Here is a 57,671-nt window from a genome sequence, read left to right on the forward strand (position 1 = left end):
TGAATGCCTGAGCATCAAGACGCAGAAGAACCCATTCGCACTTTGCCGCAAGTTACTGATCAACGCCTCCCGCGCGGCTTATGATCAGTTACAGCTGCTTCTCGCAGCTACTGCGTAACATCAGTTAGTTAGAAACACATTTAATCTAAGTTCATTGCGATGGCATACAAACTTGAAGATCGTCTTGTTATTGGAGTTGCGTCCAGTGTAATGTTTGACCTTAAGGAGTCAGACTCAGTATTTCGGAGAAAGGGAGAGGCTGCATACCGTAAATACCAAGAAAAGAATCTAGATAATCCCCTTCGGAAGGGAATTGCCTTTTCATTTGTGAAGCGGCTTCTTTCTCTAAATGAGTCAAAGTTTACAAATAATTGGCTCTGAAATCGCTTTGTCATAAACCCCCAGCAAACTGCACATACTTCGCTGATGTACTAGTTTGGTGAGTGGCTTTAGTCCGGTCGAGCCCGATGTGCCGGGCACCAAATTTTCGCCCTCGTGCCTTTAGCACGGGGGCGATTACTTTGTTGGCGTGCTGAAGGTGATTACCGCGGCAAAGCGACCTAGCATATAAGATCAGAATCGAGCACCGGGGGTTAGTATGGCGGGCATAGCGCTCGATCCGTGGGTGGTGGAGGCTTTGTGCCGTGGTGAGCATAGCGATCCGTTTGCGATACTTGGCTGGCAGCATGATGGTGAATACTGGGTGCTGCGCTGTTGGCTGCCACAGGCGCAGTCGGTTGCTTTGCTGGATGCCAAAGGGCACTGGTTGGCCGATCTGGTTTGCCTTGATCCACGGGGTTTGTTTGCTTACCCCCAGATAGCGAAGGAGCCTTTTGTCTATCGTCTGAAAGCAAGTTGGCTTGGTTGCACTCAAGAACGAGATGACCCCTATCGCTTTCCGCTGATACTGACCAATGAAGAGGTCTGGCATCTCGCGGAAGGTAGCCATCGACGTTTGTGGCATAGCTTGGGAGCACACCCTCGGACATTGGATGGGGTAGCGGGGGTGACTTTTTGTGTTTGGGCACCGAATGCCAAGCGGGTGTCATTGGTTGGCGACTTCAATTTTTGGGATGGTTGTTGTCACCCAATGCGATTGCGACGGGAATGCGGGGTATGGGAGATTTTTATGCCCGGCCTTGGTGTTGGCGAGCCTTATAAGTACGAAGTGCTTGAATGGGATGGCCGCCGGATTCAGAAGGCTGATCCGCTGGCTTTTTACGCCGAGCTACGTCCTGCCACTGCCTCCATTGTGGTCGATTTGCCGGTTCCTCCAGAAGCGATACAGGTGCCTCAGCATCGTTCTGCACCGGTCAGTATTTATGAAGTTCATCTTGGCTCTTGGCGTAAGCGCGGTTTTGATTGGCTGAGTTACAAAGAACTGGCCGAGACATTGATTCCTTACGCAGTGGATATGGGCTTTACCCATATTGAGTTGCTGCCCATCACCGAATATCCCTTTGATGGTTCGTGGGGCTATCAACCCACTGGCTTGTATGCACCCACCAGTCGTTTTGGCTCGCCCGAGCATTTTCGTGACTTTGTCGCTGCGGCCCATCAGGCAGGCCTGGGTGTCATTCTCGATTGGGTGCCGGGCCACTTCCCTGAAGATGAACATGGCCTGGGGAGTTTTGACGGTAGTCATTTATACGAACATGCCGACCCGCGTGAAGGTTTTCACCGTGACTGGCATACGCTGATTTATCACTACGGGCGGCGTGAAGTAGCCAACTTTCTCAGCGCCAATGCGTTGTTTTGGCTGCAGTGCTATGGCATTGATGGCCTGCGTGTCGATGCGGTGGCTTCGATGCTTTACCGTGATTACAGCCGTGCTGCCGGGGATTGGATACCGAACGTGCATGGGGGACGGGAGAATCTGGAAGCCATTGCTTTTTTACAGCAGACCAATCACTGGGTGGGCGTGGAAAGCCCTGGTGCAATAACACTGGCCGAGGAATCGACTACATTTCCTGGAGTGAGCCGCCCGCCCGAATATGGTGGTCTGGGCTTTCATTACAAATGGAACATGGGCTGGATGCATGACACGTTGGCGTATATGCGGCACGAACCGATTTTCCGGCGTTATCACCAAGGTGAGTTGAGCTTTGGCTTGACCTATGCCTTTTCGGAAAATTACGTATTGCCCTTGTCGCACGATGAGGTTGTGCATGGAAAAGGCTCTTTGCTGACCAAAATGCCTGGTGATGCCTGGCAGCGCTTTGCCAATCTACGTGCGCTATTTGGCTTTATGTGGGCGCACCCCGGTAAGAAGCTATTGTTCATGGGTGGAGAGTTTGCCCAGGAGTCGGAATGGAACCACGATAACGGGTTGGATTGGCATCTGCTTGATGACCCTCGCCATGCCGGGGTACAAAAACTGGTACGTGACCTCAATCAGCTCTATCGGCAAACCTCGGCATTGCATGTGCTGGATTGCGATCCGGCTGGCTTTGAATGGGTATGTTGGGATGATGCTGACAACTCGGTATTCAGTTTTATCCGCCATGATGGATATGGGGGGCATGTGCTGGTGATGTGTAACTTCACGCCTTTGGTGCGGGATGATTACCGGGTTGGTGTGCCAAATGCTGGTCGCTGGCGTGAGGTGCTGAATACGGATGCGGCATGTTATGGCGGGAGCGATGTTGGCAATGGTGATGCCTGGGCCGAGCCGATATCAGCGCATAGCCGTGGTCAGTCGGTTCGGCTGCGATTGGCGCCCTTGGCAGTACAGTTCTTTATAAGGGAGACATGAGATGGTGCAGGCCCTAGGGCTGGTTGCTGGTGATCCCTTCCGCCTTGGCAGCCATTTCGATGGTTATGGCGTCAACTTTGCCGTTTATGCATTAAATGCCGACTTGGTAGAGCTGTGTGTTTTCGATGCAGCGGGTAAGCGAGAGTTAGCGCGCTTACCACTGCCAGGTTGGCATGCCGGGGTTTGGCATGGTTACCTGCCTGGTGCCGAACCGGGGTTGATCTATGGCTATCGTGCCTATGGCCGGTTTGCTCCCGAGCATGGCCAGCGCTACAACTCCAGTAAGTTACTGTGTGACCCCTACGCCCGCCGCCTTCATGGTCGCTATACCAATCCGGCTGATTATTGTGATCACCTTCCAGGCGACCCTAGCCGACTTGACCCACGCAACAATACGATTCAAGCCGTAAAGGCCGTTGTGTCTGATGATCATTTCGATTGGGGAGATGATCGCCCGCCTGCGGTTTCTTGGAACAACACTGTAATTTATGAGTTGCATGTGAAAGGGTTCAGCCAGTTGAATCCTGCTGTGCCGGCGGCGTTGCGGGGTACTTATGCCGGTTTGGCACACTCAGCAAGCATCGACTGGCTGAAATGGCTGGGGGTGACGACCGTAGAGTTGCTACCGGTGGCAGCGTGTGCTGACGAGGGACATTTGCTCACGCGCGATATGGTGAACTACTGGGGCTACAACAGCCTGTGCTTTATGGCAGTTGAAAGGCGATATGCCTCGGCCGACGATGCACTGGGGGAATTCAAAACCATGGTCAAACACCTGCACGAGGCAGGGTTGGAAGTGATTCTGGATGTGGTGCTCAACCATACCGGGGAGGGGGGCGTTGGGGGGCCAAGCTTTAATCTACGTGGCCTGGATAATCGTACCTATTACCGCCTGTGGCCCGATGGCCATTGCGAGAACTGGACCGGTTGCGGCAATACGTTGAATGTTGCCGAACCACGTTGCCTGCAACTGGTGCTCGATACATTACGTTTCTGGGCTGTCGATTGCCATGTCGATGGCTTCCGCTTTGATTTGGCGCCTATCCTGGCGCGCGGCATGTTCGGCGGGTTTGAGGCTTGGTCTTCCTTCTTTGCCGCCATCCTGGCCGACCCCGTACTTTGTCGCCTCAAGTTGATCGCCGAGCCCTGGGACCTTGGCCCTGATGGTTATCGCGTTGGTGGCTTCCCACCCGGTTGGGCGGAGTGGACCGACCGTTATCGGGATAGCGTGCGTAGTTTTTGGCTGCACCATGGCGTGAGCCGCGGTGAGTTCGCCCGCCGTCTTACCGCCAGTAGCGACCTTTTTGAGCGGCGTGGACGCTTACCCTGGGCCTGCGTGAATTTTCTGACAGCACACGATGGCTTCAACCTGCGCGATGTGGTGAGCTACAGCAATAAGCATAACGAAGCCAATGGCGAAGATAACCGCGACGGCCATAGCCACAATCACAGTTGGAACTGTGGTGTAGAAGGCGAAACCGATGATGTAGAAATCAAGGCCATCCGTACCCGACTGCGTCGCGCCATGCTGGCGACGCTGGTCTTCAGCCAGGGTACCCCCATGCTGTTGGCCGGTGACGAGCTGGGCCATACCCAGCAGGGCAATAACAACGCCTATTGTCAGGACGGGCCGATCAGTTGGCTAGACTGGGAACATGCTGATCAGAGCATGGCGGATTTCACGGCCCGGTTATTGTCACTGCGGCGTAGCTATCCAGCCTTGCGCCACGCACGCTGGTTGTCAGCCACTGGCCATGGTGGTTACGAGCGCGCTGATGTGTTGTGGCGTAATGCGGCTGGGGTGGCGATGACCCCGGCTGAATGGGATGGTTTGAACGCGTTCAGTCTATCGGTGGAGTTGAGCCCGGAAGGTGAGCGTCAACGCTGCCTGTTGCTGATTAATGCGGAGGCGCATTCAACGGTATTCCAATTGCGGCCAGGTCGTTGGGTGCGGGTGTTGGATACTGCCGAGCCCGAGGCGGGGGATGCATTGTTCCAAAACCAAGCAGAGGTGGTGGCCAATGCTATCTGGCTGTTGGTGTTGAGCACGGATGGCCGAGTGACTTGGTAGCGCCTGCCACTGCCAGGTTGGCATGGTCACGATAGAACCAAAAGCTGGGTAAGAACCTGTTTACGATCTTGCTGCGCAACCGTGATCAGGGCTCATGTGCTGCTCGAAAGCCTCATGTACCTATGTATATTCCGGTTTCTGCGCTGCGCTTCACCCCGCTGACGACTGCTCGCGACAGATTGTAAACAGGTTTTAAGACTATAGAAACGAGGAGGATGGGATGCGTACGCGCTGCAGACGTATTTTTCTCGCTTTGGCCTTGTTTCTAGCCCTATTTACACACGCATGGGCGGACGATGTTTCTCCCATGCTTAGCCCGGCTGCCCTACAGGCTGATGGCCGGCTGCTACGTGAGACCCTGCAGGCTTTACACCCTGGGCTTTATCGCTATAACAGCCCAAGCCAAATCGAAGCGCATTTCCAGCAATTGCAGGCACGTTTCAGAACCAGCCAAAGTGTGGCGCAGGCTTATCTCGCCTTTGCTGCCTTTACGGCACAGGTGAAGTGCAGCAATACAGGGCCCGATTTCGATAACCAGCCAGACCATGTACGGCATGCGGTACTGGAAGCGCCCCGCTTGCCGTTTTATTTCCGCTGGTTGAACGAACGAATGGTGATTACGCGCAGCTTTAACCCGGAATTACCCATTGGTACCCAAGTGCTCCGTCTTGATGGTGTACCGGTCGAGCAAATCTTGCAGGCTCTACTTCCCCTGGTGAGTGCCGATGGTAATAACGAAGCGCAGCGCTTTAGTGGGCTGGAGGTACAGGGGCGGCGCCCGGTGGAGGCCTTCGATGTGTATTGGCCGCTACGTTTCCCGTTGGAAGGCAGGCAGCTGCAGTTAAGCGTACTTAAGCCCAATGCCAGTCGTATTCAGCAAATCAAGTTGCCGTTACAAGCCTTTGCCGACCGTACTGCGATTCGTCAGGCAGACAACAATCCCCTAGCGCGCTGGCAATTGCGCTTCCCGAATCCCAGGATTGCCTTGTTGCAGATGCCAAGCTGGGCTGTAGGGGATTGGGATTGGCGCGGTTTCTTGCAGCAGAGTTTCCAGAAGCTGGCAGAAAAGCAAGTCAGCGAATTGGTGATTGATCTGCGAGGAAATGAAGGTGGGGCTGATGCCGTGGGCGATAGTTTGCTGGGCTATCTGATGGACCAATCTCCCTTACCTAAACCTATGCTGGACAAAGTGCGCTACCAACAGGTCCCGGCACTCCTTCGGCCTCATCTGGAAACGGCAGACCCAAGCTTTTATCGCTGGAATACGGTGCCCGATGCGGATGCTGATGGCTTGTTTGCGTTATTCAACGGCCAAACTGCCACCAATCCACTTACCTTGCTGGCGCCCGGTTTCCGGGGCCGGGTGGTGTTGCTGGTGGATGGCAGCAATCGCGCAGCCAGTTTCCAATTTGCACAGCGTGTTCGCGAACTTAGGCGCGGCCTGCTGTTTGGCCGCCCTACCGGTGGCAATCTGCGCGGCAGCAACGATGGTGCTTTCATGTATCTGCGCTTGCCGGGGTCTGGTATTGAAATCGATATCCCATTGGTAGCGCATTTTTCTACCAAACCCGAAGCCGAAGCGGGGTTGCTGCCCGACGTGACGATCAATACAACGCCAGCTCAGATAGCCGCAGGACGTGACTCGGAATGGGAGATGCTGTGGCGTTGGTTGGGGCGCTAGGCTTCGAAAAGCAAAACACCCAGCTGGGTGGCTGGGTATCAGGGGCGGCGTTGTGCGGACTCACGATCAGCGTGTGAACTGCCGCGCTGTGCTACGGTGTCTTAGCTGCGAATCTTGCCGGTGCGATCAAGTATGGTCATGTCGATGAACTGCGATCCGCTACGATTTGTGCCGGAGAAATTGACGCGGAATCCCCCCATATCATAGTTGTTCAGGCCTTCCAGCGCCGTGATGAGCTTCTCACGGTTCAAATCGCGGCCTGCACGCTTAATGCCTTCCACCAGTATCCGGGCACCCAGATAGCCTTCCATACTGGGGTAGTCCACCGTGTTGATACCGGCTGCCTTCATGGTCTTCTGGTAGTCCTGTGCAACGGGTTTGATGGCGCTGTAGGGTGAGGGCACGACTTGGGTGACGATGACGCCATTGCCGTCTTGCTTGAGTTCGTTGACCAGCGCTTCTGTACCGACAAAGCTGACGTTATAGAAGGGGCCGACTGAATTACGCCCCCGCGCTGCCGAAATAAAGGCGGCGCTGCTCTTGTAGGTCGAGACGATGAATATCGCGTTGGCTGGTTTCCTAATGACCAGCTCTTCGACGGCACGTGAAACGTCCACGCTATTGCGCTTCACCGTTGCTGTCGCCGTGATGGTCAGCTTGTACTTGGCTGCGGCTTCCTGCATAGCTGCCAAGCCAGCAGAACCATAGGCATCGTCTTGATACAGGATATTGACTGTGCTCATGCCCATCTTGGACATGAACTCGGCGATTTCCATTGCTTCATCGCCATAGCTCGCGCGGATATTGAATACATTGCGGATAAATGGCGCACGTAGGCTATTGGCACCCGTATAAGGCGCAATAAATGGCACGCCGGATTGTTTGATTTGGGACAACGAGGCATTCGAAGTAGGGGTGCCTACATAGCCGAACAAGGCAAATGCGTCTTCGGTTTCCAATAATTTCTTGGTATTTAACGCAGCACGTTCGGGTTCATAGCCATCGTCCAATGTTACCAGGCGAATTTTACGGCCATGTATACCACCTCGCTTGTTGATTTGGTCGAAATAGGCATTTGCGCCGCGAGAGACACCTTTACCCAATTCGGCGGCGGCACCAGTTAATGCCGCAGATTGGCCAATAGTAATTTCACTATCTGTTACGCCTACCTCCGCTTGTGCAAACATACATACCGCGGTTAGGCTTATATGCCACCATTTTTTCATGATTTAACATTCCAATAATTAATTACGGCATCGCTCAAGCGATGCCGTATGTGTTGAATTCATTAGCTATGGGCGGCAAACATCTGATCTGTTCACCACCAAGCATGATTTGCTGATAGAAATTTCATAAAATCCTATCACAATGTCATTGCCATGCAATGTTGGGAATTACCCAGATTGCAGGAGGGAGCATTGACTCCAGATGCTGTGTGCATGCGGCATAGGGCTGATATTGCTCTAGTAAGATTTGCTTGGTTTTGATGTAAAAAAGCGGTTGAGAATGAGTGATGTGGCGGTTGTTTAGGCATGCTTGGTTAAAGGTGAAGTGGAGGTTGTCGCGATATTTTCTCATTGCGTTTCGTGGCGGGATGTGGACGTATTTTCAGGTATGATAATGGAATGGGGGTAAATCTAAGTTTTTGATAGCAGAAGTATTGAAGCAAAGTATATTAATCCGTGCGATGTGATTTTCCTGATTTCTTTATTGAAGATAGTTTGCCCGGTATTGACTTTTGTACAATTTATTTCAGTGCTATCTTTCCTGATGCTTGGCATTAAAGTGCCTTGTTGCCATAATGTTGGGGCAGTATTGAAGATTTAACGGCTGCCTGCCTTTTATATAAATTGGCAAGCAGTCGGTTGATTATGTTGATGTGTTTAGAGCACAGACTGGGTATTAAAAAGATAATTCCATCCACATGAAAAAATAATGCCTCATACAATACATGCCACGCAGCCTATTCAAGGCCAAAAACCTGGTACCTCTGGCTTACGTAAAAAGGTCGCGGTCTTCCAACAACCGCATTTTCTGGAAAATTTCGTCCAAGCCATTTTCCTGGCGGTGCCTGAACTCAAGGGTGGGACATTGATATTGGGCGGCGATGGCCGGTATCTCAATGAGATCGCGTTGCAAACCATCCTGAAGATGGCAGCGGCTAACGGTGTGGCGCGGTTGCTGGTGGGGCAGCATGGGCTGTTGTCCACGCCTGCGGCGTCGCATCTGATCCGGCTTCATCAGGCGGTGGGCGGCATCATTCTTTCGGCTTCGCATAACCCAGGTGGGCCGCAGGGTGACTTTGGCATCAAGTTCAATGCCGGCAATGGCGGCCCTGCGCCGGAAAAACTGACCGATGCAATCTACGCCGCTACGTTGCAGGTGCATGAATACCATCTGAGCAATGCACCCGATATCGACCTCGCGGTGGTGGGGGAGGTTGAATTCGCAGGTATGCGCGTGAGCGTGGTAGACCCCGTGGCGGACTATGCCGTGCTGATGCAGCAGCTATTGGATTTTGATGCTATCCGGGCCTGGATTGCGGCTGGCCATACGCTACGCCTTGATGCGCTTCATGCGGTGGGTGGCCCGTATGCGATCCGTCTTTTTGAAGACATGCTGGGTGCACCGATGAACAGCGTGCGTAATGCCGCACCCCAGCCAGATTTTGCCGGTGGCCATCCCGACCCTAACCCGGTGTATTGCGCCGACTTGGTTGACACCATGCAAGGTAGAGGCGCACCTGACTTTGGCGCAGCCTTCGATGGCGATGCTGACCGCAATATGATTCTTGGCCGTGATTTTGTTTTGACCCCATCAGACAGCTTGGCGGTATTGGCCGCCAATGCGGCGCTTATTCCGCAGTTCAAGGGCCGGCTCACCGGCGTGGCCCGGTCAATGCCTACATCACGTGCGGTGGATAGCGTGGCTAAAGCACTGGGTATCGACTGCTATGAGACGCCGACTGGGTGGAAATTCTTCGGCAATCTGCTTGATGCCGGCCGCATTCAATTGTGTGGTGAGGAAAGTTACGGTACCGGCGCTGACCATGTGCGGGAAAAAGATGGCATCTGGGCGGCGCTGGCGTGGCTCAATCTGGTAGCGGTGCGTAAACAGTCGGTGGCGCAGATAGTGCAAGCGCACTGGGCGCAATTTGGGCGGCACTTTTATTCACGTCACGACTATGAGGGGTTGAGCGTTGCGGCGGGCGATGTGGTATTGGCTACCCTGCGCAGCAAGCTACCAGGCTTGGTTAACACCCTGGTGGCTGGTTTATGTGTGACGCTGGCCGATGATTTTGCCTATACCGATTCTGTAGACGGCTCGCTTTCGCAGCAACAGGGGATTCGGATTGAATTTGCAGGCGGCTCACGCGTGGTCTTCCGATTGTCTGGTACCGGGACGGAGGGCGCCACGCTGCGAGTTTACCTGGAGCATTACACGGCGGAGGTGAGTGAGCAGGCGCAGGAAACCCAGTCTGCACTCAAGGCTGTGATTGCCGCCGCCGAGGAACTGGCAGGTATCTACGCCAACACAGGACGTACTGTGGCCGATGTCGTGACGTGAATAGCGCCCATTCCGGTTGCCCGTGATGGGAGTTGCACCTGAAGTGGATACAGTCCAAGCCGCGTAAAACGGAACGCTGTAGAACCTGGGTGTGACTGGCGTTGCTGTTTGGTTCGCCAGAACAGAACGGGAGGGTGGGATGGACGACCTGATTATTGCTCGCCAGTTGCCCCGGCGTAGTATTGCCCTGGTGCTGGCTGGTGGTCGCGGAACAAGGCTCAAGCAGCTTACCGACAAGCGCGCCAAGCCGGCTGTCCACTTCGGCGGGAAGTTCCGCATCATCGACTTTGCCTTGTCCAATTGCCTGAATTCGGGCATTCGCCGGATCGGCGTGGTCACACAATATAAGTCGCACTCGTTGTTGCGTCACCTCCAGCGCGGTTGGGCGATGTTCCGTTCCGAGATGGGGGAGTTCATCGATCTTCTACCCGCCCAACAACGTGTGGACGATGGTAGTTGGTACCGTGGCACTGCCGACGCGGTCTACCAGAACCTGGATATTGTCCGAAGCTATCGACCTGAATATGTGGTGATCCTCGCTGGCGACCATATCTACAAGATGGATTACGCCCGCATGCTGCTTGACCATGTCCAGAGCCTGGACAAGCTCGGCATCAAGAGTGGCGTCACCGTGGCGTGTATTGAAGTGCCCCTGCAAGAGGCTAGCGCTTTCGGCGTGATGGCGGTGGATGAGATGCGCAAGATCATCGACTTTGTCGAGAAGCCTGCCGACCCGCCGCCCATGCCCGATAAGCCTGGGCGGGCATTGGCCAGCATGGGTATCTATATCTTCGATGCGGACTATCTGTACCGGCTGCTGGAGGAAGATATTGACGATGCCGGTAGCGAACATGATTTCGGCAAGAACCTGATTCCAGCCGCCGTGAAGGCTGGTCGGGCTTTGGCGCATCCGTTTGGCCTTTCCTGCGTATCGAGTTATCCGCATGCACCCCCTTACTGGCGTGATGTCGGTACGGTGGATGCTTATTGGGCTGCGAATCTGGATTTGGCGTCGATTACGCCGGAGTTGGATTTATACGATCGAAGCTGGCCTATCTGGACCTACCAGGAACAGCTGCCCCCCGCCAAATTTGTGCAGGATGCGGGAGGTGAACACCGGGTGCACAACGCCATCATTTCAGGTGGCTGTATTGTCTCGGTGGCACAGGTCACCAACTCGGTGCTTTTCAATAAGGTACGGGTGCACCCGCACTGTTTAATCGACCAAGCTGTGCTGCTGCCGGATGTGGATGTGGGCCAGGGAGCCCGGTTGCGTAAGGTGGTGGTGGACCGCGGTTGTAAGATTCCTGCGGGGATGGTGATTGGCGAGGATGCCGATAATGACACCAAACATTTCTATCGCAGCGAAGGCGGTGTGCTGTTGGTGACACGTGAGATGTTGCTGGGGATGAAAATCTGATGGTTCCTGAGCGCCCGTTGTACCTCAATCTCCCACGCCTGGGCTTGTACTACCTGCTGTTAGCGGGGTGAGGTACAAAAACCGGAATGAATTTATTTCTATTTAGGTTGTGGCTTTGAAAATTCTTCACGTGGCGGCGGAATGTTTTCCCTGGTTGAAAACGGGCGGGCTCGCCGATGTCATTGGCGCATTGCCTACTGCCCAGCGAGTGCAGGGGATGGATGCCAGGATATTGCTCCCGGGCTTTCCTGCCATCCGTGCAGGCTTGCTCGATGCAAAGCGTGTGGCGGTGGTGCCGCCGCATTTTGTCGCGTCGGAATGTGTGCTGTGGCAGGGAAAGTTGCCTGATGGCACGCCGGTGTATGTGATCGATGCGCCCAGTTTGTTCGACCGTCCTGGTAATCCTTATGCTGATGGTGATCAACGACCCTATCCAGACAACTATCGCCGCTTTGCGCTGTTGGGCTGGGTGGCTGTTCAATTGGCGGCGGGCCAGTTGGGTGGTTGGCGGCCCGATGTACTGCATGCGCACGACTGGCATGCCGGCCTTGCCGCCGCCTATTTGAAACATGCTGCGTTGTTGCGGGGTAGCAAGCTGGCTGCCAGTGTGTTTACCGTGCATAACCTCGCGTATCAGGGCTTGTTTCCCGGCGATGTATTTGGCGAACTGAGTTTGCCCGGAAATTTCTTTCAGTACGACGGTCTGGAGTTTCATGGCCAACTTGCCTTTATCAAATCCGGCCTGCAATTCAGCGATCGTATCGCTACGGTCAGCCCCACCTACGCGCGTGAGATTCAATCGGCTGAGCATGGCTGCGGGCTGGATGGGTTGTTGCGCTACCGGGTGGCCCACCTGACGGGAATTCTCAACGGTGTAGATGCCGCGAGTTGGAATCCCGCTGCAGACCCGGCCTTGCCAGGGCATTTCGATGTGGAAAAGACGGTAGGTAAGGCGCGCTGCAAGGCGTGTCTGCAAAAGGAGCTGGGCTTGGCTTGTGCGCCCAATGCATTGTTGTTTGGGGTGGTAAGCCGGTTGACCGAGCAGAAGGGGCTGAATCTGGTCTTGGCAGGAATGCAGAAGCTATTGGCCCAAGGTGGGCAACTGGTTGTGCTGGGTAGTGGTGAACCGGCATTGGAGGCAGGTTTCAAGCAAATGGAACAAGATCATCCCGGCAGCGTGGTGGTACGGCTTGGTTTTGAAGAGCCGCTTTCGCATCGCATCTTCGCAGGTGCTGATGTGATCATGGTGCCATCGCGTTTTGAGCCCTGTGGTCTGACGCAGATGTATGGCATGCGTTATGGCGCACTACCCTTGGCGCGGCGCACAGGCGGGCTGGCCGATACGGTGGTCGATTGCAGCTTGGAAAACTTGGCGGATGGGACCGCATGCGGATTTGTCTTCGAGCGTTTTGAGCAGCCCGATTTCGATGCTGCCGTGCAACGCGCCTTTGTGCTCTATGCCAAGCCCCCAATATGGCGCGAGGTGCGCCGCCATGCCATGGGCCGTCAATTCGATTGGGCTGCGCCGGCACAAGCTTATTTGGCGTTATACCGTGCAGCACACAAGTAGGTGCTGCACACTGGGCGTGTGTGCCCTGGTGTAGTCGCTAATGCTTTCCGCGCTGCTTATGCACCAGTGGGGCGGTGTGGTCACGGGCTTGCCAGTCGCTGTGTGTCAGGGCTGTCAATATATGGTCGCGCCAAAAGCCATCAATCAACAGATAGTCGCGTGCCATGCCCTCTCGTTGGAACCCCATCTTTTGAAGTAGACGTGCACTTCGCTCGTTGTCTGGCAAGTGGTTAGCAGCCACTCTGTGCAGGTTGAAGGTAGCGAATATCCACGGAATGGCCAATTGCAGCGCACGTTGCATACGCCCGTGCCCCCATTGCGTCTGCGCCAATGCGTAGCCCAGTGTGCAGCCATGGTGCGGATAGCCGCTGATATTGGTGAAGTTGATGTCACCGATGACAGTTTGATCGTTGGGCTCGAATACGAACAGACAGGCATTGCGCGCTTGTTCGTAATGGCTCAGGTTCAAGGCGATGCGCATCTCCCAAAAGGAGACGGTGTAGAAATTATCCGGCCTGCGTGGCTCGACCGGCCCTAGCGCTTCGCGGTTGGCGGTGAAGAACGCCAGGATGGCAGGAATGTCATCGGACGTTGCCAGCCGGATGATCAAACTACCATCAGTGAGGTAAGGAAGAGGAATGATGCTGTTCATTACAGACGTTGGCGTTAAGTTAAAAAAGAAAGCACTACGCCCGGCAAGCCGGGCGTAGTGGCATACATCACAACCATAGGTGCCTAGCGTTTCATGTTCAAACCGCTTTGCTGCGAGGCGAACCAATCGGCGAGGTTGGCGATATCGTCTTTGGTCAATGGCTTGGCCATCCCCGCCATGATGGCGTTGGTGCGGACACCCGTCTGATAGTCGTGCAGTGCACGCGCTATATAGTCACCATGCTGGCCAGCCAGTACAGGATATTGTGGATTGGTGCTGTTGCCATCCACATTGTGGCAGCTGGCACATACTTGTTCGGATTTGGCTTTGCCGGCGTTCAAGTCAGCAGCCTGTGTTGCCAATGTCGTGCCGGCAATGACGAGCAGGGAAAGGCATCGGGCATTCATCGTAAACCTCTTAGCGTTTGCCAGTGTAGTAAGCGGCCAGATCGGCAATATCTTGTTCAGATAGCTGTGCGGCGATAGCGGTCATTGTCGGGTGCTTACGTGCGCCGGTCTTATACGCAGTCAAAGCCGCAACGATGTACTCGGCATGCTGGCCGCCGATTTTGGGTACGTGGTAAACGCTGGGGAATGCTGTTTTGTAGCCGTCGATGCCATGACAGCCAATGCACATCGAATTCTTCTTTGCCCCGGTTTGCGGGTCGCCCGCTGCTTGCACGGCTAATGGCAGGCTAATAACCAGCCCCAATGCGAGCCATGTTGGCTTGTTAAACATCGTCACCTCCCATATTGGTATCTTGCTCCAGCGGCGGGAAGTCGCCAGAGTCCGCAGCATTGTAGCGATGCCAAAGTCGCTGCGCCACGCTGGCATTATGGCCTTAAAAGCAACTATTTATGGACGTTGAAGGCAAGTAAAGCTGTTGATTCAGCTAGTTGCAGTGCGAATAGCGCTATTCGGGTTGCGCTGCACCGGTATGCCGGGTATGCAACGGCGACTGAAAGGTGTTGTATGACAAGCTGTAAGCGGTGTTGGCAATAGCTGTCTCAAGCCAATCAATGCTGCTTACGTTGGTTCACCAGCTTGGGTTGGCGTCTGTCTGCTGCACCGACGGCGACCGCCCGGCCAACCGGCTTCGCTTTCTTCCAGGCTGGGGTAATCAAGCGCATGCCTCGCACACGTTTGACACTTTCAAGGCAATAAACGCCGCCGTTGATTGGCCACCAACGTTCGCCTGCATGTTCCATGAAGTGAAAACTTTCGCGCCAGTTGTCACGCAGAATAGGTGGAGAGTGACAACAGGTTTTACTGACGGCCGGTTCAAGGCACAGTAACGCCAGCCAATCCTTCAGCCGTGGCAAGCTGATGAACTGACCCTGCCAAGGCATACCTTGACGCCGCTTGGTCAGGCGGGTTGCTCCCCACAGGCTCCAGGGGTTGAAACCACTCAGTATCAGTCGGCCCTCCGGTACCAATACGCGTTCTGCTTCGCGCAATACCGAATGGGGATCAGGATGGAAGTCCAAGGTATGCGGTAAAATCAGTAAATCGATGCTGGCTGCCGGAAAAGGAAGCTGGGTAGGGTCGCTGGCCAGTTTGCAGCCTCTTGCCGTACCGGCAATGATGCGGGTGGGCATGCGGTTGCTACGCAGCAAATCCAGCCCAGGTAGTTCCAGCTGCACTGCGTAATAACCAAACACATCGGCTACGGCGTTATCAAAAAACGCCTGCTCATGCATAGCGACATACTGCCCAAGTGGACTAGCCAGCCAAGCTGCGAAGGCTTCGCTGGCGCAAGTACCTGGATGATTGGAGAGGTTCATGTTGAACATCCTGCCAGTTCCTATTCTGAAGGACAACTATGTCTGGCTGGCGCATCAAGCCGGCCGTGCATTGGTGGTTGATCCGGGTGACGCTGGCCCAGTTCGCGCCAAGCTCAGCGAGTTGGGCCTGGACTTGGCGTCCATCTTAATTACTCATCACCATGCTGATCATATAGCGGGTCTTGCGGAACTGATTGCCGCTTATCGCTGTCCAGTATTCGGGCCCGCTGGCATTGCCGGTATAGACCATGTCGTAGACGATGGTGCGCAGTTAAAGGTGCCGGAGCTTGATGTGCAATTCGTCGTGATGTCGGTACCAGGGCATACACAAGACCACTTGGCTTACTATGGTGAAGGTGTACTGTTTTGCGGCGATACTTTATTTGCCTGTGGTTGCGGGCGGCTGTTTGAAGGCTCCGCGCTACAGATGCAGGCTTCGCTGGCGCGCTTGGCCGCCTTGCCCGATGAAACCTTGGTTTGCTGTACGCATGAATATACCCTCGCCAACCAGCGTTTTGCCTTGGCGGCGGAGCCTGGCAATGCGGTCTTGCAGCAGCGGGTGGGGCAGGATGCGGCCCGACGAGCGGGTGGCGAGCCTACTTTGCCGAGCAGCATAGGGTGGGAAAAAGCGACGAATCCCTTTCTGCGATGGTCGTCGCCAGAATTGATAACGGTTGCTGCTCAGCAAGGCGCAATGAATAGTAGCCCGGTGGAAGTTTTTGCAGCGCTACGTCGTTGGAAAGATGTTTTTTAAGCCTGAAAAACGGGCTTGTGTTGATCGGAAATCGTAGCCTTAATATTGATTATTAAGGAAGTTTTTGGTTGACGCTCTCGGTGGTCGCCGTTACTATCCGGCCAGTTTTTGACGTCAGCATGTCCAGAGTTACGCCTGCCAAGACATGCTTTTTTGCTTTTCGGTACATGCACATTATTCCTTTCCATTTACTTTCCCTATTTGCTTTCGCTGCGTCGCTGTTTGTGCCGCCGGCGATGGCTGATGACGCTGGTGTGCCCACCAATGATACTGGTTTGCCAATGCAGGCCCCCGTTGATGTCGCACAACCTATTCTTTCGTTGACGCCTACCGAACAAGCCGATTTATGGGCCCGGGTACGGCATGGATTCAAGATGGAAAACCTGGACAATGCCCAAGTGCGTGCCCAGGAACAGTTCTACGCCAAGAACCCCGAGTACATGCGGCGAGTAGTGGAGCGCAGCCGGCGTTATCTTTATTTCATCGTGGGTGAAGTTGAACGCCGTGGCATGCCCACTGAATTGGCGTTGTTACCCATCGTAGAAAGCGCCTTTGTTCCTAAAGCTCAGTCGCACGCCATGGCTTCGGGCCTTTGGCAGTTCATTCCTGCGACGGGTCAGCGTTATGGTTTGGAGCGTACCTGGTGGTATGACGGTCGCCAGGATGTCATGGCGGCAACCTATGCTGCGCTCGACTATTTGCAAGACCTATATAACCAGTTTGGTGATTGGCAACTTGCCTTGGCTGCTTACAACTGGGGTGAAGGCGGGGTAGGCCGGGCTTTGGCGAAGACCCGCGCCAAGGGTTTGGATGACGATTTCGAGAGCATCAGAAAGCCGCGCGAGACGGAGAACTACGTTCCCAAGCTGATTGCTGTGCGCAATATCATTGCCAACCCTGCTGCTTATGGATTGACCCTTCCTTCTGTACCGGACAAACCTTATTTCCAACCCGTCGCCACTGGTCGGCACATGGATTTGCAGGTAGTTGCCAAGCTTGCCGGTACAACCATGGAAGAATTGTTGATGCTGAACCCCGGCCTTATCCGTCCGGTGTTTGCGCATAAGGAAGACCGTAAGTTACTGCTGCCGATCGATAACGTTGAAAAATTTGAGCAGAATCTCAAGAGCTATGATGCGCCGCTCTTGTCGTGGCAGCCCTATGTAACGAAGCGTGGGGAGTCGCTTGAGGCCATTGCCAGTAGGTTCAATATCCAGATGGCTGAGCTGAAGGATGTGAACAAGCTAGGTAATATCCGAGCAGCAAACGGTCAAACCATTCTGGTGCCGATTCGTGCGGATATGAACATAAGCGACCGGCAGAACTTGGCTTCCATTATTTCAAGCGCCGTTGCAACCGTTGGCGATAGCAACGAGATAGCCCCCAGCAAACCGAAGACAACGCTCATTCAGCATAAGGTTGGCAAGGGCGAGACGTTGTTCAGTATCGCCAAGCATTACGGCATGCCGGTAGCTGAATTGAAAGTGCTGAATGGTTTAAGTTCAAACGGTGTATCGATCGGCAATAACCTTAAAGTAAGTGCGGGTGCGATGACTGCGTCTTTGCCAAGTAACAGCAAAACTGCCGAAAAAGAAGGGGTAAAGCATGCCAAGACCCGTCTGTATATCGTACGTAACGGCGATACCTTGGACGAGATAGCACGCAAGCATGATGTAAGCGTGGGCGAGCTGAGGAAATGGAATCGCCCGGCAGCCCGTGGAATGTTAAGGGCGGGTTACAAGTTACAGATACCGCACATGCGTTGAAGCAAATAAATAACCCCCGTTTTTGCGGGGGTTATTTATTTGGTGTGAGTTGTTTCAATTACTGCACTAGACCCTGTTCAATACCGGTTTTGTTTCGGTGATGCGGCGTTGCTAGCCTCCTCGGAATGCTTGATGACCACGCGTAAACGCCGCTCCCTCTGTTGTCCTGCTCAAGCCTGCGAGACTTTGAACAGGTACTTAGAACCTGTCTAATGTCTCGCGAGCTAGGGCAAGATAAGGCGAAAACAGCTGAGGAAGCGGAGTTTACAAGTGGTAAATGAGCATTCCGAGGGTGTTTTCAACGCCATATTGCCGACGCACAGCAGACTTTAGACAGGCTCTTAGAAATCTGTCGCTTTAACGAAGCGGGCTATCAGCATTTGCAACCCTGCTTCATCTGCATCGCTAAACCGGTGTGTTTCCGGGCTGTCGATATCAAATACCCCAATCAGTTTTCCTGCCGCAATGATGGGTAGAACGATTTCCGAATTGGACGCTGAATCACAAGCAATATGACCAGGGAAGAGGTGGACATCGTCCACCCTTAGGGTTTTTTGCATGGCGGCAACCGTACCGCAAACACCGCGCCCAAATGGAATCCGTACGCAGGCAACCTTGCCTTGGAAGGGGCCGAGTATGAGTTCTTCATTACGCACCAAGTAAAAACCTGCCCAGTTCAGGGCCGCTAATGTTTGATAAATAAAGGCAGAAAATTGTGCCGCATTGGCGATAAAGTTGCGCTCGCCTTCGAACAGGCTGGCCAATTGTCTGTCCAGTTCGTGGTAATTGGGGCTGCGGCTCGGGTCTGTGGTATTGAACATGCGGCTGAATCCTGAAAGGCAGGCCAACGATGATAGCACTGGCATGGAACGGCGGCCGGCGAACCCTGTCTATGGCCCATGTTATGGAGGAATGTTGGTGTGAATGAGCGAAGTCAGGGGGTATTGCTGGGCTGTGTGTTATCGCTATTGCTGCATGGGCTGCTGTTTTGGCTGTGGCCCACACAACGTATGGGCGTGCGTCAGAAGTCAGTTAGCCTGGAGGTAGCGCTAAGGTCATTACCTGCTGTAGACCAGCCAGCGCAACCGATCTATATTGACCCACCGCGGCCGGAGAAACCGATAGCGCCCAAAGCGATTAAGCCATCCCAAGTCCATCGTAGAACTGAGCCTCAAGTCGTTTTGCAAGCTAAACCATCTCAGCCATCGGATGATCTGCCTTCCGAAAAAGTGGTTAATGAAGCGCCTTCAGCACCGTTACTGAGCCTGACTGAACGTGCTTTGGCAGGTGTGAAAGCGGCAGACCAAACGGTAAGAGCTGAACAAGGGGGGCAACGCGATTTGCTGGCTGTGCCTACTCAGCATCGGAATTTGTTCAAGCTATCGCCCTCCCTTCAAACAGCCTTGGCGCGTAGCTTTGAAAATGAATTGGCCGAGTTGGTTATCTTGGAGAAAACAGAATCGCAAGAAGGGTCGGACAGAGTGACCAAGATTCGAACCAACAAGGGCACCTATTGCTTGCGGGAAATGCTGGTCAAACCCGCTTACCTTCGCGGTATGGTGACGGTGCCACGTTTTGGTGGTTGTGGGCCTTAGAACTTGTCTAAAGTCTGCTGCGCGTCGGCAATCTGGCGTTGAAAACGTCCTCGAAATGCTCATTTACCCTGTGTAAACTCCGCTTCCTCAGCTGTTTTCGCCTTATCTTGCATTAGCTCGCGAGACTTTAGACAGGCTCTTAGAGTCTGTATAAAGCGTGCTCAAAAGACTTTAAACAGATTCCGGGACTTGGAACCTGTTTTTCGTTTATAGCGACTAGCTTCACTTAGGCGGTTCGATTTCCCAGCCTTGATAGTCGTCCAGGTTGTCTTGGGTAAGCAGCGTTGGTTTGAGGTGGATGGTTGTTTGCGGCACAGTTTTGCCAGCAAGAAATGTCACCGCCAACTCTACTGCTTTTTGCGCCATGGCATAGGGGTCTTGTTTCGAAGAGCCTAATACCTTGGGTTTACGACGCATCAAGTCGGCAATTTCTGGCGAGCCATCCACGCTGATCAAAAATACGTCTTTGCGTCCGGCATCGCTTAAGGCTTTGTCCGACCCAACTGCTTGGCGATCATTGATGGTGAATACGCCTTTAACGGCTGGGTCGGCCTTCAGGATTTGGGCCATCGCACTACGTCCCCCCGCGGGCGAGCCTTTACCGTTGTAGTCGCCGGGCACCAGTTGTATGTCTGGGTAGCGAAGCCACGCTTGTTTGCAGCCGCTGACGCGTTCTCGGACAGAAGAAACATCCGGGCCGGTTTGAATGGCGACTTTCCCCCGGCCTTGCATGCTGCGCGCCAAGTAGTCACAAGCAATCTGACCTGCTAGCAGGTTGTCGGTCATCACCGTGGCATGTGCGCCTTCTGCGGCGACATCGACTGCAATCACGATGATGCCGGCCATGCGTGCCTGGGCAATCATAGGGCCGATATCGGTGGTGCTGGCAGCATTCAAGAAGAGCACGCGAACCTTGCGTGTCAGTAACTGATCAAGGTTGGATTGGTTGCGTTGAGAATCGTATTCGTTTTGCAGAGTAACGACTTCGACAGCGGGGTCGACGACGCGGGCATAGTGCACTATGCCGCGAACCAGGGCTTGGAAGAAGGGGTTGGCCAGGGAGCTGGCCTCAATACCGATCACACCGAGACTGCCTGCCAATGACGCTGGCGATGCAATCAGCAGGCAGAGCACCAGCAGGGCTTGGCGTCGAAGGTGGGAATAGAAAATTTTAAACATTTTGACCCTGCGTGCGGCGTGCGGCGTGCGGCGTGTGGACCGCGCCGTGTGATGTCTGATCTACGTTGGATAGCTCTACTATAGATATACAGCTAAACACGGTGTTTTTTCCTAATCGAATCAGATTGTATGAGAGAGGCAAACGATTGCGTGCCAGAATGATCGCGCGGCTGATTAGATAGGCGGCGCGCAATCGAGCGGACTGATGTATTTATTCGGCAGTCTGAAATAGCGCTAAGGCTGCGATAACTTCCTCGCGGCTGATGCCATCAGCCAATTGGATCGGCGCATCAACCAGTGCCCCGCCGTCCTGCTTGAGCCGGCTTACCCATTGGCCCGCATCCTTGCCGTGCTCAAAACCTTGGCTTTGCAGCAATAGTCGGCCATCGGCTGCATTCAGCTTGAAATAGAATTGGCCATCGGCTTCGCGGTATTGCTTAAATATCGGTAACGTTGACTTGGCAATTTCGACTGTGTTGCTGCTAATGGGTACAGCGGTAAAGCTGCCCAGGCCCACCGCTTGACGCAGGGTGGCGAGAAAGGGCGCGGCAATCGCACGCGCTTTGGCTGCGCCTTTTTGCAATGTGGCTTCAATCTTCTCGGGGTTGGCGATTAGCGCTTCATAGCGTTCACGCATTGGCCCGATCTCTTGTTCGATCCGCTCGAAAAGACGCCGCTTTGCCACACCCCAGCCAAGGCCTGCCACCAATTCAGCCCTGAATGCGGCGGTTTCCTCGGCGTTGGCGAAGGCGGCATACAAGGTGATGAGAGAGTTGCTGTCGGGGTCTTTTGCTTCGCCCGGCATACGGGAATCGGTAACGATTTTGGCAATGGCTTCCTGCAAGCCTTTGGCGCCACCTTGGAACAAGGGGATCGTGTTGTCGTAGCTTTTGCTCATCTTGCGGCCATCAAGACCCGGCAAAAGCGCGATCTCGTCGCTGATCTTGGCTTCTGGCAGCACAAACAGTTCTTTGCCCTGACCAAACAGATAATTGAAGCGTTGGGCGATGTCACGCGCCATTTCCAGGTGCTGAGCCTGATCACGGCCCACCGGCACCTGGTGTGCATTGAACATCAAGATGTCGGCCGTCATCAGTACTGGATAGCAAAACAGGCCCATGGTGATGCCATGGTCGGTTTCTTCGCCCGCCGCTTCGTTGATATCTGTAGAGGCTTTGTAGGCATGGGCCCGGTTCATCAGGCCCTTGGCGGTAACACAGGTCAACAACCAGTTCAGTTCTGTAATCTCAGGGATGTCGCTTTGGCGATAGATGGTAACCCGTTCCGGATCGAGACCAGCCGCCAACCAGATGGCCGCCATTTCCAAACGGGAACGCGCAACGCGTGCGGGGTCATCGCACTTAACCAGCGCATGGAAATCAGCCAGGAAGAAGAAACCTTCGGTTCCGTCTTGATAACTGGCGGCGATAGCTGGGCGGATAGCCCCTACGTAATTGCCAAGGTGGGGCGTGCCGGTCGTGGTAACGCCGGTCAAAACGCGGGTGGTCATGGTGGGAGTGTCCTTACACTTCAATGCAGGCAGGCAGTCTAGCTTGCCAAAGGGGTGGGTGGCTATGGGGGCACAAGCTAAATCAAAGGTGCTGGTGCGTGCTTAACACACGTCCAACTTCGCTCGCCACCTCGTCTGCAAGGGTGACCAAACCACCTGTACGCGCTACCAATTGGTCGCTCGCCTTGCCATGCGCCCATACCCCCAAATTCGCGGCTTGCCATGCATTCAAGCCTTGTGCCAAAAGCGCGCCGATAAGCCCGCTTAGCACATCGCCTTGGCCGACATTGGCCATGGCGGCGCTGCCACCGGTATTGACGGCGATTTGTGTCTCGTCTGCGACGAGGCTGCCGGCGCCCTTGAGCACTACCGTAGCGTGAAATCGCGTGGCCAGTGTCTGGGCGGCATCGAAGCGTTGTGCTTGGATGGTGGCAGTACTGCAAGCCAGCAGCCGGGCTGCTTCACTGGGGTGGGGGGTAAGCACGGTTGGAGACTTGCGTGCCCGTACTTGTTCCGCCAGGTCGGTATCGGCGGCGATAAGGTTCAGCGCATCCGCATCTATCAGCAGGGGTTTGGGCGCTTGCAACGCCTGGGTCACTACGTTCTTTGCCATATCGCTTTGACCTAGTCCGGGGCCAAGCACGATCACGTCAGCAGATTCACTTAGCTGGGAAACGGTTTTTATAACTGTAAGCTGGCGAAACATCAGTTCTGGGCGAAGGAGATCGATACTGGGGCCATGTGGGTCCAGCTGGCCGACAAACACCTTGCCACAGCCCGCATGTAAGGCCGCGCGGCCTGCCAGCATGCTGGCACCCGCCATACCGGCCGCCCCACCTAGGATCAGGACGCTGCCAAAGCTGCCTTTGTGGCTGTCGGATTCCCGTTTAAGCGATACCGACTGGGCAATCTCCTGGCTCGCCTGTAATTCGCCGTTGGGGAGCTGATCTGGTGATAGTCCCAGCGTCGCCAACTGTCGTTCGCCTACGTGGTTACAGGCTGCTCCGGTGAGGAGACCACGCGCCGTGGCAATGAAGCTTAGCGTCCAACGGGCATAGATCGCGACGCTGGGCAGCGCACCACTATCAGCCAAAATGCCGCTGGGGACATCAAGCGCCAGCACAGGCAAGCCAAGCCCATTCACACTGTTGATGAGTGTTTCCCACTCAGAGTCGAGTCGCCGATTCAAGCCGATACCGAAAAGGCCATCTATCACCACATGGTAGGGGCTGGCTGGCAGATGATGGACTTCTACGCCGCCACTGGTGCGCCAGTCACGGTAGGCTAAAGTAGCATCGATAGGTAGCTTGCTTGGCCCGCTGGGCAATACAACGGTGACGGGGTAGCCCAGCTCACGTAGCAAGCGCGCTGCCACCAATGCATCACCCCCGTTATTCCCTGGCCCGGCTAATATCAGCACATGTGCTTGTTGACCAAAGCGTTGGCGGATGAAATCAGCTGCCGCCAAGCCAGCCCGTTGCATTAATGGCAGGCCCTGCGCTTGCGCAGCGTGTTCAATCTGGCGAAGTTGGGCTACTGAGTAGAACATGGGAGCATACAAATAAGGGCAATGCAGGGATTGTAGCGGGGGTGGATATGAAACGATTACTGATTCTGCATGCGGGCCAAACCGAGGCTGGGCCAGTCCATGCTTTGGCTTGTGCCGCATTGGCTGGCGCGGAGGTTGAAGCCATTGAAGTGAAATTGCTGCGCGCGCTCAATGCCGACATTGAAGACTTGTTGGCTGCCCATGCCGTCTTGTTTGTCACTCCCGAAAAATTTGGCTACATGGCTGGCGCACTGAAGGACTTTTTCGACCGTACCTTCTACCCAGCCCAGGGTAAAGTCGAAGGTCTGCCCTATGCCTTGATTGTCGGGGCAGGTAACGATGGCGTGGGTGCAGCAACCGCCGTTGCGCGCATTGCACAGGGTTACCCACTCAAAGCCGTGGCCGAGCCCCTTATCGTGCGTGGCGTGCCGACCACCGAAGATACCCAGGCAGCACAGGAATTAGGTGCTGCGCTGGCTGGTGGACTTGTGTTGGGGATTTTTTAGTTAAATCTTGCTTATCCATTGTGTTTAGTGTGAGCGTTGGTTTTGCTGCTGCGTAGACCATCAACGGACAAGCATAATGGCGTGATGACGAATGAAGCCCTAACAAGTTGGTGCGTCTACCTGCTCCGTTGCGCGGACGATAGCCTGTATTGCGGTATTACCAATGATCTTGCCAAGCGCATTGCTACTCACAATACCGGCAAAGGGGCGCGCTATACCCGGGTGAGGTTGCCTGTAGTTGTTGCTTATGTGGAGCCTTGTGCCGACCGATCCGAGGCTTCCAAACGCGAAGCAGCAATCAAGTTGCTGTCCCGGTCCTCAAAGTTGGCGCTTATTGCCAATCAGGGCGAGGTCGCTCTCGTCCTTCAAACCAATCCCGCTTAGTCCCCGTTGCCTTGCCGCGCGCAGCAGCCACACAAGTTTTGCCGCAGCTTGTGCTGGCGGCAGGCCTTGCGGGCGAATGTTCGAGACACAATTTCGGTCTGCATCCAGGCGACCAAGGCGGGGGGCAAAGGTGAGATAGGCGCCGAGGCTGTCGGGTGAGGATAAGCCTGGCCGCTCGCCGAGTAGCATCAGCACCTGACGTGCGCCCAGCAACTCGCCAGCCTCATCGGCCAGTGCAACCCGTGCCTGTTCGGCCAGCACGATGGGGGCCACGGTAAAGTCAGCCAACAATGGCAAGAGAGCATTGAGGGTAACAACGGCTTGGCGTTCCACTGCCAGGGCTGAGAGGCCATCGGCCAGGATGATGGCGAGATCGTAGTCGCCGACATGCTGGCCTAACGCAATGGCGCTGTTTTCACTTAGTCGCCGGCCCAAATCCGGCCGTTGCAAATAGATGCGGCGGTCATCGGCCCGGCTGGTGACGTGTAAGCAGGTTTGGCCCAGTTCGGCCAATTGATTACGGATGGTTTCCACGGCAAGCGGTAGGTGAACCGCATCGCGTGCTTGTGCGTGCGCAAGGCCAAAGGACAATACTTCCCGGGTAGGTAGGCCTGTGCCGGCTCGCCCCAGTGCGATTCGGGCTTGCGTGTGGGCTGCAAGCTTGTCCCAGGGGTCACGTGGGAGGAGTTTGCTCATAGCACACCCGTGGAAAAGTCAGCCAGGAGGCGGTGGTCGGCACGCGCGGGCAGTAGCTGGCCGGTTTGGTTGGTCAACCGCATTTCAGCAAGCCAGGCTTCGAATTCCGGTGCACGTTTCAGCCCCAGTACCTCTCGTAGGAAGAGCTGGTCGTGGAAGGAGGTGCTTTGGTAATTGAGCATGATGTCGTCCGCACCCGGCACCCCCATGATGAAGTTGATCCCCGCCGTGCCCAGCAGCACCAGCAGGTTGTCCATATCGTCCTGGTCAGCTTCGGCATGGTTGGTGTAGCAGATGTCGCAACCCATCGGCACGCCAAGCAACTTGCCGCAGAAGTGGTCTTCAAGGCCGGCGCGGATAATCTGCTTGCCATCGTAAAGGTATTCCGGCCCGATAAATCCGACGACGGTATTAACCAGCAGTGGCTTGAAGTGGCGGGCAACGGCATAGGCGCGTGCTTCGCAGGTTTGCTGGTCGACACCATGATGGGCGTTGGCTGACAACGCACTGCCTTGGCCGGTTTCGAAGTACATGACATTGTCGCCCACCGTGCCGCGTTTTAGCGACAGCGCAGCGTGATAGGCCTCTTCGAGCAATGCGAGGTTGATGCCAAAGCCTGCGTTGGCAGCTTCGGTGCCGGCGATAGACTGGAAAACTAGGTCCAGCGGCACGCCAGCCTCGATGGCGCGGATTTGGTTACTCACATGCGTGAGTACACAGCTCTGAGTAGGGATGGCATAGCGTTGAATCAGTTCATCCAGCATACGCCACAAGGTGGTAAGCGCCGGGATGCTGTCCGATGCTGGGTTGATGCCGATCACCGCGTCGCCCACGCCGTACATCAAGCCATCTAGCAGCGACGCAGCAATGCCACGCGCGTCGTCGGTCGGGTGGTTCGGTTGCAGACGCACGGCCATGTGGCCCGGCAGGCCCAGGGTATTGCGAAAGGCTGTGACGACATGGCATTTGCGCGCCACCGCAATCAAGTCCTGATTTCGCATCAGCTTGCTGACAGCCGCAGCCATTTCGGGTGTGATGCCGGGGGCGACAGTTGCCAACGTTGCACTATCGGTCTGTTCACTCAACAGCCATTCACGGAATTCACCGACGGCGAGTGATGCGATAACCGCGAAGGCAGCCGCATCGTGGCTGTCGATAATCAGGCGGGTGATTTCATCCGACTCGTATGGCACCAGCGCTTCATCAAGGAACCGGCGCAACGGCAGGTCTGCCAGGACGAACCTGGCCGCCATGCGTTGCTCGGCGCTTTGGGCGGCCACACCTGCCAGGTAGTCGCCCGAACGCGCTGGGCTGGCTTTGGCCAGCAGGTCTTTCAGGTCGACAAAATGGTGCTGGGTATGGCCCAGCTGGCAGGTGAATTTCATGGGCGTCAAGCCTGTTTGGGCTCTAGGCGTTCTGGCGATGCATTTTCTGTGGCGCCGACCTTGGCGGAATGCAACATTGCATCGCTGGGTGCGGCTGCTCTTTGCCGGCTGGTAAAGAAGAAGTAAGTAAAGGCAGCGGCCAGGAAGCCGACGAAGACCAGGGCCAGCAGCTGGTTGTAATACACCAGAGCGGCAAGGCAGATGCAGGCGGCCAACAGGGCAAAAGCGGGCACCACGGGGTAGCCGGGGGCGAGGAAGGTGCGTTCAAGTTGGGGCTCGGTCACCCGAAGCTTGAACAAACTGGCCATTGAGATGATGTACATCACAATCGCGCCGAATACCGACAAGGTGACGATATTGGCGGTGAGGGGCTGACCGCCGATGGTGATCAGGTTGTCACTGAAGATAGCGGCAATGCCCACTACACCGCCGGCCAGGATGGCACGATGTGGCGTTCGAAAGCGCGGGTGGATGGCAGCCAGGCTTTTAGGCAGATAGCCGGCTCTGCCCAAGGCGAAGATCTGGCGAGAGTAGCCCAGGATGATGCCGTGGAAGCTGGCAACAAGGCCGAACATCCCGATCCAGACCAACATATGCAGCCAGCCGCTATTGTCACCCACAATCATCTTCATGGCTTGCGGCAACGGGTCGTTGATATTGGCGAGCTTGCGCCAATCGCCTGCGCCACCCGCAAAAATCATGACGCTTACCGCCAGCACCAGCAAGGTGACGATGCCGCCGATATAAGCTCGTGGAATGGTGCGCTTGGGGTCCTTGGCCTCTTCTGCGGCCATGGCTGCGCCTTCGATTGCCAGGAAAAACCAGATGGCGAAGGGGATGGCAGCAAACATGCCACCGAAGGCAGCAACGCTGAAATGATCGTTACCACTCCAACCGCCTTGTACAAAGTTCGCCATGCTGAAGCCCGGCGCGACCACACCCATGAACACCAGCAGCTCGCCAATGGCGATAAGGGTGACGAAGAGTTCGAACGTGGCGGCGATTTGAACACCGACGATATTCAACGTCATGAAGACGAGATAGGCCCCCACCGCAGCGTATTTGGGATTGATGTCAGGAAATTGCACATTCAGATACGCGCCGATGGCCAAGGCAATGGCCGGGGGGGCGAAGACGAATTCAATCAGGGTGGCGATGCCAGCCAGGAATCCCCCTGCGGGGCCAAAAGCGCGTGTGGCATAGGCGAAGGGGCCGCCGGCATGGGGTATGGCGCTGGTCAGTTCGGTATAGCTGAATATAAATGCCATATACATGGCGGCGACAAAGAGCGAGGTAACCAAAAAGCCAAGGGTGCCAGCTTGTGCCCAGCCATAACTCCAACCGAAGTATTCACCGGAGATCACCAGCCCTACCGCGATACCCCATAAATGCCATACACCCAAGGTTTTCTTGAGTTGTTGTCCCATGATTATGTTCCCGAATTTGACGGCAATCGCCGTCAATGGCGCTGAAGTGGGTAGTTGTCGTCGGGCAAGCTCTCAGAACCTGTTTACGAGCAGACAGCGCAGCCGTGATCAAGCCTCATGTGCTGCTCAAAACCCCTCATATGCCTCTAAGTGCATGTCGAGTTTTTGCGCTGCGCGTCATTCTGCTGACGGCTGCTTGTGACTGTTCGTAATAAGCGCTAAGGTGTTCAAACCAGAAGAAGTGGCGTTGGCCAGCAGGCTGTATACGTAGCCCTAAATGAAGCTTGCTGGCAGCCTGCGCACTCTAACAATTTGCTAGCATCCAACACCATAAAAGCTCGCGAGGGTAGGGCTGGCGTTGCAAATAGGGTGCAGGAGTGTCGCAGAGTGCACAAATTCGGGGTGGCAGCAATCTATGCGTAGTCTGGTGGGACGGTGCCGGTTGTTGGTCTGATGCCATAGCCACAACAAATGCGTCATTGCGGTTCAGATTGGAATTCGCCCAATTGAATGTGGATTCGCCCAGTTAAAATTACTGGCTGGTGAGTTTTGATTTTTTATAGGTTGTTTTCATTTGATACATTCGTTCATCTGCCAGTTGAATAAGTTCGTCTGCGGATAAATGCTCATCAGGGCCAGAAGAGGCACAACCAATACTTAACGATACGACTTCTTCTGATTTGTACATTTCCTCTAAAAGCCGGCGGCTGAATATTTCTTGTGCCTGTTCCTCATCGCAATTAGGCAAAATAATACAAAACTCATCGCCACCATTACGAAAACTAAAATCTTCGCGACGACAACAGGTTTTTATTGCTTCAGACACAAAACGCAGAACCTGATCTCCTTTACGGTGTCCTTTTGTATCATTTAGATTTTTAAAATCATTGACGTCAATATAAACAGCGGTCACCGTCTGGCTGTGGCGCTCAGCATATCGAAGTACTTTGGTAAGAATTTCATTCAAATGTCTTACATTAAGCAGGCCAGTTAATGGGTCGGTTCTGGATAACTCTTCCAACTCTTTGGTTCTTTGCCCGACTTTATCTTCAAGCGAACGTGCATATTGCTCAGATTTGTTTTTTGATATTTCTATTTCTGAAACAAGACTTCGTATATAGGTTTCAAAGACCAAAGAAACGTCAAACATAAATAGTTTTGCGAGGGCGTTTGTTGTCGCGATTCTTTCCTCACTTTGCTTGAGAGTGGAAGCAATATATTCATTAAGCAGTGTATTTAATGAATAAACGGCGGCAAGGTAGAGTTTCGGTTCAACACCAATCCGTTTGTGTATTAGGCCAATACGCAAACGGTTGTTGACGTACTCCAAATCGTATACACCACTAAATATATCTATAATATATTTTCTTTGCGCGTTGCGAAGCCTGTTTAAGGTGTCGGCATCGCCAATCAGCAATGCAATTTCAGGTATGGCAGTTTGCTCTAGGTAAAACGCATTTACAATTTTTTCTAATTCTTTTTCGATGGTAAATTTAAAGTCGCCTAGGCATTTAGCATCTTGTTCTGAAAATGTGAATAGAGACTTTCGATTCTCTATTTCGAAATCGGTAATTCGCAATTGCTCAAGTAAGGTCTGATCCGTTTGTTTCATATTGCACCGGGCAATTTTTCTTATGTTTGAAATTAAATTTCATTTGAATGAGCATAATCTATGATCATTCAATTTTATAAGTGGCAGCGATGCAATTGTCAAGTTGGTTTGCGTGACAATTAAAAGGCGAGGCAGTTTAAAGCGCCTTGAAATAGTCAAGCCAAAAACATCAATTATTTCATACATTTACTTTTGCTTAAGTTGTCAAGGTGAGTTCCCCAATTAAGGGAGTCTCGTACGTAATAGCAAAGCTTATCGTTGCCGTCCTCGCCTGTTTGCTCATATAAATAGAGTGCTCGGCCTATGCTACGGCGGCGATAGCCATAATTGGCTTTTGGAAAGATTTGGCCACGCCATGCACCGGTGTTGATGTAACTATAGTTTGGCCGCTGCGGTGGGGTATCGAATTGAAGGTCTGCCTCCAGTGCGACGTGTGTATGGCCTTCGGTGTGAATGCTGAAGCCGTATTCACGGTATGCCGCATGAAAACCTGCCAGGCTGATGAGGTCTTTTAGCGCAATGCCGGACTTGGGTTCTTGTACCCATGCCATCAGCTTCATGACGCCCAGGCTGACAATTTCCTCGCGCAGGCGGCTCAGTATCCAGAGTATTGGCAGGAATACGATGATGGGAAAGGGGGCTCTTTGCCACGTGGTGCCATGCGATAACCAGCGGCGTAGATTGTTGCGGAAGTTGGTGGAAATCGCCCGCAGGATATGCTCATCCGTCCCTTTACTGCGCTGTGCGCGGGCTTCTTGCAAGATACGCACGATGCCCTTGGTAGCTGGGCGGTAAAGGTCCATTTCGTCCAGAATGCTGCACAGCCGGCTGATTGCCTTGGAATCCGTCCGGTTGGCGGCTTCCTGCAGGTGAAGCGCGTTTTTTGCGTCCCAGATAAAGCCGGATAACAGACCAGCCGCTACCGTGTCACCAAAGCAGGCATCGGTAAAAGGGGCAAAGTGCAGGGCTTTCCAATGGGCTGGGTGCCATTTCCCGACTTTCCAGCCTCCGGTGGGCACTGAGTTGCTGCTGTCGCGCCATTGGCCATGCGTGGCAAACAGCTGGAAGCCACGGTCGCCAAAATAAAAGGGGAGCCATGGGGCTTCACCGGGGGTGGCTCGGCCGTACATGGCGGTAATCCACTGTGTGTACTCGGCATCCTGCTCGGTGTCCCAATCCAGGCATTCCAGGTAGAACCGCTTGCGGGCGTGGCTGACCAGCAGCAACTCTTTGTCGTGGTTGCCCACGATGGGAATCACCTTCATGGTAACGCCAGCGTTTTTCAGGCGTGCTTTCAATTGCCGCAGCAGCTCAAAAAACCCATCTACGCCAAACAGTCCGCTCGGCCGGGCATGCTGGTCGATGATGCCGCCCATGATCTTGTCGATCAGCTCGACAAAACGGGGGTGGTCGCGCTCCCATGGGTAGACGCCGGCTTCGGTCCAGATGGCACTGCGGATCAGGTCTATGATGTCGCCGTTGAGCACAAACACAAGCTCTTGCTGGCCTTGCGCTGCCTGCTCGACCTGCTGAAAGAAGAACAGCCAGTCTTCACCTTCGCCGCTTTGGTTGCCCACGGTGCCATCTGTGCAATGGATGTCACTGATGACGATGCACAGGCGTTTGGACGCGGTGGAGGCCGGCAGAAAAGCCAAGTGGGGCAGGCTGCGTACACCGCTGCGTGCTTTCAGCAGCAGTTTCTGAAGCAATGGTTGGTTGGCGCTAGGCATTGCTGTGTATGCGCAGGAAGTCGAGCATGCGGGGGAAGGTGTCTTGCGCTACGTTTTTGCCCATGAAGACATCCTGATGGCCATAGCTGGGGTAGACATGCAACTGGTGGCGGCCGGGGACGATTTTTTCAAGCCGCTGGTGACACAGGATGTTGGAATCCGCGAAGACGCCGTTTTCCTGGCCGGTGGTCAACAGGAGGGGCGTCGTGACATTGGCGATGTTGGTGAAATAGTTGTCGGGCAGGGCTGCGTAGCGTGGGTTGCCGGGCTCGAATTTTACCGGGTCGTGGTTGGCGTTCACCATCTTCAGCACATGGCGGTAATAATTGACGCTGATGCCGCCAAACAGGTCGCCAAGCCGGTTATGGGTTTCCGCCGCCATGTTCTGGTGCAGGAAGAGGGCGGGTTTGCCCGCCCCCCACATGAAGCTGAGCATATGGCATTCACTCGAATCACACTCATGGTGGAACCAGTCCACTCCCATGGCCAGCAGCTTGCCGGGCGACCAACCCGGCTGGTGCCGCCAGCGTGGATTGACGTATTCGACTCCCAGTAAGTAGTCGCAAGCCAGTGGCCCGAGGCCAAGCTTGAGTTTGGAGAAGGGCGGCACATTGGTTGTCAGGGCGATGCTGTTGAGGATGGCGCTTTGGATGCTGCCAACCTGCCCGGCTGCGAGGCTCATGCCGAAAGTCAGTGCGCCTACGCAATGGGCAATCACATGCAGGCGTTTGTTTTGGCCAATGATCTGGCGCAAGGTGGCGATAGCGGCTGGGTGGTCGTACAACGCCAGGTCGTCCAGGTTGGCGTGGCCGCGGATCAGGTTGTAGGGAAAGCGGTTGCTGCCGCGGTGGTCCAGCGTAAAGACATCGCTGTACCCATGGTTGAGCAGGTGCTGTACCAGATTTTCGTGCTCGGGCATGATGAACATATCTGAAGACGTGGTAAGGCCATGGATGATCAGCACCACATCGTTACATGGCGCGCGCTGGAAGCGTGTCAGCTTCAGGCCTAGCCCATCGCCTGTGCTGAATGGATGTTCGGTGATGGTGGCGCCACGTACGCCTTCGGTGGTGGAGCGCGCATAGATGCGAGTTGCTTCGTAAGGCCGGGGGGGGAGTGAAGGTCCGTAGATTTGCCAAAGCGAGCCGGCAAAGAATTCTCCAAATGCTGCCATGCCCTTGATGCTGTTATTACCTTGCGCATCGGTTGCGCGCACGGTGCGCAGCACCTTGGCGAAATCGACAACGCCCAAACTGAGTATCCCCGTAGCGAGCAAATTAGCCTGTGGCGCTTGTTCTGGGGTGATGTGACCCACGAAAAGATTCGTATACAGCGTGGTGGTGTCATGCCAAAGGTCAAAGCCGAAGTGGTGCTGCACTTCTTTCTGACCGGCCAGGGTAAAGCGGTTACCCTCTGCATTCACGCAATACACCCGGTAGTTCATGACCTTGCGGTCGAGGTCAGCCGTGTTCGGCATCAGCATGAAACGCCCCGACTCTACCGTGGCCTGGCCGCCTACCAATGGGCCTTCGATGAAGCCTGTCAGCCTGGCACCGTGTTCGCTGGACGTCAGAAAGACGGCAAGATCATCGACATCGACATTCACATGTATGGCCAGTGGCAGATTGGCTTTACGTCCTTCCTCGAAACCATCGGCAAAGCTGTTTCCACCCAGGCTGGCATAGCCGCTCATGGTTTCAGCGAAATGGATCTTGATACCCTGCAACTCGGTACGCATCGTTATTTCCCCCTACAAATTTAAATACACCCTGGCGATCGCGCTTTATTTGGCCTGTCCTCGCATAGCTACCGGGCCGCGGGGCTAGGCTGGCATTCAATTGCAGGGTGGGTGTTTTGATTTTTGCTACCTTAACGAGCTGTCGGGTTGTTGGCCGGTGATGCCATGGGCAATCCATTCAGAGAGTGCGGTAATCGTGGCGGCGGGATTGGCACCCAGCGCACCGGGGATGATGGAGCCATCGGCTACATACAGCCCGGTGTAGCCGAAAACCTGGCCCCGATCTTGTTCGCCGGCACTTACCACGCCTTCGCTTGGGCTATCGGCCAGGGTACAGCCACCGAGCGGATGTACCGAGACGTTATGCCGCATCGGCCATAGCCAGTTCGGCATAGGGAGGAAATACCGGCCACCGCTGAATGTCTTGAATCGTTCTCCTATGGCCAGGATGGCGTCGTACAGCTTTTGGCTGGTCTTTTGCGGCCAGTCCAAATCAAGAAAGCCGGCTGGGTTGAGTGAAAAGCGCCCATCAGATTTATCGATGCCCATGCAGAGCAGAACAGAACTGTATTGGGTGATGTCTTGACTGAGCAACTGATTGATCAGACCACCCATGCGCCGGCTATTGTGGCCGGGGTAGAGCGAGCAAATGGCCTCTTTGACGACGCTGAGCAAGATTTTGAAACGGTCCCAAGGGTCGAGAACAGGTTCCAGCGTCGCCATGGCCCAGCCTGCATGCGTGGGGACGCTGGCGTCTTCGAGCAGGAAGGCGCGGTCGGGATCGTGGTTTTCAAACAGGTGGTGGTCGGTGTATTGCGTAATCACCGGCCCGTAGGTGGAGTTGATTTCCTTTTTGCCGTCCAATACAAACGACAGGAAATCGCCATTGCCCGAGAAGCGGTATCCCAGCCGTGGGCTGATGGCAGGCAGGCTGTGGAAGACATCGCGACAGCGCAGCAGCAATTCGTTGCTGCCCAATGTACCAGCTGATACCACGACGCGTTGTGTCGTCACCGAGCCGGGCTGGTTGGAGCTGTAGTCGACATAATAGACCCGATACCCATGTTCACCGTGTGCAGTGGCGTCGTCTTCGCCTGCTGCATTCAGCGGGATTATCCAGTTGACCTGGGTTTGGGTCTGAACCTTGGCGCCATGGTATTCGCGGGCTGCATGGATATAGTTCAGATCGGTTGAATTCTTGGCATGGACATTACAGCCAATGTCGCACTCGCCGCAGTAGGTGCAGGAGGTTTGTACCGCACCGTAGCGGTTTTTTTCCTGTAGCCCGATTTCGGAGGGCTGGGGTTGGTTGGCGTAGCTATAGTCGTGGCCGAAGAAAACGGCGATGTCAGCAAGCTTGCTGGGCAGGTTCTGCTCGGCGGCGAAGCGTTGGAATGCCTGTGTACGCAGTATGAATCGTGTGTCGTTTTCATCCCGATGAGGGGGGATCGTGCGTGCGCCCAATACAGACTGTGCCACATCGTAATAGGGTGCCAGGGTTTGCAGGTTCAGCCCCTTGGGCCAATTTTGTTCGAACAGCCGGGCGGATGGGCGCAGGAAGACATTGGCGTAGATGAGCGAGCCGCCGCCCAGGCCGGCGCAGGTGACCGTGTCCATGCGTGGGAAGCTGCGGACATCGAACATCCCCAGCAGCATGTTTTTGTTGGTTTTTTGCTGAAGGACATGGCTGGGACGTACGCTTTTGTCGTCGGCGGGGCTCCAGAAGTTACTGGCCAGGTCATTGGGGCTGCGGGGGAATCGGCCCTTGGGGTAGGCCTTGCCTCTTTCAAGCAACAGCACCTTGCCAGGCCAGCGTTTGCTCAGTCTGGCGCACATAGTGCCGCCGCCAAAGCCACTGCCGATAATAAGGGCTTCGTGCTCCATCACAATAGACATGCTCTATCCTTCTTATGTTCATCTCTATTCGAAGCAGTCTAGCCAAGGCTAGGCTAGAAGCCAGCGCAAGTGCTTATTGTTCATCTGCTAGGATTAAGCGCTAATCGCCCATTGCTGCAGGACCGGCCTACTTTATTGTTGATGCAGACCATGCTCCCTTCTTTGTCCATCTTGGCTGGCTGCCGGTACTTGCTGCGAGGCTTGTTGGTGCTTGGCGTCTGTTGTTCTGCGATGGCATTGGAAAGCAAGGGATTGGTGTTGGGTGACGCGGAGAATGAAGGCCTTTCGCTGCTGCCTTATCTGACCGTATTGGAAGACCGCGGCCAAACGATGACGCTGGAGCAGGTGCGCACTGCAGATCGCAGCCATTTGTTCGAATCACGCTCGGGTGGTGGGCAGTCACTTAATTTTGGCCTGTCTCGCTCAGCGTTCTGGCTCAAACTGACATTACGCAACCCCAGCAATACATCGTTGGACCGATTGATTGAGATCGCCTACGCGCACCACGATAAGCTGGTTCTCTACCAACCGGGGCCAGATGGTCGTTACCATGGCTTGCATAGTGGCGGCGAGCTGCCATTTGCGGAGCGGCCGTATCCGAGCCGTTTTTTCGTATTGCCTGTGACCTTGCCGGCCGGTGCCGAGCAGACGCTTTATCTGCGTATGGCATCTGATTCGTCGATGGATATTCCCATCAAGCTCTGGTCCCATTCCGCCTTTGAACAGCACCAGCTCATAGACTATATCGGCCAAGCTTTGTATTTCGGCATGGCGATGGCGATGGGCCTGTTCAACCTGCTGCTCTTTTTGGTCCTGCGCGATCGTTCCTACCTGCTTTATGTTGGCTTTGTTGTTGCTGCGGCGTTGTCCCTGGCTTGCTACAACGGCGTCGCCTATGAATTTCTGTGGCCAGCTTCTCCCCGCTGGGCCAAGACGTCCACCATGATATTTTTTGCCATGAGTACATGGTTGTTACTGCTGTTCATGCGCAATCTGCTCGAAACCGAACGGTATGTGCCTAGGTTTGATAAGGCTCTGAAGGTCTTTGCGTTGATAAATCCGCTGCAGGTGCTGGGTTTGATGTTGGCCTTCCGGTCTACCTTGCCGATTGCCATTTTGATTGATTCGGTCACCATGCTGATGTTGCTGGTCACCAGCATCGCCTGCGTTTTCAAAGGCCAGCGCAGCGCCAAGTATTTTCTGGCTGCCTTTAGCTTCCTGATACTTGCCGCAGCTATGACTGGCATGCGCAGCTTTGGTGTTTTGCCGACCAACTTCCTCACCGTCAACGGCATGCAGTTTGGGTCTGCCTTGGAAATGCTGCTGTTGGCGTTTGCCTTGGCCGAACGCTTCAATGCGATACGGCTTGAGAAGGAAAAGGCCCAGGCCGAGGCATTGGCGGTGAATCTTGCATTGGTCGAGACCCTGCAATCGTCCGAACGGCTGTTGGAAGAGCGGGTGGAGCAGCGTACGCATGAACTCATTGAGGCGAATGAGCGTCTGCAGGAACAGGAAATGGCGCTACGCCATGCCATGCACGTGGCGGAAGATGCATCGCGCTTGAAGTCCGAATTCCTGGCCAATATGAGCCATGAAATACGTACGCCGATGAATGCGGTGATCGGCATGGCTTTTCTGGCGTTGAAGACCGATTTGAGCGTCAAGCAGCGCGACTATGTGAGCAAGATCCACACTGCCGGCAATTCCCTGCTGTCCGTGATCAACGACGTGCTCGACTTCACCAAGATTGAAGCCGGCAAGCTGGATATGGAGCAAGTCAGCTTCTCACTTGATGAGGTATTGGGCAATGTCGCCACGGTGACAGCCCAGAAAGCCCAGGATAAGCAGCTCGAATACCTTTTCCAGATTCCACCTGAGGTGCCACGCCAATTGATTGGTGATCCCCTGCGCTTGGGGCAGGTATTGATCAACGTTGCCAATAACGCGATCAAGTTCACCGAGGAAGGGGAAATCCTCCTCAGTTGTCATGTATTGCACCAGACTCAGGCGGAGGTCGGCTTGGAGTTTGTGATTCACGATACAGGCATAGGCATGACCGATAGCCAAGCTGCCAATCTTTTCCAGCCTTTTACGCAGGCAGATGGTTCTACCACGCGTAAATATGGTGGCACGGGGCTGGGGTTGGCGATCTGCAAGCGCTTGGTGAACATGATGGGTGGTGAGATTGGCCTTGAGAGTGCACCAGGAAAGGGGTCGACTTTCCATTTCACTACTTGCTTTGGCCTTGCCAGTGCGACTCCCCCCATCAGCGCCGCCAATTTACAAGCATGGAAAGGTCTGAACGCATTGGTGGCTGACGACAACCACGTGGCCTGTGAAATATTGGTCGATGCATTGCAGACCCTGGGTATTCATGCAGATGTTGCATACGATGGTGCAGAAGCCTTGACGGCTATTAGGGAAGCGGACGCCAAGCATCCTTACCAGTTGGTGTTCTGTGACTGGAAAATGCCGCAGCTGGATGGCTTGGAGGTAGCGAAAGCGCTGCAGAAGCTGCATCTGCGACATAGGCCGAATTTTGTGCTGGTGACAGCATTTGGCCGCGAAGAGGTGCGCCAGCAGGCAGAGTTCGCCATGGTGGATGGCATCATGACCAAACCCATCAACCAAGCCAGCGTGGCGGAAACGCTTGCCTCGATATTGCATGCGCCGACCAAGGTGGTAATCGCAATGCCGAGTGCCCAGGAAAGCGTGCCGCGCTGGTCGGGTGAACGCATATTGTTGGCCGAGGACAACGAGATCAATCAGCAGATTGCTATTGAATTGCTGCAAGGCGAGGGGTTGCAGATTGAAGTTGCCGAAACAGGTGTCGAGGCACTTACGATGTTGCAAACTCAGTCATCCGACTATTACCAGATGGTGCTGATGGATGTGCAGATGCCGGATATGGATGGCCACGAGGCAACAATTCAGATACGTTCGATGGCCCGTTTCAATGATTTGCCTATCCTCGCCATGACGGCACATGCGATGGTGGAAGAGCGTGAGCGTTGCCTGCTTGAAGGCATGCAGGATGTCATTACCAAACCGATTGATCCGCTGCGTATGTTCCTGACTTTGGAAAAATGGCTGCCGCCGCATAGTCATGCATCCGAGGCCAAACTTGCACCGCCGCAGGAGATAGACTCCGTGACAGAAGCGCCAAAGCCAGTGGTTGTAGCTGTGTCGCCCGATGAACCTAGCAAAACCGAAGTAGTGCTGAAGGGTTTTGACACAGAAACAGCATTGCGCCGAATGGGCGGCCGGCTGGAGTTTTACCATCGCATGCTCGCCAAATTGCCCAAGACGCTGGGCAATAACAGCGCCCAGCTGCATGCTGCCTTGGCTGACGCCGATCGGGCCACTGCTGAACGTATAGCCCACACTACGCTGGGTGTGGCAGGGAATGTGGGGGCAGTGGAGCTGGCCGATATTGCCCGTACGCTTGAACAAGCGCTGCACGATGGTAATGAAACAGAAGCCTTGTTGGGCGAATTCGATACGTGTCTGGCTGGTGTGTTGGCGCAGATCGAAGTGCAATTTCCGCAGCCCGCCAGCTAACCGCATGCGTGTGGCGGTGTTGAAAACAACACGCGTTGTTTAATTGGCTGCTTGACGGCCTTCGCTGCCAGAGGGACAATCCGGGTTCCCTTCCCAACTCTACAGGAGATAGCGATGACCAAATTTGACCTTTTCCTCCTGTCGGCCGTTGCTTCAGAACACGCTCAGCGTTCATAGCGTCCCTCCGGGCCAATGCGCTGCCGGAAAAAGTGTGCAAGCTAGGCAAGTGCTCGTTTTCGCTGTTTAGCGAGTTTATTCCTCAAGCACTCTCTTTCCTGTGTCTATGCCGCGTGTAACAGCCTCATCGGTTGTTCGCAGCAGATACCTAAGCGTGTTCCAAGCTGCCTCTCGCCCCTTGCTTGCCATGTACCGTCATGTCGCAGGGCACCCCTAAAACTTCGTCTTCGCTGTGATACGGCGTCGAAAAAATATCGTCGGGCAAAACCCGCCCAAACTGCATCGGTATTTTTTGTTTACAGCATTGTTTTGGCTGTAGTCGAAGTTCTTCGAGTCCCCTTGTAATGCATCTCTGCAAGCTAGGCGCGTAGTCCCTGCCGTTGCTCGGCCGACTTCCGTGTTTTTCGTGCTATGCGCTTTACGCGCCATGGCGGGGCCGACGCATGTCGTTGGCGAATGGCAAAGATGATGGCTGTGACAGGGTCTGATTCGTGCCGCTTCTGGACGATAAGACAAATGAACGAGTTCGATTTCGAAACCCTGTGTGCAATCGGTTTGAACCATAACCTGGCTACGCAATGGTTTTCCCTGCCGCAAGCCGAGACTTGCAGCCTGATGCGGGTCATCGAGGTGCAACGCGACTGGTTGCATGTACACGATGGCCATACCGAGTACGCCGGCCGCGTCTTGCCGGCGTTATCGGCGGAACTGTACGCCGCAGGCACGGGTTTGGCAGTCGGTGATTGGGTTGGGGTAAAGGCCCAACCGCAAGGGGAATGGTGGGTGCATTGCCAGCTGGCACCCCAAAGCCACCTGGCTCGCCGAGCCAATGATGGCCGACGTCAGCCGTTGGCAAGCAATATCGACACGGCATTGCTGGTGATGGGTTTGGACCATGACTTCAACCTGCGGCGTATTGAGCGTTATCTGGCGTTAGTGCAGGCCGCGGGGGTGATGGGTGTAGTGGTATTCACCAAGGTGGATATCGGCCACGAGGTGGAGGCACGCATGGCCCAACTGCATGAACGCCTACCACGCAATGTGCCAACTTATGCGGTAAATGCATTGGCTTTGGCCACACAGCAGGAGCTTGCGCCATGGCTAGGGAGGGGCCAAACCTTGGTCCTATTGGGTTCCTCAGGTGCCGGGAAATCCACACTGACCAATACCCTGAGTGGCAGCAGCGTGCAGCAAACCGGTGGTCTACGGCAGGGGGATGGACGAGGACGGCATACCACTACCGCCCGGTCGCTGCATCTTTGCCCAGAAGGCGCATGCATTATCGACACGCCGGGTTTGCGGACATGGCGACCCGATGCGGATGCAGACAGTTTGGCGGCGACTTTTGAGGACATTGAGGCGCTGGCTCAGCACTGTCATTTTCGTGATTGCCAGCATGGTGATGAACCTGGCTGCGCGGTAAGGGATGTCATACCCGCAGACCGTCTACTCAATTATCACAAACTATTACGTGAGGTTCGCCGTAGCCAGCAGACACCGTTGGAGCGTAAAGCCCAGCAGGCGAAATGGAAGGTAATCGGCAAGGCAGGCAAGCAACGTAATCAAGAAAAACGACGAGGAAATTTATGATCAGTCAATTGCAAATGAAGATGTTTAGACCGAAAGCCAAGGCGGCTTTGGTTAAGACTGAGGCCGCCAGGAAGCTTGGCCACCATGCTGTGGTGGGCACAACGGCGAGTGAAAGCCAGGAAAGAATCGTACGGGAAGAGAACCAAGTCCTGCAGGCGAATGCACTGATGTTTCGCTACTGGTAATTTGCCCATACATGGCACAAACTCGGATACGTGTTATGGCAAGGCAATGGGGTAAGGTGCTGTTGCTGGTGGTACTTCCTCCTTGCCTTGCCATAGCTCGCGAGACTTTTGACAGGTTCTTACTGCGCAGCTGTGATCAGGGCTCATGTGCTGCTCGAAATCCTTATGTACATTCCGGTTTCTGTGCTGTGCTTCACCCTGCTGACAGCTGCTCGTGACAGATCGTAAACAGGCTCTAAGGACATACTCATTCAACTCCAGGGCCGTTAACCTAGGGTTTTAGCTTGGCGAGGCGGTCTCGTTCCGCTTGCAGGATATAGCGTTGGATTAGGTTCTGCGCCGGTGTGCCCAGATTGAGAAACTGGGCCCCGCTGCGAGTGGTGCGAATACCATTGCGCAAAGTGATGTCATTGACGACACGAATCTCTATATCGGCAACCAGCGTGCCAAGTTTGGGTAGTTCGATACGAATGCCACGGTACTTTACCCCAGGCCGAAGCAAGAGGCCGGGCATATAGCCAAGGATACCGAGACCACCGGCGCTCAAGTCCACCAAATCGATTTCCACTTCGTCGCCCTGCACGGGTACAAAGCAGGACAAAGGTGCAACTTCCAAGGTCATCAGCCGATAGTACGCACGCCTTTGCTCGGGCGTCTGGTCGTGTTGGCTCATGCGCATGCTCCAGAATTGGGGGCTATTGGGAATTGTAGTGCAGGGCCATGGCGCTTGGCGGCTGAAAAGAAGCACCCCGCTTCAGCGGGGTGATGGTGTGACAGATCAACCAATCCTTGGTGTTTAGAACAGGTGAATCAGACCCGTTGTCCAAGTGCTGTTCTTGCGTGCAGTGGCGGCTTGTCCTGCGGAGGTTTGAAGCAGGCCACCTGCATTCTGGTCATTTTTAGCTTGTGTGAACTCGGTGTAGACAATGCTGCGCTTGGACAGAGCGTAATCAACCCCCAATGCCCAGTAGGTGCCGCCGGTATCACTAAGTGTTCCCGAACTTTTGATGTTGCCGAGTTTGGTGAAGCCAAGGCGCGCAGTGAGATCACCAAATGGTTGGGTGATGACGGTGATGAAACTATTTCGCTTAAGAGATACGCCAGAGACGTTGACTTGCGCACGCCGTACGGCAACCTTCAGGTTGGTGCCCATTGGCAAGGTGTAACCACCGCCAAACAGGTAGTTTTTGACGGTAGTGCCTGCTACCGGTGTCTTGGTGCCATCTGCGCCATTATTGGTAGGGTCCAAGTCCTTTTGGTTTTCAAAAGCAAACACGGCGGTGATGGGGCCACCTGCGTAGTCGATAGCGCCAATGACGGCACGGGGTGATACACCGCTGGTCTTGCCTTCCATATCGGCATATTGCAGCTTGCCAGTGAAGCCCGAGATAGAGGGTGATTCGTAAGCGATACTATTGCTAATGCGGTAGTAGGCACCATCGATCAGCAAGCTGTTGATCATGGTCGAATTGCCATTAAAGCCATCAAAGCCTTCCTGGGCCAGATCGAAGTAAGTCTTGCCACGACCTAGCTTGGCCTTACCCCAGCTGTCAGCCTTGAAGCCGAGCCAGCCTTCACGATTTGCAAACCCCGCTTTGCTGGCGTCATCCATCGCTACTTTGCTCTCAATCTGGAAGAACGCCTTCAAGCCGCCGTCCAACGCCTCTTCACCCTTGAAACCAATGCGTGACCCAGTGTCTTCCACCAGCATCTTGGTGGTAACGCCATCGTTGGCCCGGGTAACAGCAAGCTGGGCAATACCGTAGATAACGACATTATCATCGGCATGTACTGCCTGTGCTGCAAACAGACTGGCGAGAACGGCAGCAATTGCGGTGAATTTCATTCGGAAGCTCCTGATTATCTTTTGTTGCGTCAGTTGATGGCGGATTGGCAGGACGCTTTAACCCACGTTACCTGTACAGGAAATTAGGACAGGCGCAAGCGTGCTATCGGCAGTCCATTGTTCGGCGCGAATGAATGCAGGCTGCATTAGGGAAATCCCGGGGGTTAATTTGAAAAGCATGAAAACTACGTGCCCACGGTCAGCTAATTGGGTGTCAAACCGCCGGCTAAACCGCACCTATGAAGGGTTTCCGGTGTTCTTTTCAGTAGTGGATGTACTTTGGGCTTACAGCGTCGAACGGGACATTTCGCATCAGATTTTGTTGCAAATATACAAATTGTTGCTTTTTTGTTATTGAAACTGATGTGAAATTTCGCGAGCTAACCAAAGACAGCCTTACAACTGGTTTACGATCTGTCGCGAGCAGTCGTCAGCGCAGCGCAGAAACCGGAATGTACGCTGGTACATGAGGACTTCGAGCAGCACATGAGCCCTGATCATGGCTGCGCAGTAAGTTCGTAAACAAGTTCTTAGAACTTGTTTTACCTCGCTTGGTTTGGGACTAAGCCTTGTTGACGTTACCTAGCGTGCTACAGGCGGCATTAGTCGTAAGCACAGGACTTTGGCTTAGGCGAGACGGGAGGGAGAATACCAGTCAGGCAGCAGATGGCTTCAATAGAGCCCGGCGGGTTCAATCAGCGGCAGCCGCTCGCCCGGGTCTTGCCGATAAAATTGGCGCAGTTGCTCGTAAATGGCTGGGTATTGGTCGTGCAGCAAGTGGGGGAGTTCGAAGAAGTATTCGGATAGCACCGCAAAAAATTCAGCAGGATTCTCAGCGGCGTAGGGGTCGATGGAAACGGCCTCACCCTGTGCGATTCGTCCTGAAAAATCGGCAAAGCCTGCTTCAAAGGCGCGTGTCCAGTCGGCAGCGTGCATGCTGGCATGCAGGGGTGGAAAGCCATTGGCCGTGCCATTCATCATATCGAGCTTGTGCGCGCATTCATGGATGACAACATTTCTGCCGTCCAGAGCCGGCCCGCGTTGGGCATCGGGCCAAGCCAACAATATAGGGCCATCCTGGCGTGCTTGGCCTGCTATTACCCATTCACCTTCATGCACCAGTCCGGCTTGGTCGTGCCAGGGGATGCGGCTGACAAATGCCGTGGGGTAAAGAATGATTTCTTTCCAGTCGGCATAGGCCTTGTCGCCCAGGTTGATAATGGGCAGGCAGGCTTGCGCGGCAACTTGCAGCAACCGGCGTTGGCTCAGGGCAAAGCCTTGTACGCCGTGGAAGACCTTGTGGGCGAGGAAGTGACGCATGCGGGCTTCCAGCCGCCACCATTCACAGTCACTTAATCCTGCGAGCAATGGCATTTGCCGGCCCAGTTCGGGCCAGGCGGGGTTGGCGAGCGGATCGGCCGGAGGGGTGCGGCGCAACAAGTTCAGCATGAGTACTATCCAAGTTTGGCAACTGGACCTTAGATGCTGGCGGGGTGGGTAATCTCAACTACCGTTTGTAGGTTGCTGATCCAACCATCGTGCAGCCATTGGCTTAACAGTGCAACGGCGCGATTGGGTGCTTCATCGGCGGAATGCCAAGCCAACAAGGCTGCGCAGGCATCGCCGAAGGGTTGCCCGGCCTGCATACTCAGGAGCAAAGCCGCTTCATCGTCTGCCAACGATCGATAGCAAGGCTGTAAGGAGTCGCGCCATATTGCCCAATAGCTTGGTATGGTTTGCGGGTCTGGCGGAGCCTCATCGGCATCCAGCGCGCGCCAAATCGCCAGCGTATTCCAGTTGAACGCCATTACGCTCAGGCTGGGATGCCAGTTGGGTTGTATTTCCTGCCAGTCTTCATCTGCCAAGGTACTGAGGATGGCTGGACCAGGTGTGGAGGTGTCGGCTGCATCGAAGGCGAGCCCCAATGCCCACTCGAAACGCGCCAACTCGGCGAAGGCTGGGACATCGGCATAAGGCGTCTGATTGTCGAGCAGCACCGCTAGCTGGTCACCAAACCAACGGATATTCGGCTGACGTGACGGTTGGGTGTCAAGATAGCGCCGTGTCAACGCCAGAAAATCGTCGTCACCTAACAACAAATGCAGCTTGGGATAGTTGCTGCGCAGGGCCTCGTCCAGCCGCAAGAGGTAGGCGTCCGCATAGATGCCAATTCGAATAGGGCGTGGTACAGCTGCGGTTTCCAAGATCAAGTCATTCAGCATGTCACTGCCATGGCGGATAGTCTGCGCCACCCTTTTTTGCAGACGGGCCAGTTGGGTATTCATGCAACCAACTCCGTGGTGATAGCGCGGGCGATGTCCAATTCCGCCAGTAGTGTGGAAAGCGGTGGGATGTTGTCGTCACGTTCAATCATGGTGGCTACGCCGGGAAAGCGTTTGGCCGCGGTACGGTATAGGTCCCACACGGCAGGCGGGACAGGTGCGTCATGTGTGTCGATAAGGTATTGGCCTCGATTCGCATGCCCTGCCAGATGAATCTGCCGCACGCGCTCGACCGGTATGGCTGCCAAATAGGTTTGGGGGTCGAAGCCATGATTAACGCTGCTCACGTAGATGTTATTGACGTCAAGCAGCAGCAAGCAGTCGGCCCGGCGGGCGATTTCGGTCAGGAAATCCCACTCTGGCATCTCGTCGATGTTGTAGCTCAGATAGCTCGATACGTTCTCGATGAGCAGACGCTGACCAATCGTATCCTGTACGCGCGCAATCCGGTCGGCGACATGAGTAATCACGGCTTCGGTATACGGCAGCGGCAAGAGATCGTGTAGGTTGACGCCATCCACCCCGGTCCAGCACAGGTGGTCGGACACCCACATTGGTTCCACCCGGTCGACCAATGCGCGTAATGACTTGAGATAGGTGGCATCCAATGGGTCGGTACCGCCTAGCGACATGGCGACGCCATGCAGCGCCATAGGGTATTCAATCCGTAGGCGGTCCAGAAAATGCAGGGGTTTGCCGCCAGGGAGTAAATAGTTGTCTGTCAACGCTTCCAGCCAGTCAACGCAGCCGGGTGTGGTCAACAAGTCTTGATAATGGTCAGGGCGCAAGCCCAGACCAAAGGCCGGGCTAGGTGTTTTAGGGGCATTCATGGGAAGGGAGAAAGCTGACAAGCTACAGGTGCGTGCTCCATCGGAGAGCAAATCATTTCACCAAGGAAGACACGATAGGCCTTGTGAAGGTTGATGGTCTTTTGGAATCAAACCTTGGCAAGGTTGGATGCAGCACAGAATTGACCGGTACATTGGTACACGGAGACTTTCTGCTGCATCCATGTCCTGCAGCAGCAGGACTTACTCTTTCACTTCCTTGCCGCCTTTTGTTTTGCACTCTTTGGCGCTGGCTTCTACCCAGCCATGGCCTTTGCAGCTGTTTTGGCCCTTACAGGCGTTTTCAGCTGTCTTGCAGCTCGACGTTCCTTTGCAGCTGTTGATGCCTTCGCACTTCACTTTTGCATGCTCTTTTTCGGCGGCAAGTGTTGGGGTAGCGCTAAGTGCAAGGGTGGCAACTGCAGCAGCGGCAAAGGCGGCGGAACTGAATTTCATTATGACTCTCCTGGTTGTGGATAACTGAAGCACAGCGCTTCTGTCCCGTTGGTCGTACAGTTACGCTGCGCCTTACACCTTAGGTGAGAAATTCTTGAATCGCTGAAAACATTAGAGTTAGCGGCAGCAACGATTAGGCAATAAACACATCCATCTGTTCTGCGGGTAGGTCTGTCTTGGGCGAAGGCTGATGGTTAGCCAGCTGCCAGCGGATAATCTTCAGTTCCCCCTCAATGGTTTCTACCAGTGCTGTGAGGCTTTCCACCCAATCCCCGTCGTTACAATAGAGGACGCCGTCAATCTCACGCATTTCGGCTTTGTGGATATGCCCGCAAATCACGCCATCCAGCCCACGTGTCTTAGCCTCTCTGGCGACAGCCTCTTCGAACTGGCTGACGAAGCTCACTGCTTTCTTTACTTTGTGCTTTAAAAATTGCGAGAGTGACCAATACGGCAAACCCAGTTTGCCGCGGATATGGTTGAACCAGCGATTGAGCTTGAGCGTGATGGTATAGGCATGGTCGCCCACAATCGCCAGCCAACGTGCGCACTGGATCACGCCGTCAAACAAGTCGCCATGCAGCACCAGAAAACGGCGGCCGTCAGCCATGGTATGGATCAACTCATCCTGGATGTCGATGCCACCAAATGCGAGACCGATAAACTGCCGCACCGCTTCGTCATGGTTGCCTGCGATGTAAACCACCTGCGTTCCTTTACGCGCTTTGCGCAGAATCTTCTGCACCACATCGTTATGTTCCTGATTCCAGTACCATGTGCGTTTCAAGGCCCAGCCATCGATGATGTCGCCCACAAGATAGAGATGATCGGACTCGGTATGCCGGAGGAAATCAAGCAGATAGGCCGCTTGGCAGCCTTGGGTGCCCAAATGTAGGTCCGATATCCAGATAGTGCGAAAATGCTGGCTGGGTTGGTCGCTCACGGTTGTCACAGGAGATGGCGATCATGTGAGCATGCCGTCTAAATGTGACAGTATCTTGAAAAGCACCGAGGGCCGCCCTGATGCCATCAGTGCAGCCCTCGCATGTCATGACTTGATAGATAGTGTTTACTTGCTCTCAAGCACTTCGCGGTCATTCAACGGTTGCAAAGGCCGCGCGTTCATGGGGTATTCCTGCCGAAAGCGTTCAATCTGTGCGCTGGATATCTCGACGGGTGTTTTTAAAACCAGCCAACGTACTTCCTCTGAACACGGCGGTGTGGTTAATGAGCCTTTGAAGGTATAGAACGTCAAATTGTCCGGCAGCAGGCTGGCCGGGCTCAATATTCTTTCGCTATAGCTGCGGGTTTCATTGTGCTCTGTCGGGATGCGAGGCCAGATTGCCTCAAGCGTTGGGTTGGGGCGGCCTTCCTTGAAGAGCACGGCAATGACGGCCAACGTGCCTGCCTCGCTCATATGCACCATATGGGCTACAAGTGGATACCGCCGCCCATTGATGGCTTCTTCGCTTGGAGTATGGAAATGAAATTGCTTGAGTTCATAGCGTTCACCTAGTGCCTCCAGCCAACTGCCTGGCTCGATATTCACTTGGATGGTATGGCCGTTGTTGGTGATGGCAAGCTTACTCAGGCCATAGGCAATCTTCAGCGGGTCGAGCTTTTGCTGCACGGCTCCTTCTATATTGATAGGGGATTGGGTCTTGCCTTCTACGCACTGTGAATAGGCCGAATTCATCGTGCCCCATCTTGCGGGCCCGGTCAGCTTGCCTTCATAGCTCCAATGGCTCAGGTCTTCTTCCTCATGCTCTACCAGCGACGGTTTTTTATTGGCCGTGGCGTTTTCACCATGCTTTGTCGCAGCGGGTTTGACGGCCCTGATATTTGCACGAAGTTGCGCTTTGGTTGGGGCCAGCGCCTTGTCTGTCTTAATAATGCTATTTGCGGCTGTGGCGTGGGGTGGGTCGTTAGCCAATGTGACGAGTGATGTAGCCAACAGACAAAGCGAGGTCATGAATCGCATGGTGACAAGATCCCTGGTAAGAGGAGTCTTGAGCTTAGTTGGTGAAATCAAACGGACTATCGTAAATCGGCAGTTTCTTGCGGATTGTTATCTGGTACGTTGTCCTTTTGCATCGATGACAACTTCGCCGTCTTCCTTGGTGAAAGGTTTTAAGAACCGGTCTAATGTCTCGCGAGCTAGGGCAAGATAAGGCGAAAACAGCCGAGGAAGCGGAGTTTACAAGTGGTAAATGAGCATTCCGAGGGTGTATTCAACGCCATATTGCCGACGCGTAGCAGACTTTATACCGGTTTTAAGAATTGCTTGGGCAATAGATCCAACACCACTTCCGAAGGCCGGCACAATTTCACGCCAGATGCTGTAACCACAATGGGACGGTTGATCAACACCGGGTGCTGCAACATGAAGTCGATGAGCTGCTCGTTCGTCCATTTGGCATCATCAAGGCCGAGCTCTTCATAGAGCGGACCTTTCTGGCGTAACAGGTCACGCGGGGTGATATGCATTGCTGCGATCAGCCCCACCAGTGTGTCATGGTCTGGCGGGTTGTCCAGGTAGCGGATAACCTCGGGCTCCACGCCAGCATGGCGAATCAATGCCAGCACATTGCGTGAAGTGCCACAAGCCGGATTGTGGTAGATGGTAACTTTGCTCATGTTTCCAGAATTTCCAATGGGGCTATTACGGTGGGCAACCGTTCAGGTATCAAGCAGGCGTAAATGCTTGCGTACAGACAAGGAAGCGCCAGCCAGGCTGAGTGCCGCAACACATAACAGGCTCAATGCCAGTGTGGCGAGAGCAGGTAACGACAACTGGAATGATTGCCCATACAGTCCTGCCAACTTTGCAACTGGTCCATTGAGACGGCTTAGGCCCACTGCCACCAAGCCTATGCCCACCAAACTGCCTAGCACGCCCTGAACGGCGGCCAGATACAGAAAGGGTCGGCGGATAAAGCTGTCGGTAGCGCCTATTAGCTTGCTGACCTCGATTTCTTCACGCCGAGTGAGGATTTGCATACGGATCAGGTTGGCGGTGATCAATAACAGCGCAGCCCCGAAGAGTCCCGCTACCGTAATCGCCGCTTCATGCCCCAGGCTGACGATGCTGCTAAGGCGTTGCGCCCATTCCGAGTCGAGCTGGATATGCTCAACTGCCGAGTCCGCTTTCAGCCGCGTGCTCAATTCCGCCAGGGTATTGGCATCGCCCTGCTTGAGGGTGAGTTCAAAACTATCGGGTAGCGGGTTATTACCCAGGCCGGCCAGCAGGTCGCCCATGCCACTGGTTTGTTCCAAATCCTTGAGGGCCTGAGTCTTATCGATGTGGCGGCTTTGCTTCACATTGGCATCGCTGGCGAGCAACGCCTGGATGCGGGCGACATCGGCGGCGCTGGCATCGGTTTGCAGAAAGACGCTGGCTTGCGGCTCGGTGGGCAACTGGCCCGCCATACCTTGTAGATTGCTGACCAAGGTGTAAAGGCCCAGAGGCAACGCAACGGCGATTCCGATGACCAGCAGGTTGAATAGCGAACTCAGCGGATTGGTCGCCAGTAGCCGCAAGGTGGTAAGGAGGGCCAGATAATGGAGACGGAGCCAGTGGGTCATTGGGTAAATTGCCCTTTGTTAAGTCGCAAGATACGGCGGCCGTAATCGGCCATCAGGCTTTCATCGTGGGCTGAAATCACAATGGTGACGCCTACCTGGTGGAAGCTTTTGAAAAGTTCCATGATGTCAAGCGCATAGGCTCGGTCCAGGTTGCCGGTTGGCTCATCCGCCAGCAGCACGGATGGCCGATGCACCACCGCGCGGGCGATGCACAGCCGTTGTTGCTCGCCGCCCGATAATGAGATCGGACTCATCTTCTCACGTCCCAACAGCCCGACTTTATCCAGGGCTGCACGCGCCCGCCGTCCGGCTTCGCGGCGGTCGTAGCCCACAATATCGAGTGGCAACATCACATTGTCGAATACCGTGCGGTCGAACAGGATTTTGTGGTCCTGGAAGATCAAGCCGATATGCCGGCGTAGAAAGGGTAGGGCGCCACTACGAATGCTGGCCAGATTTTGCCCGTTGACGACTACCGAGCCGGCAGTAGGGCGGTCGATGCCTGCTACCAGCCTGAGCAATGTAGATTTGCCTGCACCGGAGTGTCCGGCCAGGAAGACGAGCTCACCGGTTTCGATTTGAAAGCTGAGATTCTTCAGCGCCTCAAAGCCGCCGGTATAGCGTTTGCTGACTTGGTTGAACTGGATCATGGTAGCTCGGGCCTTCGTAAGAACCTGTCTAAAGTCTGCTGCGCGTCAGCAATACGGTGTTGAAAACATCCTCGGAATGCTCATTTACCACTTGTAAACTCCTCTTCCTCGGCCGTTTCTGCCTTGTCTTGCTATAGCACGCAAGACTTTAGACAGATTCTAAGGCCTTGGTCCTCACTCGATTAAGGCGTCCACATAGTCTTTGGCTTCAAACGGGCGTAAGTCATCAATCCCTTCGCCCACGCCGATAAAGCGTAGCGGAATCGGGTTCTGTTTGGCGATGCCTGCAATCACCCCGCCCTTGGCGGTACCGTCGAGCTTCGTCAGCACCAAGCCGGTCAGGCCCAGTGCGTCGTTAAAGGCTTTGACCTGCTGCAGCGCGTTTTGGCCGGTGTTGGCATCAAGCACCAGCAATACTTCGTGCGGGCCGGTTGGGTCTGCCTTGGCGATGACCCGTTTGACCTTGGCAATTTCATCCATCAGGTGCAGCTGGGTGGGCAGGCGACCGGCGGTATCCGCCAATACAATGTCGATACCACGTGCCTTGGCGGCGTTGATGGCATCGAAGCAGACCGCGGCGGAATCGCCACCATCTTGTGCGATGACGGTGACGTTGTTGCGTTCACCCCACGCCATAAGTTGTTCGCGTGCGGCAGCGCGGAAGGTATCACCCGCGGCGAGTAGGACGCTTTTCCCCTGGCTCTGAAAGTACTTGGCCAGCTTGCCGATACTGGTGGTTTTACCTGCCCCGTTGACGCCTGCCACCATGATGATGAATGGCGTGTGGCCTTCCACCTGCAAAGGTTTTTCCAAAGGTGCAATCAAGTCGGTCAACGCGCCTTTGAGGGCACCACGTAATTCGCTGGCATCTTTGAGCCCTGATAGGCTGACCCGTTGGCGCACATCTTTCAGCAGGTGGACGGTGGCATCCACGCCCATATCGGCGGTGAGCAGCACGGTTTCCAGCTCTTCATAGAGGTTCTCGTCAATCTGGCCGCCGCCGAAGAGCGCTGCCAACTCTTTGCCAAACTTATCGCGGGTCTTGGCCAAGCCGGCTTTCAGTTTGTATTGCCAGACCTCCTTTGACGCTTGGGCGACATCCTTTGCCAATACCGTTACATCGGTATTGAGCACCTCGACGGTTTTTTGCCAGAAGGATTTTTCTTCCACTGCCGCTACAGCAGGGGCCGTTGTAGCTACCATTACGGGCGCTGGCGTCACGGTTTGCGGGGCGGCTACCGTAACAGTCTCCAGTACGGTTTCTGGCGCAGGCGTAGCAGGCTTTTCCGCTGTGACAAGCCCGCCCAGGTCGGTATTGAGGGCCTTCCAGAGCTTTCTGCCCCAGCCGGTATCGTTGTTTTGTGTTGGTGTTTGTTCAGACATGCAATCGTAGCTTTCCAGTGCCGGCTTAACCGGTGAATTGGGGTAGGATTCTAGCCTGTTCAATCCCTTATCCCAACCTTCGCATGCCGAAGCTCGCGCCTAAAACTACCAAACCCATCCGTGGTACCAATCAATTACGCATCATTGGGGGCGACTATCGCCGCCGTATCCTGCCTTTTCCGGATGGTGAGGGCTTGCGGCCCACGCCCGATCGTGTACGGGAAACCCTATTCAACTGGCTGGGGCAAGACCTTGATGGCCGGGTTTGTCTTGATCTGTTCGCCGGCAGTGGTGCGTTGGGTTTTGAAGCAGCATCGAGGGGTGCACGCCGCGTTGTCATGGTGGAAATGGCACGCCCTGCGCTGGCGGCGTTGCAGTCGAACCGAGCCTTGCTTCAGGCAGAAGTAGTCGAGGTGGTTGGGGCGGATGCGTTGGCTTGGTTGGGTCGTAGCAGCGAGCAGTTTGATGTGGTTTTTCTTGACCCGCCCTTTGCCAGTGACTTCCTGGTCAAGGTATTGGCCGTAATTGCGCCGTGTTTGCACGAAGATGGCTTGGTATATATCGAAACAGCTGATTGGCCAGCGCTAACTGGTTGGGAAGTATTACGTAAAGGCAAGGCTGGTGTGGTGCACTATGGGTTGTTGCGTCTGACGCCTGTGGTGCACATTGCAGGCTAGACTAGCGATGGGGGCAGTGGGGTGCTCTATTTTGCTGCTTTTTCTTGCCTGCCATTGGCGCAATTAAGACGCCATAAGTTAGCAAGCCGTTTCTTTGGCATACTGGCCGAACAAACCTCAATCCCTAGGGAATAATAAGCATGCTCACGGTAAACGAGTACTTCGGCGGCGCGGTTAAATCCATTGCTTTTGGCATGGCGGAAGGCCCTGCTACGGTAGGTGTGATGGCGCCAGGCGATTATGAGTTTGGTACTACCCAGCGCGAAGTGATGCATGTGGTGGTCGGGGCGCTGATGGTGAAGTTGCCAGGCAAGGATGGGTGGGAAACGTTTGCAGCAGGCAGCCAATTCGTGGTGCCGGCAGACAGTAAGTTCCAGCTCAAGGTAGTGCAGAATACTGCCTACCTGTGCGAATACCGCTAGCCGTTCCACCTAACGGTTTGTTCTGCTCTGTATGGATCTAAGAACCTGTCTAAAGTCTGCTACGCGTCGGCAATATGGCGTTGAAAACACCCTCGGAATGCTCATTTACCCTGTGTAAACTCCGCTTCCTCGGCTGTTTTCGCCTTGTCTCGCCCTAGCTCGCGAGACTTTGAACAGGTTCTAATAGACCTGTATCTGAACGAGTGGCCAGGAAAAAGCCCGATCGTGTGATCGGGCTTTTTTGCGCTGCTTACTTTTTAGCAGGGGCTTCTTTGACTAATTTGGCAGCATCAGCTGCTGCCTGCCAAGGTAATGGTATGGCGCTGCCGTTGACATTGAGTTGGCCGGAATTCCATTGGGCGTTGGTGCTGAGCGTATCGCCATCGGCCTTGATCAGATTTTGTGCCGTCAGTTTACGGATCTGACTTTCCATCAGGTTGCGCGCCAGATTGTCCAGATCAGCCGTATCCGGATGTTCCCCTTCCTCAGTGTCCACAGCGATCATGCCACGCGCTTGCCAAAGGACATAGGTTTCGATGACCTGTTTGGGCACCTTCAAATCCGCGCTGGCTTGCAAACGTTCCAATAGCTTGATCGGTGCATCCAGATCAGCATCTTGGAATCCTTTGAGGGCTAGATTGGCCTTGAGGAATACTTCACCTTCTGGCAGCTTGATCGATAGCTTTTTTACCAACAGGGCAGGGTCATTGCGCAGTAGTGGTAGGCCTTCCTTCCGTAGGATGGAGAAGATTTTCGCCGCCTGGTCAGTTGGGTCGGCCACCTTCCGTTGGATGTCGCCGATAGTCTTGGACAGTTTAGCCAGGGTGGGGGCGTGCAAATGGTTGGCTGCTACCGATAACACCGCAGGCCCATAGTGCTTGCCATTTAGGGTCAATGCCTGCAGGTTGATATCACCGCTGGAATCCAGGAAATCGCCTGCCTCATTCGTATTGACCAGGTAGCTGAACTTTTCCAGGGCGATATCGAGTTCAGGCGCTTCATCTGCGCGCTTGAAAGTGGCGGAAGCCAGCGTCAACTTGCCATCGCCTAACATCAACCCGGCTTTGCCACGCGTATTGTGCGCTTCAAAGCGGAAGTCCTTCACATCCAAAGTGCCTTTGGTGCCTGCCTCGAAATGCAATCCTGGCGCCAAGGCAGTAATGTCGACCTTATTGAAGTCGCCGCCATAGGCAATGGTCGCATCCAAACCTTGCCAAACGGATTTCACCTTGGCGAGCGTTTCTTCATAGGTGAAGTTCGGTATTTTGATCCGTACAACACCGTCGTCATTGAAGGCGATCTGGTTTTCGATCTGTAATGCTTGCTGATCGCCAAATATCTTTTTCAATAGTGTCTGGGTATCAGGATTGAAATCGATCTGGGTGGTGACGGCCGCCTTCAGTGGCGTTGGACTCCCCTTACTCAACAGCGGCAGCGGGCCGTGCTTGATAGTCTGGGTGTAGGTCAGTTCCAGCTTCACATCACCCAGCTCTTGCAGTTGCAGCAACTGGTAGGGTTTGAGCAAATTGGGACTCAAGGCAACCGTGGTGCGCTCATAGGAACTGAAGATCCCACGTTGGTAGTCGCGTGACTTGACCACGAAATAGGGCAGGTCGGCCAAGAGCTGGTGTTGCTTGGCCAATGTGGTTTCTGTCTCTTTGCCTGCCCACCAGCTCGTACCGGTGTAGGCGATGGCAAGCGCGCCGACCACGGCGCCGGCAATTAGGGGAATCTTCAGCTTGGGAGTCACGGACGTGAGGGCCTTGGGGGGTTAGATGTTACGGGCAAGCTCTATCGCTCGGCCTAAATAGCTGGCCGGTGTCAATTCGAGCAGCCGGGCTTTTTCTGGTTCCGGGATGGCCAGGGTTTTAATGAAAGTGTGCAGTGTGTCACGGTTGATGCCGGCCTTGCCGCGGGTCAGGTCCTTCAACTGTTCGTAGGCATTGGGCACGGCGTAGCGGCGCATGACGGTTTGGATAGGTTCGGCCAGCACTTCCCAATTGGCGTCCAGGTCTGCAGCCATGGCGGCAGGGTTGGCTTGCAGCTTGTCCAAGCCCTTGATGGCCGAAACGTAGCCCAACAAGGTATAGCCCAGCGCAACGCCCATATTGCGAAGCACTGTTGAATCGGTGAGGTCGCGCTGCCAGCGTGAGATAGGCAGCTTTTGGCTCAGATGGGTCAACATGGCGTTGGCCATACCGAGGTTGCCTTCGGCATTCTCGAAATCGATGGGGTTGACCTTGTGCGGCATGGTCGAGCTGCCGATTTCGCCTTCCTTCAACTTCTGCTTGAAAAAGCCAAGCGAAATGTATCCCCAGATATCGCGATTCATATCAATCAGGATCGTATTGGCGCGTGCGAAGTTGTCGTACAACTCGCTCATGTAGTCGTGCGGTTCGATCTGAATGGTGTAGGGATTGAAGCTGATACCCAGTGACTCAACGAATCGTTGGGCAAAGGTGGGCCAATCCACCTCAGGGTAAGCTGCCAAATGTGCGTTGTAGTTGCCGACTGCGCCGTTGATCTTGCCGAGTAGTTCGACCTTGGCGATGCGCTGGTGCTGGCGTTCCAGCCGATACGCGATGTTCGCCATTTCCTTGCCCATGGTGGTGGGGGTGGCAGGTTGGCCATGGGTGCGTGACATCATCGGCTTGTCGGCCAGGTCAAGTGCTTGGGCTTTCAACCGGTCGATGATGCCCTGTAACTGGGGCAGCATCGCTTCGCGCCCGGCCTTCAGCATCAGCGCGTGCGACAGATTATTGATATCTTCCGAGGTGCAGGCGAAGTGCAGGAATTCGCTGATTGGCCCGATTTCCGGGTTGCCGGAAAGGCGTTCCTTCAGCCAGTACTCAATGGCTTTTACGTCATGATTGGTGCGGCTTTCAATGGCTTTTACTTCCCCGGCATGGGCTTCGGAGAAATTGGCCACAACTTCGTCGAGTTCGGCAATCGTGCTGGCCGAGAATGCAGGTACTTCACCGATGGTGGGCTCTGCAGCCAGGGCTTTGAGCCATTCCACTTCGACTTTCACCCGATACTTGATCAGGGCATATTCACTAAAGCAGTGGCGCAGGGCGCTGACCTGCTTGTGATAGCGGCCGTCGAGTGGAGAAAGGGCGGTGAGGGTAGAAAGCGTCATGGCGAGAAAAAGTCCAATCAAAACAAGCGTGCGATTCTAGCATGGCCGGCTTTCCTGCCGAACCATGACAGACAAAAGCAGCCCGAAGGCTGCTCGTTGGTTGATATCGATCAATAGCTTACTGTCTAACGACGCGAATCGTACCGTGGTAAGTACCGCTTTTGCCAACATAGACCAATGGGCCTGCCATGTGAGGCCGGTGTTCCTTTTCGCTGAACGACAGTACATAGCTGACGTTGTTGCCGTGCTTGACGTTGAGTTTGGCCCCGTCGAAAGCAGCTGGGGAAAATGCTTGTGTCAGGTCGCCAAAGGGAGTGTTGAACATCGTGGTGTGCCCGGTTACGGTACCGCCGATCACCGTTTCAATAACCAATTGTGCTTTACCTTCAAAGCCCGTGCTGTCGATAGCCCATTTGCCCTCCCAGTTGCCAACAAGCATGCTTGTCGGATCGGCAACGGCTGGCGCAATGGGTGTATTGGCGCAGCTGGTTAGGCCGAGCAAGCTGGCCAGAAGGGTTATGGTAAGAAGGCATGAGTAGCGCATGTTGGACTTTCCATTTAAGTGGTAAGCCTATCGCAAGTGAATCAGGGATGAACTGAATAGCCTAGTCTAAGAACCTGTTTACGACTGCTCGTAAACAGAGTTCTAAGAACCTGTCTAAAGTCTGCTGCGCGTCGGCAATATGGCGTTGAAATCACCCTCGGAATGCTCATTTACCCTGTGTAAACTCCGCTTCCTCGGCTGTTTTCGCCTTATCTTGCCCTAGCTCGCAAGACTTTCTAGTCAGGTCCTAAAGCTGAACCATTTCAAGATGCTTAAGACTGCGCCCAAGGAAGCGTTCGCCAACGGTTTGAAAGCGTAGGGGAATATCGGTGACGTAATAGCGATAAATCGGTTCACCACGCTGCGGATTGGCTAAATCCAGTTCCACCAGCGTGGCGGCGACTTGTTCTGCGACGCTGATCGCAGAGTCAACCAACCGAATCTGAGCGCCCACTTCCTGTGCCAGCAGGGGCTTGAGCAGGGGGTAATGGGTGCAACCGAGCACGAGGGTATCAATGCCTTCGGCCAATACCGGTTTCAGATATTCCTGCACGGTCAAACGCGTGACAGGGTGATCCAGCCAACCTTCTTCTACCAGCGGCACCAGCAGCGGGCAGGATTGCGAAAAGACGCGTGCTTCGGCATTCAGCGCATGCACACCACGGGCATAGGCATTCGAGTTGACAGTGGTTGGGGTGGCAATCACGCCTATGGCGTCGTTACGGGTAAATGCCACGGCATCATGGGCACCCGCTTCGATCACATCGATAACGGGTATGTTGACGCGGCTGCGGATTTTGTTCGCAGCCACTGCCGAGATGGTGTTGCAGGCAATTACCAGCAGTTTCACTTCCTGTTGCATCAGAAAATCAACGATCTGTTGAGTGAATTGCTCGATGGTTGCAACCGACTTCACGCCATACGGCACCCGGGCGGTATCGCCAAAGTAGACGATGTCCTCGAAGGGCAGGCGCTCCATCAGTGCGCGGGTAACGGTCAGGCCGCCGATACCGGAATCAAAGACACCAATTGGGCGGGATGCTTGCTGGGCGGGCATGGGGAGCAATGCGGTAATGGAGAGATGGATATTCTACGTTAGAACCTGTTTACGATCTGTCGC

49 protein-coding genes are annotated in these 57,671 nt (G+C 54.7%); 17 read left to right on the plus strand and 32 right to left on the minus strand.

The features are described 5' to 3' along the window. Window positions 1-159: 159 nt before the first annotated feature. The 4 genes from CSQ89_RS23745 to CSQ89_RS00465 all read left to right on the plus strand — a co-directional run bounded on the left by CSQ89_RS23745 (window position 160) and on the right by CSQ89_RS00465 (window position 6,507). The gene (locus CSQ89_RS23745) at window positions 160-381 is read left to right on the plus strand and encodes a 5'-nucleotidase (RefSeq protein WP_139022773.1); all 222 of its coding nucleotides are present in this window, start codon (window positions 160-162) and stop codon (window positions 379-381) included. Window positions 382-598: 217 nt separating this feature from the next. After that, the gene (gene glgB, locus CSQ89_RS00455) at window positions 599-2,755 is read left to right on the plus strand and encodes a 1,4-alpha-glucan branching protein GlgB (RefSeq protein ID WP_099404226.1); all 2,157 of its coding nucleotides are present in this window, start codon (window positions 599-601) and stop codon (window positions 2,753-2,755) included. Window position 2,756: 1 nt separating this feature from the next. Beyond that, window positions 2,757-4,826, plus strand: a complete 2,070-nt coding sequence (gene glgX / locus CSQ89_RS00460) for a glycogen debranching protein GlgX (RefSeq protein WP_099404227.1) — start codon at window positions 2,757-2,759, stop codon at window positions 4,824-4,826. 220 nt (window positions 4,827-5,046) lie between these two features. After that, window positions 5,047-6,507 carry a S41 family peptidase gene (locus tag CSQ89_RS00465; protein WP_099404228.1) on the plus strand — a complete coding sequence of 487 codons (1,461 nt, stop codon included), beginning with the start codon at window positions 5,047-5,049 and terminating at the stop codon, window positions 6,505-6,507. 101 nt (window positions 6,508-6,608) lie between these two features. Here the strand turns inward: CSQ89_RS00465 and CSQ89_RS00470 are convergent, their stop codons facing one another. Further along, window positions 6,609-7,733, minus strand: coding sequence for an ABC transporter substrate-binding protein (locus CSQ89_RS00470; protein ID WP_233202922.1), 1,125 nt, complete (start codon window positions 7,731-7,733; stop codon window positions 6,609-6,611). A 709-nt stretch (window positions 7,734-8,442) separates the two neighbouring features. Here CSQ89_RS00470 and CSQ89_RS00475 point away from each other — a divergent pair. From CSQ89_RS00475 to glgA, 3 genes are all read left to right on the plus strand, one after another. Next, a complete protein-coding gene (locus tag CSQ89_RS00475; RefSeq protein WP_186293341.1) occupies window positions 8,443-10,074 on the plus strand; it encodes an alpha-D-glucose phosphate-specific phosphoglucomutase in 1,632 nt (543 codons plus the stop codon). Between the two features lie 139 nt (window positions 10,075-10,213). Beyond that, the gene (gene glgC, locus CSQ89_RS00480; protein WP_099404231.1) at window positions 10,214-11,494 is read left to right on the plus strand and encodes a glucose-1-phosphate adenylyltransferase; all 1,281 of its coding nucleotides are present in this window, start codon (window positions 10,214-10,216) and stop codon (window positions 11,492-11,494) included. Between the two features lie 115 nt (window positions 11,495-11,609). Then, entirely contained in the window at window positions 11,610-13,064 is a 1,455-nt protein-coding gene (glgA, locus tag CSQ89_RS00485) for a glycogen synthase GlgA (protein ID WP_308418098.1), read from the plus strand. Window positions 13,065-13,101: 37 nt separating this feature from the next. Here the strand turns inward: glgA and CSQ89_RS00490 are convergent, their stop codons facing one another. From CSQ89_RS00490 to CSQ89_RS00505, 4 genes are all read right to left on the minus strand, one after another. Further along, window positions 13,102-13,716 (minus strand): GNAT family N-acetyltransferase, encoded by a 615-nt coding sequence (locus CSQ89_RS00490; protein ID WP_099404233.1) that lies wholly within the window; start codon window positions 13,714-13,716, stop codon window positions 13,102-13,104. 83 nt (window positions 13,717-13,799) lie between these two features. Then, window positions 13,800-14,123 carry a c-type cytochrome gene (locus CSQ89_RS00495; RefSeq protein ID WP_099404234.1) on the minus strand — a complete coding sequence of 108 codons (324 nt, stop codon included), beginning with the start codon at window positions 14,121-14,123 and terminating at the stop codon, window positions 13,800-13,802. A gap of 10 nt (window positions 14,124-14,133) precedes the next feature. Then, window positions 14,134-14,454 (minus strand): c-type cytochrome, encoded by a 321-nt coding sequence (locus CSQ89_RS00500; RefSeq protein ID WP_099404235.1) that lies wholly within the window; start codon window positions 14,452-14,454, stop codon window positions 14,134-14,136. 278 nt (window positions 14,455-14,732) lie between these two features. Then, window positions 14,733-15,500, minus strand: coding sequence for a class I SAM-dependent methyltransferase (locus CSQ89_RS00505; protein ID WP_099404236.1), 768 nt, complete (start codon window positions 15,498-15,500; stop codon window positions 14,733-14,735). On the opposite strand from CSQ89_RS00505, the gene gloB reads away from it, so the two are divergent. After that, window positions 15,499-16,254 (plus strand): hydroxyacylglutathione hydrolase, encoded by a 756-nt coding sequence (gloB, locus tag CSQ89_RS00510; protein WP_099404237.1) that lies wholly within the window; start codon window positions 15,499-15,501, stop codon window positions 16,252-16,254. The two genes, CSQ89_RS00505 and gloB, sit on opposite strands and share 2 nt — an antisense overlap. Window positions 16,255-16,421: 167 nt before the next feature. Continuing rightward, window positions 16,422-18,020, plus strand: coding sequence for a lytic transglycosylase (locus tag CSQ89_RS00515; protein WP_158228841.1), 1,599 nt, complete (start codon window positions 16,422-16,424; stop codon window positions 18,018-18,020). A gap of 341 nt (window positions 18,021-18,361) precedes the next feature. Here CSQ89_RS00515 and CSQ89_RS00520 read toward each other — a convergent pair whose 3' ends face one another. After that, window positions 18,362-18,841, minus strand: a complete 480-nt coding sequence (locus tag CSQ89_RS00520; protein ID WP_099404239.1) for a GAF domain-containing protein — start codon at window positions 18,839-18,841, stop codon at window positions 18,362-18,364. A gap of 99 nt (window positions 18,842-18,940) precedes the next feature. Between CSQ89_RS00520 and CSQ89_RS00525 the strand changes: the two genes are divergently transcribed. Beyond that, complete coding sequence (locus CSQ89_RS00525) at window positions 18,941-19,615, plus strand: hypothetical protein (RefSeq protein WP_099404240.1); 675 nt, start codon at window positions 18,941-18,943, stop codon at window positions 19,613-19,615. A gap of 222 nt (window positions 19,616-19,837) precedes the next feature. Here the strand turns inward: CSQ89_RS00525 and CSQ89_RS00530 are convergent, their stop codons facing one another. The 3 genes from CSQ89_RS00530 to CSQ89_RS00540 form a co-directional block, all read right to left on the minus strand. Further along, on the minus strand, window positions 19,838-20,794 hold the full coding sequence (locus CSQ89_RS00530; RefSeq protein WP_099404241.1) for an ABC transporter substrate-binding protein: 957 nt from the start codon (window positions 20,792-20,794) through the stop codon (window positions 19,838-19,840). Window positions 20,795-21,005: 211 nt separating this feature from the next. Continuing rightward, window positions 21,006-22,304: a tryptophan--tRNA ligase gene (locus CSQ89_RS00535; protein WP_099404242.1), complete on the minus strand. Its 1,299-nt coding sequence runs from the start codon at window positions 22,302-22,304 to the stop codon at window positions 21,006-21,008. Between the two features lie 82 nt (window positions 22,305-22,386). Then, window positions 22,387-23,853, minus strand: a complete 1,467-nt coding sequence (locus CSQ89_RS00540; RefSeq protein WP_158228842.1) for an NAD(P)H-hydrate dehydratase — start codon at window positions 23,851-23,853, stop codon at window positions 22,387-22,389. Window positions 23,854-23,900: 47 nt separating this feature from the next. On the opposite strand from CSQ89_RS00540, the gene CSQ89_RS00545 reads away from it, so the two are divergent. Beyond that, entirely contained in the window at window positions 23,901-24,359 is a 459-nt protein-coding gene (locus tag CSQ89_RS00545; RefSeq protein WP_099404244.1) for a flavodoxin family protein, read from the plus strand. Window positions 24,360-24,443: 84 nt separating this feature from the next. Then, window positions 24,444-24,743 (plus strand): GIY-YIG nuclease family protein, encoded by a 300-nt coding sequence (locus tag CSQ89_RS00550; RefSeq protein WP_099404245.1) that lies wholly within the window; start codon window positions 24,444-24,446, stop codon window positions 24,741-24,743. On the opposite strand, the gene eutC is transcribed toward CSQ89_RS00550, so the two are convergent. From eutC to CSQ89_RS00585, 7 genes are all read right to left on the minus strand, one after another. Then, the gene (gene eutC, locus CSQ89_RS00555; protein ID WP_099404246.1) at window positions 24,678-25,439 is read right to left on the minus strand and encodes an ethanolamine ammonia-lyase subunit EutC; all 762 of its coding nucleotides are present in this window, start codon (window positions 25,437-25,439) and stop codon (window positions 24,678-24,680) included. The genes CSQ89_RS00550 and eutC overlap by 66 nt on opposite strands. Then, window positions 25,436-26,824 (minus strand): ethanolamine ammonia-lyase subunit EutB, encoded by a 1,389-nt coding sequence (locus CSQ89_RS00560; protein WP_099404247.1) that lies wholly within the window; start codon window positions 26,822-26,824, stop codon window positions 25,436-25,438. Before CSQ89_RS00560 ends, eutC begins: the two co-directional genes overlap by 4 nt. A gap of 5 nt (window positions 26,825-26,829) precedes the next feature. Then, the gene (gene eat / locus CSQ89_RS00565) at window positions 26,830-28,251 is read right to left on the minus strand and encodes an ethanolamine permease (RefSeq protein WP_099404248.1); all 1,422 of its coding nucleotides are present in this window, start codon (window positions 28,249-28,251) and stop codon (window positions 26,830-26,832) included. 532 nt (window positions 28,252-28,783) lie between these two features. Continuing rightward, window positions 28,784-29,863 carry a GGDEF domain-containing protein gene (locus CSQ89_RS00570; RefSeq protein WP_099404249.1) on the minus strand — a complete coding sequence of 360 codons (1,080 nt, stop codon included), beginning with the start codon at window positions 29,861-29,863 and terminating at the stop codon, window positions 28,784-28,786. Window positions 29,864-30,036: 173 nt separating this feature from the next. Then, complete coding sequence (locus CSQ89_RS00575; protein WP_099404250.1) at window positions 30,037-31,593, minus strand: metallophosphoesterase; 1,557 nt, start codon at window positions 31,591-31,593, stop codon at window positions 30,037-30,039. Beyond that, window positions 31,586-33,331 carry an alpha/beta hydrolase gene (locus tag CSQ89_RS00580; protein WP_099404251.1) on the minus strand — a complete coding sequence of 582 codons (1,746 nt, stop codon included), beginning with the start codon at window positions 33,329-33,331 and terminating at the stop codon, window positions 31,586-31,588. The genes CSQ89_RS00575 and CSQ89_RS00580 overlap by 8 nt, the downstream gene beginning before the upstream one ends. A 126-nt stretch (window positions 33,332-33,457) precedes the next feature. Next, entirely contained in the window at window positions 33,458-35,227 is a 1,770-nt protein-coding gene (locus CSQ89_RS00585; protein WP_099404252.1) for a GMC family oxidoreductase N-terminal domain-containing protein, read from the minus strand. A 69-nt stretch (window positions 35,228-35,296) separates the two neighbouring features. Here CSQ89_RS00585 and CSQ89_RS00590 point away from each other — a divergent pair, with 69 nt between their 5' ends. The 3 genes from CSQ89_RS00590 to CSQ89_RS00600 all read left to right on the plus strand — a co-directional run bounded on the left by CSQ89_RS00590 (window position 35,297) and on the right by CSQ89_RS00600 (window position 40,740). Then, a complete protein-coding gene (locus CSQ89_RS00590) occupies window positions 35,297-38,788 on the plus strand; it encodes a hybrid sensor histidine kinase/response regulator (protein WP_139022775.1) in 3,492 nt (1,163 codons plus the stop codon). A gap of 693 nt (window positions 38,789-39,481) precedes the next feature. Further along, window positions 39,482-40,555 carry a ribosome small subunit-dependent GTPase A gene (rsgA, locus tag CSQ89_RS00595; protein WP_099404254.1) on the plus strand — a complete coding sequence of 358 codons (1,074 nt, stop codon included), beginning with the start codon at window positions 39,482-39,484 and terminating at the stop codon, window positions 40,553-40,555. Further along, entirely contained in the window at window positions 40,552-40,740 is a 189-nt protein-coding gene (locus tag CSQ89_RS00600) for a hypothetical protein (protein WP_099404255.1), read from the plus strand. The genes rsgA and CSQ89_RS00600 overlap by 4 nt, the downstream gene beginning before the upstream one ends. A 271-nt stretch (window positions 40,741-41,011) precedes the next feature. Here the strand turns inward: CSQ89_RS00600 and CSQ89_RS00605 are convergent, their stop codons facing one another. The 12 genes from CSQ89_RS00605 to ftsY form a co-directional block, all read right to left on the minus strand. Next, entirely contained in the window at window positions 41,012-41,413 is a 402-nt protein-coding gene (locus CSQ89_RS00605) for a flagellar brake protein (protein WP_158228843.1), read from the minus strand. 123 nt (window positions 41,414-41,536) lie between these two features. Further along, on the minus strand, window positions 41,537-42,586 hold the full coding sequence (locus tag CSQ89_RS00610) for a porin (protein ID WP_099404257.1): 1,050 nt from the start codon (window positions 42,584-42,586) through the stop codon (window positions 41,537-41,539). Window positions 42,587-43,258: 672 nt separating this feature from the next. After that, window positions 43,259-44,035: a zinc-dependent peptidase gene (locus CSQ89_RS00615; protein ID WP_099404258.1), complete on the minus strand. Its 777-nt coding sequence runs from the start codon at window positions 44,033-44,035 to the stop codon at window positions 43,259-43,261. A gap of 29 nt (window positions 44,036-44,064) precedes the next feature. After that, window positions 44,065-44,871 (minus strand): HvfC/BufC N-terminal domain-containing protein, encoded by an 807-nt coding sequence (locus CSQ89_RS00620; protein WP_099404259.1) that lies wholly within the window; start codon window positions 44,869-44,871, stop codon window positions 44,065-44,067. Beyond that, window positions 44,868-45,698, minus strand: a complete 831-nt coding sequence (gene bufB, locus CSQ89_RS00625; RefSeq protein ID WP_099404260.1) for an MNIO family bufferin maturase — start codon at window positions 45,696-45,698, stop codon at window positions 44,868-44,870. The genes CSQ89_RS00620 and bufB overlap by 4 nt, the downstream gene beginning before the upstream one ends. A 201-nt stretch (window positions 45,699-45,899) precedes the next feature. Next, complete coding sequence (bufA2, locus tag CSQ89_RS00630) at window positions 45,900-46,151, minus strand: BufA2 family periplasmic bufferin-type metallophore (protein WP_099404261.1); 252 nt, start codon at window positions 46,149-46,151, stop codon at window positions 45,900-45,902. A 133-nt stretch (window positions 46,152-46,284) separates the two neighbouring features. Then, complete coding sequence (locus CSQ89_RS00635; RefSeq protein ID WP_099404262.1) at window positions 46,285-47,094, minus strand: UDP-2,3-diacylglucosamine diphosphatase; 810 nt, start codon at window positions 47,092-47,094, stop codon at window positions 46,285-46,287. A 126-nt stretch (window positions 47,095-47,220) separates the two neighbouring features. Beyond that, entirely contained in the window at window positions 47,221-48,132 is a 912-nt protein-coding gene (locus CSQ89_RS00640) for a carbonic anhydrase (protein ID WP_233202923.1), read from the minus strand. Between the two features lie 281 nt (window positions 48,133-48,413). After that, window positions 48,414-48,788 carry an arsenate reductase (glutaredoxin) gene (gene arsC, locus CSQ89_RS00645; RefSeq protein WP_099404264.1) on the minus strand — a complete coding sequence of 125 codons (375 nt, stop codon included), beginning with the start codon at window positions 48,786-48,788 and terminating at the stop codon, window positions 48,414-48,416. Between the two features lie 42 nt (window positions 48,789-48,830). Beyond that, window positions 48,831-49,736: a permease-like cell division protein FtsX gene (ftsX, locus tag CSQ89_RS00650; protein ID WP_099404265.1), complete on the minus strand. Its 906-nt coding sequence runs from the start codon at window positions 49,734-49,736 to the stop codon at window positions 48,831-48,833. Then, window positions 49,733-50,386 carry a cell division ATP-binding protein FtsE gene (gene ftsE, locus CSQ89_RS00655; RefSeq protein ID WP_099404266.1) on the minus strand — a complete coding sequence of 218 codons (654 nt, stop codon included), beginning with the start codon at window positions 50,384-50,386 and terminating at the stop codon, window positions 49,733-49,735. The genes ftsX and ftsE overlap by 4 nt, the downstream gene beginning before the upstream one ends. Before the next feature lie 174 nt (window positions 50,387-50,560). Continuing rightward, entirely contained in the window at window positions 50,561-51,832 is a 1,272-nt protein-coding gene (gene ftsY / locus CSQ89_RS00660; RefSeq protein WP_233202924.1) for a signal recognition particle-docking protein FtsY, read from the minus strand. 20 nt (window positions 51,833-51,852) lie between these two features. On the opposite strand from ftsY, the gene rsmD reads away from it, so the two are divergent. After that, window positions 51,853-52,446 (plus strand): 16S rRNA (guanine(966)-N(2))-methyltransferase RsmD, encoded by a 594-nt coding sequence (rsmD, locus tag CSQ89_RS00665; RefSeq protein WP_099404267.1) that lies wholly within the window; start codon window positions 51,853-51,855, stop codon window positions 52,444-52,446. A gap of 140 nt (window positions 52,447-52,586) precedes the next feature. Next, entirely contained in the window at window positions 52,587-52,868 is a 282-nt protein-coding gene (ppnP, locus tag CSQ89_RS00670; RefSeq protein ID WP_099404268.1) for a pyrimidine/purine nucleoside phosphorylase, read from the plus strand. Between the two features lie 250 nt (window positions 52,869-53,118). Here ppnP and CSQ89_RS00675 read toward each other — a convergent pair whose 3' ends face one another. The 4 genes from CSQ89_RS00675 to murI form a co-directional block, all read right to left on the minus strand. Next, complete coding sequence (locus tag CSQ89_RS00675; protein WP_099404269.1) at window positions 53,119-54,618, minus strand: YdgA family protein; 1,500 nt, start codon at window positions 54,616-54,618, stop codon at window positions 53,119-53,121. Window positions 54,619-54,639: 21 nt separating this feature from the next. Then, window positions 54,640-56,007 (minus strand): adenylosuccinate lyase, encoded by a 1,368-nt coding sequence (gene purB / locus CSQ89_RS00680; protein WP_099404285.1) that lies wholly within the window; start codon window positions 56,005-56,007, stop codon window positions 54,640-54,642. Between the two features lie 118 nt (window positions 56,008-56,125). Beyond that, complete coding sequence (locus tag CSQ89_RS00685; RefSeq protein ID WP_099404270.1) at window positions 56,126-56,551, minus strand: hypothetical protein; 426 nt, start codon at window positions 56,549-56,551, stop codon at window positions 56,126-56,128. A gap of 247 nt (window positions 56,552-56,798) precedes the next feature. After that, window positions 56,799-57,608 (minus strand): glutamate racemase, encoded by an 810-nt coding sequence (murI, locus tag CSQ89_RS00690; protein ID WP_099404271.1) that lies wholly within the window; start codon window positions 57,606-57,608, stop codon window positions 56,799-56,801. Between the last annotated feature and the right edge of the window lie 63 nt (window positions 57,609-57,671).

The organism is Chitinimonas sp. BJB300 (assembly GCF_002735695.1).
Classification (GTDB): domain Bacteria; phylum Pseudomonadota; class Gammaproteobacteria; order Burkholderiales; family Chitinimonadaceae; genus Chitinimonas.

Coding starts and splice junctions, on each gene's coding strand:
- CSQ89_RS23745 (WP_139022773.1), top strand. CDS start 160: ATGGCATACAAACTTGAAGATCGTCTTGTTATTGGAGTTGCGTCCAGT.
- glgB (WP_099404226.1), top strand. CDS start 599: ATGGCGGGCATAGCGCTCGATCCGTGGGTGGTGGAGGCTTTGTGCCGT.
- glgX (WP_099404227.1), top strand. CDS start 2,757: ATGGTGCAGGCCCTAGGGCTGGTTGCTGGTGATCCCTTCCGCCTTGGC.
- CSQ89_RS00465 (WP_099404228.1), top strand. CDS start 5,047: ATGCGTACGCGCTGCAGACGTATTTTTCTCGCTTTGGCCTTGTTTCTA.
- CSQ89_RS00470 (WP_233202922.1), bottom strand. CDS start 7,733: ATGAAAAAATGGTGGCATATAAGCCTAACCGCGGTATGTATGTTTGCA.
- CSQ89_RS00475 (WP_186293341.1), top strand. CDS start 8,443: ATGCCTCATACAATACATGCCACGCAGCCTATTCAAGGCCAAAAACCT.
- glgC (WP_099404231.1), top strand. CDS start 10,214: ATGGACGACCTGATTATTGCTCGCCAGTTGCCCCGGCGTAGTATTGCC.
- CSQ89_RS00490 (WP_099404233.1), bottom strand. CDS start 13,716: ATGAACAGCATCATTCCTCTTCCTTACCTCACTGATGGTAGTTTGATC.
- CSQ89_RS00495 (WP_099404234.1), bottom strand. CDS start 14,123: ATGAATGCCCGATGCCTTTCCCTGCTCGTCATTGCCGGCACGACATTG.
- CSQ89_RS00500 (WP_099404235.1), bottom strand. CDS start 14,454: ATGTTTAACAAGCCAACATGGCTCGCATTGGGGCTGGTTATTAGCCTG.
- gloB (WP_099404237.1), top strand. CDS start 15,499: ATGTTGAACATCCTGCCAGTTCCTATTCTGAAGGACAACTATGTCTGG.
- CSQ89_RS00505 (WP_099404236.1), bottom strand. CDS start 15,500: ATGAACCTCTCCAATCATCCAGGTACTTGCGCCAGCGAAGCCTTCGCA.
- CSQ89_RS00515 (WP_158228841.1), top strand. CDS start 16,422: ATGCACATTATTCCTTTCCATTTACTTTCCCTATTTGCTTTCGCTGCG.
- CSQ89_RS00520 (WP_099404239.1), bottom strand. CDS start 18,841: ATGTTCAATACCACAGACCCGAGCCGCAGCCCCAATTACCACGAACTG.
- CSQ89_RS00530 (WP_099404241.1), bottom strand. CDS start 20,794: ATGTTTAAAATTTTCTATTCCCACCTTCGACGCCAAGCCCTGCTGGTG.
- CSQ89_RS00535 (WP_099404242.1), bottom strand. CDS start 22,304: ATGACCACCCGCGTTTTGACCGGCGTTACCACGACCGGCACGCCCCAC.
- CSQ89_RS00540 (WP_158228842.1), bottom strand. CDS start 23,853: ATGTTCTACTCAGTAGCCCAACTTCGCCAGATTGAACACGCTGCGCAA.
- CSQ89_RS00545 (WP_099404244.1), top strand. CDS start 23,901: ATGAAACGATTACTGATTCTGCATGCGGGCCAAACCGAGGCTGGGCCA.
- CSQ89_RS00550 (WP_099404245.1), top strand. CDS start 24,444: ATGACGAATGAAGCCCTAACAAGTTGGTGCGTCTACCTGCTCCGTTGC.
- eutC (WP_099404246.1), bottom strand. CDS start 25,439: ATGAGCAAACTCCTCCCACGTGACCCCTGGGACAAGCTTGCAGCCCAC.
- CSQ89_RS00560 (WP_099404247.1), bottom strand. CDS start 26,824: ATGAAATTCACCTGCCAGCTGGGCCATACCCAGCACCATTTTGTCGAC.
- eat (WP_099404248.1), bottom strand. CDS start 28,251: ATGGGACAACAACTCAAGAAAACCTTGGGTGTATGGCATTTATGGGGT.
- CSQ89_RS00570 (WP_099404249.1), bottom strand. CDS start 29,863: ATGAAACAAACGGATCAGACCTTACTTGAGCAATTGCGAATTACCGAT.
- CSQ89_RS00575 (WP_099404250.1), bottom strand. CDS start 31,593: ATGCCTAGCGCCAACCAACCATTGCTTCAGAAACTGCTGCTGAAAGCA.
- CSQ89_RS00580 (WP_099404251.1), bottom strand. CDS start 33,331: ATGCGTACCGAGTTGCAGGGTATCAAGATCCATTTCGCTGAAACCATG.
- CSQ89_RS00585 (WP_099404252.1), bottom strand. CDS start 35,227: ATGTCTATTGTGATGGAGCACGAAGCCCTTATTATCGGCAGTGGCTTT.
- rsgA (WP_099404254.1), top strand. CDS start 39,482: ATGAACGAGTTCGATTTCGAAACCCTGTGTGCAATCGGTTTGAACCAT.
- CSQ89_RS00600 (WP_099404255.1), top strand. CDS start 40,552: ATGATCAGTCAATTGCAAATGAAGATGTTTAGACCGAAAGCCAAGGCG.
- CSQ89_RS00605 (WP_158228843.1), bottom strand. CDS start 41,413: ATGAGCCAACACGACCAGACGCCCGAGCAAAGGCGTGCGTACTATCGG.
- CSQ89_RS00610 (WP_099404257.1), bottom strand. CDS start 42,586: ATGAAATTCACCGCAATTGCTGCCGTTCTCGCCAGTCTGTTTGCAGCA.
- CSQ89_RS00615 (WP_099404258.1), bottom strand. CDS start 44,035: ATGCTGAACTTGTTGCGCCGCACCCCTCCGGCCGATCCGCTCGCCAAC.
- CSQ89_RS00620 (WP_099404259.1), bottom strand. CDS start 44,871: ATGAATACCCAACTGGCCCGTCTGCAAAAAAGGGTGGCGCAGACTATC.
- bufB (WP_099404260.1), bottom strand. CDS start 45,698: ATGAATGCCCCTAAAACACCTAGCCCGGCCTTTGGTCTGGGCTTGCGC.
- bufA2 (WP_099404261.1), bottom strand. CDS start 46,151: ATGAAATTCAGTTCCGCCGCCTTTGCCGCTGCTGCAGTTGCCACCCTT.
- CSQ89_RS00640 (WP_233202923.1), bottom strand. CDS start 48,132: ATGCGATTCATGACCTCGCTTTGTCTGTTGGCTACATCACTCGTCACA.
- arsC (WP_099404264.1), bottom strand. CDS start 48,788: ATGAGCAAAGTTACCATCTACCACAATCCGGCTTGTGGCACTTCACGC.
- ftsX (WP_099404265.1), bottom strand. CDS start 49,736: ATGACCCACTGGCTCCGTCTCCATTATCTGGCCCTCCTTACCACCTTG.
- ftsE (WP_099404266.1), bottom strand. CDS start 50,386: ATGATCCAGTTCAACCAAGTCAGCAAACGCTATACCGGCGGCTTTGAG.
- rsmD (WP_099404267.1), top strand. CDS start 51,853: ATGCCGAAGCTCGCGCCTAAAACTACCAAACCCATCCGTGGTACCAAT.
- ppnP (WP_099404268.1), top strand. CDS start 52,587: ATGCTCACGGTAAACGAGTACTTCGGCGGCGCGGTTAAATCCATTGCT.
- purB (WP_099404285.1), bottom strand. CDS start 56,007: ATGACGCTTTCTACCCTCACCGCCCTTTCTCCACTCGACGGCCGCTAT.
- CSQ89_RS00685 (WP_099404270.1), bottom strand. CDS start 56,551: ATGCGCTACTCATGCCTTCTTACCATAACCCTTCTGGCCAGCTTGCTC.
- murI (WP_099404271.1), bottom strand. CDS start 57,608: ATGCCCGCCCAGCAAGCATCCCGCCCAATTGGTGTCTTTGATTCCGGT.